Origin of the sequence: Prevotella sp. P5-92, from assembly GCF_002251245.1 — a bacterium.
Taxonomy (GTDB): domain Bacteria; phylum Bacteroidota; class Bacteroidia; order Bacteroidales; family Bacteroidaceae; genus Prevotella.
In genome coordinates, this window is record NZ_NPJG01000113.1 from 1 (window position 1) to 53041 (window position 53041).

The 53041-nt window shown below is 50.5% G+C and carries 38 protein-coding genes, 3 tRNA genes and 1 pseudogene; 8 read left to right on the forward strand and 34 right to left on the reverse strand.

Annotated elements, in window-relative coordinates; translation table 11 throughout:
• Positions 1 to 128: 128 nt before the first annotated feature.
• Positions 129 to 947: an AAA family ATPase gene (locus tag CIK99_RS11135; RefSeq protein WP_094381579.1), complete on the reverse strand. Its 819-nt coding sequence runs from the start codon at positions 945 to 947 to the stop codon at positions 129 to 131.
• 87 nt (positions 948 to 1034) lie between these two features.
• Here CIK99_RS11135 and CIK99_RS11140 point away from each other — a divergent pair, with 87 nt between their 5' ends.
• Entirely contained in the window at positions 1035 to 1970 is a 936-nt protein-coding gene (locus CIK99_RS11140) for a DMT family transporter (RefSeq protein ID WP_094381580.1), read from the forward strand.
• 201 nt (positions 1971 to 2171) lie between these two features.
• Here CIK99_RS11140 and CIK99_RS11145 read toward each other — a convergent pair whose 3' ends face one another.
• From CIK99_RS11145 to lptB, 21 genes are all read right to left on the reverse strand, one after another.
• On the reverse strand, positions 2172 to 4946 hold the full coding sequence (locus CIK99_RS11145) for a hypothetical protein (RefSeq protein ID WP_144007980.1): 2775 nt from the start codon (positions 4944 to 4946) through the stop codon (positions 2172 to 2174).
• 18 nt (positions 4947 to 4964) lie between these two features.
• On the reverse strand, positions 4965 to 5330 hold the full coding sequence (locus CIK99_RS11150) for a hypothetical protein (RefSeq protein ID WP_216822807.1): 366 nt from the start codon (positions 5328 to 5330) through the stop codon (positions 4965 to 4967).
• A gap of 241 nt (positions 5331 to 5571) precedes the next feature.
• Positions 5572 to 9180, reverse strand: a complete 3609-nt coding sequence (locus CIK99_RS11155) for a PL29 family lyase N-terminal domain-containing protein (RefSeq protein WP_094381583.1) — start codon at positions 9178 to 9180, stop codon at positions 5572 to 5574.
• A 238-nt stretch (positions 9181 to 9418) separates the two neighbouring features.
• Positions 9419 to 10813, reverse strand: a complete 1395-nt coding sequence (gene asnS, locus CIK99_RS11160) for an asparagine--tRNA ligase (protein ID WP_094381584.1) — start codon at positions 10811 to 10813, stop codon at positions 9419 to 9421.
• Between the two features lie 40 nt (positions 10814 to 10853).
• Positions 10854 to 12260, reverse strand: coding sequence for a pseudouridine synthase (locus CIK99_RS11165; RefSeq protein WP_094381585.1), 1407 nt, complete (start codon positions 12258 to 12260; stop codon positions 10854 to 10856).
• 43 nt (positions 12261 to 12303) lie between these two features.
• Entirely contained in the window at positions 12304 to 13650 is a 1347-nt protein-coding gene (purB, locus tag CIK99_RS11170) for an adenylosuccinate lyase (protein ID WP_094381586.1), read from the reverse strand.
• Positions 13651 to 13823: 173 nt separating this feature from the next.
• A tRNA-Val gene (locus tag CIK99_RS11175) sits at positions 13824 to 13898 on the reverse strand.
• 142 nt (positions 13899 to 14040) lie between these two features.
• Complete coding sequence (locus CIK99_RS11180; protein ID WP_094381616.1) at positions 14041 to 15405, reverse strand: TrpB-like pyridoxal phosphate-dependent enzyme; 1365 nt, start codon at positions 15403 to 15405, stop codon at positions 14041 to 14043.
• Positions 15406 to 15427: 22 nt separating this feature from the next.
• A complete protein-coding gene (gene pepT / locus CIK99_RS11185) occupies positions 15428 to 16654 on the reverse strand; it encodes a peptidase T (protein WP_094381587.1) in 1227 nt (408 codons plus the stop codon).
• Between the two features lie 144 nt (positions 16655 to 16798).
• Positions 16799 to 16873 (reverse strand) — tRNA-Val (locus CIK99_RS11190).
• A gap of 132 nt (positions 16874 to 17005) precedes the next feature.
• Positions 17006 to 17869 carry a DNA replication initiation control protein YabA gene (locus CIK99_RS11195; RefSeq protein WP_144007982.1) on the reverse strand — a complete coding sequence of 288 codons (864 nt, stop codon included), beginning with the start codon at positions 17867 to 17869 and terminating at the stop codon, positions 17006 to 17008.
• A 5-nt stretch (positions 17870 to 17874) separates the two neighbouring features.
• Positions 17875 to 19710 carry a DNA mismatch repair endonuclease MutL gene (mutL, locus tag CIK99_RS11200; RefSeq protein WP_094381589.1) on the reverse strand — a complete coding sequence of 612 codons (1836 nt, stop codon included), beginning with the start codon at positions 19708 to 19710 and terminating at the stop codon, positions 17875 to 17877.
• Complete coding sequence (locus tag CIK99_RS11205) at positions 19710 to 21410, reverse strand: OstA-like protein (protein WP_094381590.1); 1701 nt, start codon at positions 21408 to 21410, stop codon at positions 19710 to 19712. Before CIK99_RS11205 ends, mutL begins: the two co-directional genes overlap by 1 nt.
• 7 nt (positions 21411 to 21417) lie before the next feature.
• Positions 21418 to 22845 carry a peptidylprolyl isomerase gene (locus CIK99_RS11210; RefSeq protein ID WP_094381591.1) on the reverse strand — a complete coding sequence of 476 codons (1428 nt, stop codon included), beginning with the start codon at positions 22843 to 22845 and terminating at the stop codon, positions 21418 to 21420.
• A gap of 26 nt (positions 22846 to 22871) precedes the next feature.
• Positions 22872 to 24311, reverse strand: a complete 1440-nt coding sequence (locus tag CIK99_RS11215; protein WP_094381592.1) for a peptidylprolyl isomerase — start codon at positions 24309 to 24311, stop codon at positions 22872 to 22874.
• A 79-nt stretch (positions 24312 to 24390) separates the two neighbouring features.
• Complete coding sequence (gene guaB / locus CIK99_RS11220; RefSeq protein WP_094381593.1) at positions 24391 to 25872, reverse strand: IMP dehydrogenase; 1482 nt, start codon at positions 25870 to 25872, stop codon at positions 24391 to 24393.
• A 118-nt stretch (positions 25873 to 25990) separates the two neighbouring features.
• A complete protein-coding gene (gene recQ, locus CIK99_RS11225; RefSeq protein WP_371591029.1) occupies positions 25991 to 28156 on the reverse strand; it encodes a DNA helicase RecQ in 2166 nt (721 codons plus the stop codon).
• Between the two features lie 45 nt (positions 28157 to 28201).
• Positions 28202 to 29419, reverse strand: coding sequence for an ATP-dependent Clp protease ATP-binding subunit ClpX (gene clpX / locus CIK99_RS11230; RefSeq protein WP_094381595.1), 1218 nt, complete (start codon positions 29417 to 29419; stop codon positions 28202 to 28204).
• A 1-nt stretch (position 29420) separates the two neighbouring features.
• On the reverse strand, positions 29421 to 30101 hold the full coding sequence (clpP, locus tag CIK99_RS11235; protein ID WP_094381596.1) for an ATP-dependent Clp endopeptidase proteolytic subunit ClpP: 681 nt from the start codon (positions 30099 to 30101) through the stop codon (positions 29421 to 29423).
• 115 nt (positions 30102 to 30216) lie between these two features.
• Positions 30217 to 31581 carry a trigger factor gene (tig, locus tag CIK99_RS11240; RefSeq protein WP_094381597.1) on the reverse strand — a complete coding sequence of 455 codons (1365 nt, stop codon included), beginning with the start codon at positions 31579 to 31581 and terminating at the stop codon, positions 30217 to 30219.
• A 94-nt stretch (positions 31582 to 31675) separates the two neighbouring features.
• Positions 31676 to 32491, reverse strand: a complete 816-nt coding sequence (gene lptB / locus CIK99_RS11245) for an LPS export ABC transporter ATP-binding protein (RefSeq protein ID WP_094381598.1) — start codon at positions 32489 to 32491, stop codon at positions 31676 to 31678.
• 172 nt (positions 32492 to 32663) lie between these two features.
• Here lptB and CIK99_RS11250 point away from each other — a divergent pair, with 172 nt between their 5' ends.
• Together CIK99_RS11250 and CIK99_RS11255 are read left to right on the forward strand one after the other, a co-directional pair.
• The gene (locus CIK99_RS11250; protein WP_094381599.1) at positions 32664 to 33413 is read left to right on the forward strand and encodes an ABC transporter permease; all 750 of its coding nucleotides are present in this window, start codon (positions 32664 to 32666) and stop codon (positions 33411 to 33413) included.
• Positions 33414 to 33469: 56 nt separating this feature from the next.
• Positions 33470 to 34228: an ABC transporter ATP-binding protein gene (locus CIK99_RS11255; RefSeq protein ID WP_094381600.1), complete on the forward strand. Its 759-nt coding sequence runs from the start codon at positions 33470 to 33472 to the stop codon at positions 34226 to 34228.
• Here CIK99_RS11255 and CIK99_RS11260 read toward each other — a convergent pair whose 3' ends face one another.
• From CIK99_RS11260 to era, 3 genes are read right to left on the reverse strand one after another with little or no spacing between them, the layout of a single operon-like run.
• Positions 34229 to 34615: a hypothetical protein gene (locus tag CIK99_RS11260; protein WP_094381601.1), complete on the reverse strand. Its 387-nt coding sequence runs from the start codon at positions 34613 to 34615 to the stop codon at positions 34229 to 34231.
• Positions 34616 to 34621: 6 nt separating this feature from the next.
• A complete protein-coding gene (gene der, locus CIK99_RS11265; RefSeq protein ID WP_094381602.1) occupies positions 34622 to 35935 on the reverse strand; it encodes a ribosome biogenesis GTPase Der in 1314 nt (437 codons plus the stop codon).
• Between the two features lie 47 nt (positions 35936 to 35982).
• Positions 35983 to 36864, reverse strand: coding sequence for a GTPase Era (gene era / locus CIK99_RS11270; protein WP_094381603.1), 882 nt, complete (start codon positions 36862 to 36864; stop codon positions 35983 to 35985).
• A 311-nt stretch (positions 36865 to 37175) separates the two neighbouring features.
• Between era and CIK99_RS11275 the strand changes: the two genes are divergently transcribed.
• On the forward strand, positions 37176 to 38285 hold the full coding sequence (locus CIK99_RS11275; RefSeq protein ID WP_094381604.1) for an OmpA family protein: 1110 nt from the start codon (positions 37176 to 37178) through the stop codon (positions 38283 to 38285).
• A gap of 248 nt (positions 38286 to 38533) precedes the next feature.
• Here CIK99_RS11275 and CIK99_RS11280 read toward each other — a convergent pair whose 3' ends face one another.
• Positions 38534 to 39364 carry an AAA family ATPase gene (locus tag CIK99_RS11280; protein WP_256387403.1) on the reverse strand — a complete coding sequence of 277 codons (831 nt, stop codon included), beginning with the start codon at positions 39362 to 39364 and terminating at the stop codon, positions 38534 to 38536.
• 51 nt (positions 39365 to 39415) lie between these two features.
• Between CIK99_RS11280 and CIK99_RS11285 the strand changes: the two genes are divergently transcribed.
• Complete coding sequence (locus CIK99_RS11285) at positions 39416 to 39667, forward strand: PD-(D/E)XK nuclease domain-containing protein (protein ID WP_094381606.1); 252 nt, start codon at positions 39416 to 39418, stop codon at positions 39665 to 39667.
• A gap of 837 nt (positions 39668 to 40504) precedes the next feature.
• Here the strand turns inward: CIK99_RS11285 and CIK99_RS11290 are convergent.
• From CIK99_RS11290 to CIK99_RS11305, 4 genes are all read right to left on the reverse strand, one after another.
• Positions 40505 to 40589: transfer RNA gene (locus CIK99_RS11290), tRNA-Leu, on the reverse strand.
• A gap of 67 nt (positions 40590 to 40656) precedes the next feature.
• Complete coding sequence (locus CIK99_RS11295) at positions 40657 to 41673, reverse strand: S41 family peptidase (protein ID WP_094381607.1); 1017 nt, start codon at positions 41671 to 41673, stop codon at positions 40657 to 40659.
• Positions 41670 to 42455, reverse strand: a complete 786-nt coding sequence (locus CIK99_RS11300; protein ID WP_094381608.1) for a DUF3316 domain-containing protein — start codon at positions 42453 to 42455, stop codon at positions 41670 to 41672. The genes CIK99_RS11295 and CIK99_RS11300 overlap by 4 nt, the downstream gene beginning before the upstream one ends.
• The gene (locus CIK99_RS11305; RefSeq protein ID WP_094381609.1) at positions 42445 to 45138 is read right to left on the reverse strand and encodes a DNA gyrase/topoisomerase IV subunit A; all 2694 of its coding nucleotides are present in this window, start codon (positions 45136 to 45138) and stop codon (positions 42445 to 42447) included. The genes CIK99_RS11300 and CIK99_RS11305 overlap by 11 nt, the downstream gene beginning before the upstream one ends.
• Before the next feature lie 137 nt (positions 45139 to 45275).
• Here CIK99_RS11305 and CIK99_RS11310 point away from each other — a divergent pair, with 137 nt between their 5' ends.
• A complete protein-coding gene (locus CIK99_RS11310; RefSeq protein WP_094381610.1) occupies positions 45276 to 46817 on the forward strand; it encodes a glycine--tRNA ligase in 1542 nt (513 codons plus the stop codon).
• Between the two features lie 5 nt (positions 46818 to 46822).
• On the forward strand, positions 46823 to 47443 hold the full coding sequence (locus CIK99_RS11315; RefSeq protein ID WP_094381611.1) for an FKBP-type peptidyl-prolyl cis-trans isomerase: 621 nt from the start codon (positions 46823 to 46825) through the stop codon (positions 47441 to 47443).
• Positions 47444 to 47573: 130 nt separating this feature from the next.
• Here the strand turns inward: CIK99_RS11315 and CIK99_RS11320 are convergent, their stop codons facing one another.
• The 3 genes from CIK99_RS11320 to CIK99_RS11330 all read right to left on the reverse strand — a co-directional run bounded on the left by CIK99_RS11320 (position 47574) and on the right by CIK99_RS11330 (position 51450).
• Positions 47574 to 48410 (reverse strand): S1 RNA-binding domain-containing protein, encoded by an 837-nt coding sequence (locus CIK99_RS11320; protein WP_094381612.1) that lies wholly within the window; start codon positions 48408 to 48410, stop codon positions 47574 to 47576.
• Positions 48411 to 48636: 226 nt separating this feature from the next.
• Complete coding sequence (locus CIK99_RS11325; protein ID WP_094381613.1) at positions 48637 to 49323, reverse strand: ABC transporter ATP-binding protein; 687 nt, start codon at positions 49321 to 49323, stop codon at positions 48637 to 48639.
• Between the two features lie 3 nt (positions 49324 to 49326).
• On the reverse strand, positions 49327 to 51450 hold the full coding sequence (locus CIK99_RS11330; RefSeq protein ID WP_094381614.1) for a cation:proton antiporter: 2124 nt from the start codon (positions 51448 to 51450) through the stop codon (positions 49327 to 49329).
• Positions 51451 to 51620: 170 nt separating this feature from the next.
• Here CIK99_RS11330 and CIK99_RS11335 point away from each other — a divergent pair, with 170 nt between their 5' ends.
• Positions 51621 to 52631 (forward strand): aspartate-semialdehyde dehydrogenase, encoded by a 1011-nt coding sequence (locus CIK99_RS11335; protein WP_094381615.1) that lies wholly within the window; start codon positions 51621 to 51623, stop codon positions 52629 to 52631.
• Between the two features lie 195 nt (positions 52632 to 52826).
• Here the strand turns inward: CIK99_RS11335 and CIK99_RS11340 are convergent.
• Positions 52827 to 53041: pseudogene (locus CIK99_RS11340) on the reverse strand (DDE transposase); the annotation flags it as partial.

Consider the following 53041-nt stretch of genomic DNA (forward strand, 5'->3'; position numbering starts at 1 on the left):
CGCTTTATGGGGTAAGGGGATTTTGTGTCTGCGACATTTCTGTTGTGCAAGAAATATGTACAATAAAATGAATTTTGTCGCTTTGCAAGCAAAATCCCACTAAACCCTATAGGTTGCGGATTTGAGGGTCATACAAGTATGTCGCTCACTTCCGTCACTCGGTCTGTCCAGCCGTTCATGATCACCGCCGGCGAGTGTGTGGTAAGGATAATCTGGACGTTGGGGTTCAGTTCGAGGATGAGGTCGATGAGACGTTGTTGCCAGTCTATATGCAGACTCACCTCGGGCTCGTCCATAAAGAGGACGTAGGGCTGGTTGTCTTCCACAAGCACCGTCATCAGTATCACGAGCATCTGTTTCTCGCCGCTGGAGAGCTGGTAGGGAGTAAGTATCTCACCTATCTGACTGAAGGCTATGTCGTTGCGGCTTCTCACCAACTGCTTTCCCGTGTCGGCAAAGAGGCTGTCAATCATGTCCTGGAACTTCTTCTTCGGCTCCGATATCTGCTGTGCCTTCACTGCAGCGTCGGCATCGCCGCTCTGCAGCACGGCTATAATGCGGTTGCCCACATTCACCTGATAGTCGAGATATTTCCTCAGCAGCTGGTATATCTGCCAGTCGAGCTCTGTGTTTACCGAGGCATCCACAATCTTGTTCACCATGTCGCTGTTCATCAGCGGACGGTCGAAGCTGCGTATGTGGTCATACCTTATCCATCGTGCGTCGTCGGGGCATACCTTTATGCGCACGCCTTTGAGCAGATGGCTCGGAAATTCGCCTCCGGGTATCAGTCCCCTCACCACCTTATTCAATATAGTACTCTTTCCCACTCCATTCACTCCGCTGAGTATGTTCACCTTCGGGTCGAGGTTCCATACTATGTGGCGTGTGCCGCTCCAGAGCGAGTCAATCTCTATCTGTTCGATATAATCAGCATATTTCTGCATAAGACTTTTCGTTTTCTTTCTGCAAATATAGTGTTTTTCCACAGAAAATGATTAACTTTGCACCGTTTTTTAAGAATAAATAGATAAATGGATAACAAAAAGCCGCTTTTGGCTCATCTCAGCATGTTTTTGGCATGCGCTTTTTGGGGTCTGATGGCTCCCATAGGCAAGGATGCCATGACACATGGACTCACGGGTATCGACATGGTCACCTTTCGTGTCACTGGAGCTGCCGTGCTCTTCTGGATTGCTTCTCTCTTCGTAAAGCGTGAGCAACCGCCTGTAAGTGATATCCTGAAACTCGGTCTCGCGGGTCTCTTCGGTCTTGTGCTCAACCAGTGTTGTTACACCATCGGACTGAGCATCACTTCGCCCATCAACTCCAGCATCGTCACCACGTCGATGCCTATCTTTGCGATGATCCTTTCTGCCATCATTCTCAAGGAGCCGGTCACCGCCAAGAAGGCGGGAGGCGTGTTCATGGGATTCTGTGGAGCGTTGATGCTTATCCTCACCAGTGCATCTGCCTCCAATTCCAAGGTGGGAGACATCAGGGGCGACCTCCTCTGCATGTTTGCGCAGTTGTCGTTCGCCTTCTATCTGTCGATGTTCAATCCACTGATAAAGCGCTATTCGGTGTTTACGGTCAACAAATGGATGTTTACCTTTGCTGCCATCATCATCACCCCCTTCACATTTTCTCATGTCGCCGCCATTCCCTTTGCTGCCATCAGCATAAAGACGTGGCTTGAGACTGCCTTTGTAGTCGTGGTATGCACCTTCTTTTGTTATATTCTTACCATGCAGGCTCAGCAGGTGCTACGGCCTACGGTTGTCAGTGTGTATAACTACGTGCAGCCTCTTGTGGCTGTTGTCGTCAGCGTTCTCACCGGTCTCGGTGTCTTTAAGCTCACCCATGCCTTAGCTGTCTTCCTCGTCTTTTTCGGCGTAAGATTTGTCACAAAGAGCAAGAGTAGAAAGGATATGGAGGCGGAATTAGGCGAGCGGTCTTACATAAAGTAAGACCCTACTACGGCGGTTTTTCCCCAAAAAAACGAATGCCCTATTCAGTTGATAAGTGAATGCCCTATTCAGTTGGAAGGTGAATGCCCTATTCAGTTGGAAGGTGGATAGGGCATTCTGTTTTGACCTAAAAAAAAGGAAGTTAAAGAAGCGGTTATTGCTTCCTTAACTTCCCTTTTCAAAAAGAGATTAATTCAATATTTAATCGTTATACAATACTTTCTTGCCCTTAACGATATAGAGCTGACCCTTCTTCATTGTCTTCACCTGACGGCCAAGGAGGTCAACAACCTTCTCGTCGCCAGTAGAGTCAACCTCTACACCTTCAACAGCAGCTGCCTGGTAGTTGTCGATATGATACTGGAGCACCATCTTGTTGTTTACCTTACACTCAGATGGGCTTACCGATGTACGGTCTTCGAGATACTTGCCGAAGTTATTGTCGCCAAGAGTAGCCTTTTCAATTATCACTGCATACGACGAGCCAGAAACAATTGACGGCTCATAACTGTCATATACAAGACGAACTGCCGGATACTGTGGAGCTTCAGGTATCACGTACGATTCGAAATGTCCTGTAGCCTTCACTGATGAAGCAGAGAACAAATCGGTGATTATAACTTGTTTTGTCGGGTCTGCAACGAGTCCCTTATCCCAATTATAAGGCAATGTAAGTACGTAGTTTACAAACACCTGGTCATCTACATATATACCGCCTGTATCTCCCCAACGGGCTAAGATATTATATGAATAGTCGAAACCTTCGGTGTCGCCTGCTCCGCTCTTGCCCACGGCAAACGACTTGACAATAGCTTTTGTCAGAGCCACCTTACCATCTACAGTTGCTTTAAAACTACCTTCTGGTATTACGATAGAGTAGCTGCCATTCTCCAAACCAACGATGCTAAACTCAAAGACGTTGTCGGTGGCTGTAGTCTTCAGCACTACATCGCCCATCTTGTTTCCTTTCTCGTCTTTGATATACGCACCCTGTACCTCATTGTTGAGCACTACCTTCGACGTCGAAGAGAACGAGAGCTTCATCATGGTCTTGTCGTTGTCAGCCACCTCTGGCGAGATGCTGCATTCGAGGTCAACAGGAGGAACCACATCCTCTGGCTTCACAGTCTCGGCAAATCCGAAGGCACCTGAGATGTTAGCGGTAAAGACAAGCGAGTATTCTGGAGAAGTGACAATGCTTGCGGCATTATGACTTACAAGAGCATAGGCACTGGCTGGAGTACTCATCACCACGTCAGTGCCAAGCGAGCCGTGCATAGAGAGCAGACCGAATGTCTTGTCGTTATCCACTCCATTCACTATTGCGCGGGCAAAGGTGATGTTATTGACAGCAGCGTCGTAAGTTGAAGTGACGTTGCTCGACGACGTGCCAATATATTTGCCATCCATGGCTGTCAGCACATGGAGATACTTGCCGTCATTAGTGCAGAACGACATTGTGCCGTCGGCATTTTGTGTGGCTTTGAAGGCACCTGCCTTTGCCGCATTGCTGCCTATGCTCACCTTGCCGTCAGCATATTCGAGATAGAGCTTGCTGCCGTTGGCATTCACGTTGTAGATCTTATACCACTTGTCGGTAGTAGGCAGTGTCACTGCTGCATCGGCATAGAAAGCCGCAATGGCTGTGCGCAGATCAGCGTCAGAAGGCACTGTCTCAGCTTCTACCAGTGCCTTGAGGGCAGTGCGTGCGGCACTTGTAGCCGACGGATAGCCTATTCCCTCAACGGTAAGGAGCTGTTTTGCCTGTTTCATGGTTTCAGAGTCCTCGGGCGGAGCATTAGAGATGACGTAGTCCAGTTTTATTTCTGGATTATAACGCACCAATTGTGCATCGTCGGGGAAGGCGTTGAAGATGCTCTGCTCAGGAATTACAATGCTGTATTCACCAAGTTCGGTAATAGCGCTTGTCACGCCGTCGAATTTGAGCGAAACAAGTTTGTCATTTCCATCCACCTTGCTGAGCTTAGCCTGACGGAGAGGTTCTCCATCCTTATTAATAATGATGGCTTTGTCAGTCACTTTTCCTACGGCTTTTGGGAATGCTAACGTTATTTCTCCAGTTATCTCATCTACCCTTCCAGGCGCTGGAGTCACGGTATTATAAGTAAAGGTGTTCTTAGGTACAAGCACCTTGAAGCTGAACGAAGCCTGCTTGTTACCATAGCCCATAGCGTCCATAAACGTATTGGCAGCGATAGAGACGGTGTAAGTATCGTCATGCTCGATAGTTGCGTCAGACTTCAACACAACATTTCCATCACTGATAATAGCAGTGAGCTGCTTAGATACTGTGCCGTCAGCACTGGTAAGCATCACAGGCTTTGAGCTATCTATAGTGGTGATGTTAGAATCGAAGTCGAGAGTCATTGATGTGAAGCTGTCAATAGTCTTTGAATCAGCTATATCAGTTGTAGCAACGAGGATGTCACTTTTGGCGACATACTCTACAGTCAGCTTCTTTATCTCGGTAGAAGAACCGGAGTTTATAAAAGTAATATTGGTGACATCGCCCGCTCCATCGGCTGGAACCCATGTTCGATATGCAGATGTTTCAGTAAAGTCGCCTTTTGCAGCATCTTCAGATGTTACAGAAAGGTCGCCTACAAACGAATCCTCGCTTAGTTGGATTGATTTCAGTACTGCTCCATCAACAACAGAAACCGTGAAAAATGTTGTTGAGGTGATGCGGAGATTATAGGTCTCGGGATTGTCGCCACGCTTTGTAGTGACTATCTGAGCTCCAGTAGCCACACTACCGTTCTTAAAACTAATTCTAACGGGACCTGACTCAAACACCTTGTCGGTCACCATCACTATCTGAGCATTACCATGCATCGGTGTCACCGATGGGGTCAAACCCGTAGGATTGGTAAAGTCAATTGTGCGCGAGTCGTTAATCTGGGCCGATGCCGTCAGTGAGATTAATGACAACAATAAAAACAATAACTTTTTCATAATATGCAGAATTAAGGATTAGCGATGACTGTGGTCAAACTCGTCTTTTGCTGTCTTCACGCATAGCTTCCAACTGCCATCCACCTTAACAGGATTGAACATATAGGCTGTGGTAGGGTCATCTTTGGTCTGTGCTGCCTCAGCAGTGGCGAAGGTGACACGATATTTCACGTCGTTACAACCCTCGAGTTGGAAAGAATAGTAGATGCGATAGTATGAGAGTACGGGAAACATCTCAAACTGACGCTTGTATTTCTTAGCAGTGGTATCAGACAGAGGCTTAACTTCTTTTGTAGAGTCGTTATATTCATAAAGCGAAGCCAATACAGCGTCGTACTTCTTTTGCTTCAGCATCTCCATTGCATCATCGCAGATCTTCAACATAGCAGTCGTATCAGCTTCAGTCAAATGACTGCGAAACTCAGCTATAGCCTCCTCACGCTGTTGAGTAGCATCTTTCTTTTTGCCAGTACAAGAGAAAAGAGTAATGGCACACAATAGCAAAATGAACGAAAAATTCTTCATGAAAGTTTAAATCTATAAAAACTTTAAAAAGGGGTGTGCCCGCATGTGCTGGCACACCCCAATATTATTTGATTACTAATACTAATCTGTAAGAGTCAAATTAGTGACCAGCTGTACGCTCGATGCGGAGTGTCAAGCTTGTCTCGAACTCACCCCACTCGTAGCCAATCTTAACTGGGATTATGAGGTCGAAGTCAGTTACGTTGTCACCATTATCCTTGTACAGGATAGTACCGAACAGAGCCTTATTGGCTTCCATGTAAGCAAGGAGAGCATTGTTATTAGCAGCAGCATTGTATGGCAAGATGTTGAATGCGTTGAATGTGTGTTCGTTCTTGCCAAGAGCACTGCCATCTTCCCAGTAAAGCTCAACTTTCGTAGAGATCTTATCGAGAGGTTTGAATTCTCCTGAGTGCATGTTAGTCTTAACATTAGCTGGGTTGGTATCGATCTTGATGTAGTTAACATTGTAGTAAGCCCAGAACCAAGTCTGATCGCCCCACATGTAACCATAACCCTCACCACGCCAGTCGAACAGCTTGATGTAGTCGAGAGCGTAGATGCGTGTCCAGTTGGTAGCAGCATCGTAAGATACCTTGTTCTCGATCTCCTTCATGTTGATTGGACGCTGCCAGCTAACTGTGAATGGAGCATCAGTGATGCGAGTTGCAACACCACAACCATTGTTTGCTACGAAGCTTACTACAGTGCGGAGCTCCTTGTTGATGTTAGCGTGGTTCTCAGCATAACCTACAGCATTCAGAACAGCCTTTGTAGTGGTATTCTTGAGAAGAACGATATCACCTGTTGTCTGAGTCAGAGTTGCAATCGGAGTATAAGCAGGAGCAGTAAGGTCTGTTGTTGCATAGAGTGTAGCATTGTTGAACAGTGGTGACCACTCAGCAATAGCACACTCATTGAGCAGCTTGTTCAGATCCTCAACTGTAGTGTAGTCATGTGGATCAAGCCATGGCATGTAGAGGTCATAGAGATCATCATATGTAACATTAGCTGCACCAGACTTAGTAGTTACGTACCAAGTTGTACCCTTAGCGTCAACAACCTCAGATACACCAGGAACGAAGTAGTACTTACCTGCAGTCTTCTCTACGTTCTCAACGAGAGTTGTGCGGATAGAGCGGTTGATTCTTCTGATATCACCACCATCGTATGGAGCCTTAGCGTCGAATACGATAGCATCGAGACCTTCATCAGAACCATCGAGACCGTACCAGTAGTTTTTGTTCTTCTCACCGTAAGCTACTGTTGGGATATCCTTACGTGTCAGCTTAGTTGTCAGCTTGATGTAGATGTAAGGATACTTAGCGCCAGAACCTGGGATAGCCTTGAAACGTACGTAACGAGTTACCTCGATTGGGAACGTTGTTGCGTGGTGTGTGAGTTCCTCAAGAACACGAGCGCTCATCTGCCACTTGAATGTGTGGTTAGTGGTTCCGAGTGAGTTACCATAGTAGAATACGTCGCCAGTCTCGCAAGCCATTGTACCGAGCTGCTGAGTAGCAGTAGGAGTAATCATATGCTCTGGGATAGCGGCAGCACCAGCTGAACCATTAGCAGCATAGTCACCATAGATAGACATTACATAAACTGGGTTGTTGTTAGCGTCGCGATCTACAGGGATAGAGCGCTTCAAGTCAGGCTCATACTGAGCGTCGAAGTCTTCCTTAGTCATGTTGTCGAGCTTGGTCTGGAGAACGAGGTTAGAGAACTGACCCCATGTTGTCTGACCGAATACTGTAGCAACATTGCAAAGATCGAACTCAGCTGCACCTGCTGGATAGTTGTCAACCTCGAGGTTAGCAGCAGATGGAGCATCTGGAGCTACGCGAGCGATGTGAACGAGGATATAACCATCGAGAACAACATCACCATTGAAGTTCTTAACGAGAACGCGTACCAGTGGCTCACGGTCAACGGCTGTCTGAGACTGCACACCCGCAAGGCGATTACCATCAGCGTCAACGGTACAAGCCTTCAGAACACCCTTAGCCTGATTTACCCAAGTAGCGTAGCGGCTATCAATAGTAACGTTACTGTCAACGATGTACTCTACGAGAGAGAACTCATACTTCAGACCCCAAACAGCTTCCTTACCATAAGGCATAACTGCCCAAACGTTAGAGTTAGACTTAACGTCATACTTCTTGTAGCAGATACCGAGCTTAGAAGCGATGTCGATGCCTTCGCCGTCCCACTGCATCTCGAGAGCAGCACCATCAGGTGTCTGGAGAGCTTCATGTGGAGTAGCGTAAACATGGATAGGACCTAGGCCTGCGCTGCAAGCACCGTCACCAACACGACTAGGATTCCTTGCATAGTCTGGCTTTTCGTTCCAAACGAGAGACTCGATCTCAGTAACCTCTGGCTGGATAAGAGCATAGTCAGAAGTGATAGCGTCTGGATAACCCAAGTTGTTCTTTGTCAGAACCTGGAGAGCAACTACGTTGTCCTTATTCCAAGCACCTGTTGTTGGACGTGGGTTAAGATCCTGTGGATTATCAATCTTGATACCAGCTGTAAGAACGCCACCTGCTGTGTAGAATGCCTCGTTACCAGCAGCGTCATACTGTGGAGAAGAAATCTTCAAGCCTTCAGCAGCTGCGCGAGTGTAAATTACGTCAGAGTTAAGAGTCTGGTATGTAACATACTCGTTCCACTTAACCTCAGCATTCTGTGGGTTCATATTGTAGTCAACAGTCCAAACTGGACCATAGTTGTAAATCTTTTCAGGAACTACAAAATTAAAGTCAGTCAAGTTGCTAACCTGCTTCTTACGAGTATGGTCAGCGTTGTCATCACGGTGATCAGCTGTATAAGGAATACCCTCTGCCTGGATGTTACCAGTCAACCAAGGATACTCGATAGTCTCGATACCGTCGAGGTAGAGCTTTGGCATGAATACGAGACCCTGGAGGTCAGCTGTATTTGAAATCTGGATTACACCAGCTGGGTTACCATTTTGGTCAACAACTCCGCTAAGGTAGAGGTTACCGCCAGTGAAGACAGCTGTTACGCCAATACCATCGAGCTCGTCGAGAGTAACAGCGTTAGCCTGAATGAGTGTACCATTCTCATACTTGTCGAGGTTCATAGTCTCGGCATTGAGGAGGTAGTAAACGCCTTGGCCGGCAGGAGCTCCAGGTGTGCCAGGCTCGCCCTGATCACCCTTATCACCCTTGTCACCCTTGTCGCCAGGAGCACCAGGAGCACCAGGAGCACCAGGTGTGCCAGGTTCGCCCTGATCACCCTTATCACCCTTGTCACCCTTGTCACCTTTTTCGCCCTTCTCGCCTTGTGTGCCGAGAGCGTAGTACTCGGTCTTTATTGGACCATTGCCAGTGTCCTTGTACCAGTAGCCATCATCACCGATGGTCCAAGAAGTACCAGCTGCGCCTGTGTCACCCTTATCGCCCTTGTCACCCTTTTCGCCATCCTTACCGTTAGTAAGGTTGAAAGACTGACCATTGCTAAGTGTAACGGTAACACCATTAGCATTCGAAGCAACGTTAGTAATAACGCTACCACTTGAAATGAGTGCCTGGATATCACTGATCGCTTTCTTGTTTGCATCGATCTGAGCCTGCAAGTTCTGGATGTCGTCATCGTAGTCCTTACAAGACACGAACGTGCTAGTAGAAGCAGTCAGGAAAGCTCCAAAAAGCAACGCACTAAAGATTTTTCTTTTCATACGATAAATATTAAATTAATTATAGAATTGTATTGTTACAAGCTAAATATCTTCTCTCAAATATCTGCATACTTTTCCTTAGAAAAATGCATTTTCGGTGCAAATATAGACATAAATCTGAAATCTTGCAAATAAAATGAAAGTTTTTTTCTGTTTTTCTTGAAAAAATTATCCATTATGGCTTATTCAGCTGCATTTTGCAGGGTATTTCACGAGTTTTCGTCTATTTTTTGCATTTTTAGAACTCTGCGGTTTTTGGCGTTCTCGGGAACGGGATGACGTCGCGTATGTTCTGCATTCCTGTCACGAAAAGTATGAGACGCTCGAAGCCCAATCCGAAGCCTCCGTGAGGGCATGTGCCGTACTTGCGGGTGTCGAGATACCACCACATATCCTTCATAGGGATGTTGCGGCGTTCAATCTCGGCGATGAGCTTGTCGTAGCTCTCCTCACGCACCGAGCCTCCGATGATCTCGCCTATCTGCGGGAAGAGCACGTCGGTACCCTGGACGGTACGGTCGTCGTCGTTGATCTTCATGTAGAAGGCTTTGATGTCCTTCGGATAGTCGGTCATGATGACCGGACGCTTGAAGTGCTCCTCTACGAGGTAGCGCTCATGCTCAGAGGCGAGGTCCATTCCCCATGACACGGGGAACTCGAACTTGTGTCCGTTGGCCACTGCTTCCTCGAGAATCTTTATTCCCTCGGTATAGGGCAGGCGCACAAACTCGCCGTTGACCACTGAGTTGAGACGCTCAAGAAGGGTTTTGTCAACCATCTTGTTGAGGAAGGCGAGGTCGTCGGCACAGTTGTCGAGTGCCCAGCGCACGCAATACTTGATGAAGTCTTCCTCGAGGTCCATGAGGTCGTTCAGGTCAATGAACGCCACTTCCGGCTCAATCATCCAGAACTCTGCCAGGTGGCGGGGAGTGTTGGAGTTCTCTGCACGGAAGGTAGGACCGAAGGTGTAGATGGCGCCGAGAGCTGTTGCTCCTAATTCGCCTTCGAGCTGTCCGCTCACCGTGAGGCTGGTCTGCTTGCCGAAGAAGTCGTCGTCGTAGATGATCTTTCCTTCCTTGTCCTTCTTCAGGTCGTAAAGGTTCTTGGTGGTCACCTGGAACATCTGTCCTGCTCCCTCACAATCAGACGCCGTGATGATGGGCGAATGGAAATAGAAGAAGCCATGCTCGTGGAAGTAGCGGTGGATGGCGGTCGCCATATTATGACGGATACGCATCACACAGCCGAAAGTATTGGTGCGCAGACGCAGATGGGCGTGCTGACGCATATACTCGAACGTCTGGCCTTTCTTCTGCATGGGATAGTCAGAAGGACACGTGCCAAAAAGCTTTATCTCGCGGCACTGGAGCTCCACCGACTGTCCAGAGGCCGGACTCTCGACGAGCAGTCCAGTGGCGGAGATGCAGGAGCCAGTGGTGATCTGGCGGAGCAGCTCCTGGTCGAACTGTGCGGGGTCAACGACGACCTGGATATTGTTGATGGTAGAGCCATCGTTAAGTGCTATGAAATCGACTGCCTTTGAAGAGCGGTGGGTGCGTACCCATCCTGCCACGGTCACCTCTTGGTTCTCGGCCTGCATCTTCAGGGCGTCGGCGATTTTTACTCTTTTCATAATCTATTATTTATATTATGTGAAGCCCATCGGGCTTATTCTACTCGTATGCACCCATGCGGAGACGGTCAACCTCTTCCTCTGTGAGGTAACGCCAGTCGCCACGACGGAGGTTCTTCTTAGTGAGACCTGCAAACTGTACGCGGTCGAGCTTGGTCACCTTATAGCCGAGCGACTCGAAGATACGGCGCACGATACGGTTCTTACCGCTATGGATCTCAATGCCCACCTGCTTCTTGTCGATAGGATCGGCATACTCGCAAGCGTCGGCCTTGATATCGCCGTCCTCGAGGGTTATGCCATCGCGGATGAGCTGGATGTCGTGTGCTGTGACATTCTTGTCGAGATAGACATGATAGATCTTCTTCTTCAGGAACTTTGGATGGGTGAGCTTTGATGCCATGTCGCCATCGTTGGTGAGAAGGAGCACACCCGTGGTGTTGCGGTCGAGACGGCCTACAGGATAGATACGCTCCTTGCAGCAGTTCTTCACAAGGTCCATGACGGTCTTGCGCTGCTGTGGGTCGTCAGAAGTGGTGACATAGTCCTTCGGCTTGTTGAGAAGCACATATACCTTCTTCTCAAGGCTTACCGGCTGGTCGTGGAACTTCACCTCGTCGGTACGGAGCACCTTTGTTCCAAGCTCGGTGACTACATTACCATTGACGGTGATGACACCTGCCTGTATGTACTCGTCAGCCTCACGACGGCTGCATACACCAGCGTTAGCAAGATACTTGTTAAGACGAATCGGCTCGTTTGGATCGTAGTTCTCCTCCTTGTACTCGATACGCTTCTTCATGCTATACTTAGCATTTGGATCGTAGCCTGGGGTATGCTTACGGAATCCCTGCTGAGGACGACCGTAGCCACCCTGCATCGGACGACCATAGCCACCCTGCTGAGGACGACCGTAGCCACCCTGCATCGGACGACCGTAACCACCCTGCTGAGGACGACCATAGCCACCCTGCTGAGGACGACCGTAGCCACCCTGCTGAGGACGGCCATAACCACCCTGCTGAGGACGACCATAACCACCCTGCTGAGGACGACCGTAACCACCCTGCTGAGGACGACCGTAGCCACCCTGCTGAGGACGACCGTAGCCACCCTGCTGAGGACGACCGTAGCCACCCTGCTGATTGTATCCGCGAGGCTGGTAACCAGAACGTGGGTTCTGACCACCATCTTCGGGGTTATTGTAATTGGTGCGTGGACGGTAAGCAGGGCGCTGCTGAGGTGCTGAACCCTGCAGTGCTGCTCCGAAACCCTCAGGGCGGAAACCGCCCTCATCACCTGAATCATTCTGCTTGTAACCAGCGCCTGTGTTGGCATATTGGCGTGGCTGCTGGATGCGTGGACGTGGTGAACGTCCTGCCTGTGGACGGAAATTAGGCTGATAACCGCCCTGAGTCTCTTGATCTTTCTTTTCGTTCTCTTCCATAATTGTGGATTTTTGTTAATAATGTTGGCCTCGCGGCTAATGTTTATTCACCTGTATAGTTGTGAGGAGTGATAGCTTTGAGCTCCTCTTTCACCTCATCGGAAACGTTGAGAGTGTTGATAAACTCATGGATGAGTTCCTGCGACATCGGTTTGTTGGTACGTGTAAGCTGCTTGAGCGCCTCATAGGGATGAGGATAAGCCTCGCGGCGCAGTATGGTCTGAATGGCCTCAGCCACCACAGCCCATGTATTATCAAGGTCGTCAGCTATCTTTTGTTCGTTGAGGATGAGCTTGCCCAAGCCCTTTAGTGTGCTTTCGAAGGCAATGATGCTATGACCTACCGGCACGCCGACATTGCGGAGCACGGTAGAGTCTGTAAGGTCGCGCTGGAGGCGGCTCACAGGCAGCTTGGCAGCAAGGAACTGGAGGATGGCGTTGGCGATGCCAAGGTTGCCTTCACTATTCTCATAGTCGATAGGATTCACCTTATGTGGCATGGCGCTTGAGCCTACCTCACCAGCCTTGATACGCTGTTTGAAGTATTCCATGGAGATATACATCCAGAAGTCGCGGTCGAGGTCGATGACTATGGTGTTGATACGACGCATGGCATCGAAGATGGCTCCAAGCCAGTCGTAGTTAGATATCTGTGTAGTGTAGCTCTCGCGTGCCAGTCCGAGTTTCTCGGCAACAAACTTGTCGCCGAACTCGCGCCAGTTGTATTGTGGATAAGCCACATGATGAGCATTGAAGTTACCGGTGGCCCCACCGAACTTAGCTGTATATGGCAACGACTTGAGAGAAGCCAACTGCTGTTCGAGACGATAGACGAACACCATCACCTCCTTGCCAAGGCGTGTTGGCGAAGCTGGCTGTCCGTGTGTCTTTGCCAACATTGGCACGTCAGCCCATTCGGCAGCCTTTGCCTTGAGGTCGTCGATGAGACGCTGGAGTGTAGGGATATACACATCCTCAACAGCCTCCTTAAGCGACAATGGCACTGAGGTATTGTTGATGTCCTGCGACGTCAGACCGAAATGGATGAACTCCTTATAGGGCTCCAATCCTCCGATAGCATCAAACTGTTCCTTGATATAATACTCAACCGCCTTAACATCATGGTTGGTGGTTTGCTCTATGGTCTTTACCCTTGTGGCGGCTTCCTCGTCGAAGAGACGATAGATGTCGCGAAGAGTGTCGAGCTTGTCGTGTGGGAAAGTGGCGAGCTGCGGCAAAGGCAACTCAACGAGAGTGATGAAATACTCGATTTCAACACGCACGCGATATTTTATTAAGGCAAACTCCGAGAAATAGGGTGCCAAAGGTTGTGTCTTGCTTCTGTATCTGCCATCAATAGGCGAGATTGCTGTAAGTACGTCTAAATTCATTACTATATATAATAAGGTGTAATTCTATGCTTTTTCTATTTAGGTTGCAAAGGTAAGCAGTTTTTTTGAGATAAGCAAAGAAAAATCTGCTTTTTTAGTGTTTTTTATACAAATACAAGTTAAGGGCAACAGGTGAAAAGAAAAAGAGGTTCCCTTTCGGAAACCTCTCGTTGTGGGCGCTGAGGGATTCGAACCCCCGACCCTCTGCTTGTAAGGCAGATGCTCTAAACCAGCTGAGCTAAGCGCCCATTGTCTTAATTGCGGGTGCAAAGGTACGAAGTTTTTTTATAACCACCAAATAAAATCGTGCTTTTTTTCATAAAAACATGAAAAAAGCACGATTTTGGATGTTTTTCTCTTTACCTTGTAGTAGGAATGAGTATAAAGAATTTAGATGATCTGTTCGAGAGTTGAAGTATTGTCGCGAATCTCCTTGTCTGAGAGAGAATAGTTCTGGAGGTCGCCATTGATATACCTGTCGTAGGAAGTCATGTCGATAAGGCCATGACCAGAGAGATTGAAGAGGATGGTCTTCTTCTCACCTGCTTCCTTACAGCGCACAGCCTCTCTGATGGTGGCGGCAATGGCATGACAGCTCTCGGGAGCGGGGATGATGCCTTCGGTACGTGCGAAGAGCATACCTGACTGGAAAGACTCCAACTGCGGAATATCGACACCATGCATCATCTTGTCTTTGATGAGTTGGCTGACGATGCTTCCCGCTCCGTGATAACGCAAGCCGCCGGCATGAATATTTGCTGGTTTGAAGTTGTGTCCGAGGGTGAACATGGGGATGAGCGGAGTATAACCTGCCTCATCGCCGAAGTCGTACTGGAACACGCCGCGCGTGAGCTTTGGACAAGAGTCTGGCTCTGCTGCTATAAACTCTGTATTCTTTCCGTCGAGGATATTGTGACGCAGGAACGGGAAGGCGAGACCGCCGAAGTTTGATCCGCCACCGAAACAAGCGATGACCATATCTGGATATTCTCCCGCCATCTCCATCTGCTTCTCGGCTTCGAGACCGATGATGGTCTGATGTAGAGTCACATGGCTGAGCACAGAGCCCAAAGTGTATTTGCAATGAGGAGTGGTGGTGGCGAGTTCCACTGCCTCAGAGATGGCAGTGCCGAGTGAGCCTGGATGGGTAGGATCGACGGTGAGGATGTTCTTTCCCGCACGTGTTGACATCGAAGGAGAACCAGTGACTGCCGCACCGAAGGTACGCATGATAGAACTGCGGTAAGGCTTCTGTTCCATAGAGATCTTCACCTGATAGACGGCGGCATCGAGTCCGAAGACCTTAGCGGCATAAGAGAGGGCGGCGCCCCACTGTCCGGCACCAGTCTCTGTGGTGACATTTGTCGTTCCCTCTTCCTTACAGTAGTAGCACTGCGGAAGGGCTGAATTTATCTTATGGCTGCCTAACGGGTTGACTGACTCGTTCTTGAAATAGATATGAGCCGGAGTGTCGAGGGCTTCCTCAAGGGCATAAGCACGTACGAGCGGTGTGGAACGGTAGTACTTATACTTCTCCAATACCGGTTCTGGAATGTCTATCCACTGGTGTGTGACGTCGAGTTCCTGACGGGCACATTCAGCGGCAAAGACATGGCTAAGATCTTCAGCGGTGAGTGGCTGATGATTGGCTGGATTGAGTGGTGGCAGCGGTTTGTTAGGCATGTCTGCCTGGATATTATACCACTGCGTAGGAATCTGATTCTCTTGGAGAATAAATTTTTTCTGTTTAGTCATAATAATTGTATGTTGTTTATTGTTATTCATTATACTCCCCCGCTATGCGACAGATATTGATGATGACATCCATAGCTTTCTGCATAGACTGTACGCTGATAAACTCGTATGGACCATGGAAGTTGACGCCGCCGGCGAAGATATTCGGACAAGGAAGTCCACGGAAGCTGAGTTGGGCGCCATCAGTGCCGCCACGAATAGGCTGCACCTTTGGAGTGACACCACTTTCCTGCATGGCCCTGAGCACTATGTCGATGACGTGCATCTCTGGCTCAATCTTCTCCTTCATGTTATAGTACTGGTCTTTGATCTCTACCGTCGCTGTGCCGTCGCCATATTTCTCGTTGATCTTGTCAACACATTCGGCTACAAGACGTTTACGTGCCTCGAAGCTCTGACGGTCGTGGTCGCGGATGATATAGCTGAGAGAGGCGAGTTCGGTGTTGGTGTGCATACCGATGAGATGGAAGAAGCCCTCATAGCCCTCGGTAGTCTCTGGTGTCTGATCGGCAGGCAACATGGCAGCGAATTCTACAGCAAGACGGTTGGCATTGACCATCTTTCCCTTGGCATATCCTGGATGTACGCTCACTCCATGTATCTCCACCTTAGCAGAAGCGGCGTTGAAGTTCTCATACTCCAGTTCGCCCACATCGCCGCCGTCCATGGTATAAGCCCACTGGCAGCCGAACTTCTCCACGTCGAAATGATGTGCTCCCATGCCAATCTCCTCGTCGGGGTTGAACGCGATGCGGATGTCGCCATGGGGTATCTCCTTATGGTCGCGCAGATAGCACATCGCCTGTACTATCTCGGCGATACCTGCCTTATCGTCGGCGCCGAGGAGGGTGTGTCCGTCAGTGACGATGAGATCCTCGCCTACATGGTTGAGCAGTTCGGGGAATTTCTTCGGTGACGACACTATACCTTGCGACAACAGTATGTCGCTGCCGTCGTAGTTGTTGATGATATGAGCCTTTACATTTGCTCCACTGCAGTCAGGGCTGGTGTCATAATGACTTATGAAACCTATCACGGGTGCATTGGAATTCTTTATATTAGCTTTCAGTGTCGCATACAGATAGCCTTTGTCATCGAGATATACATCGTCGAATCCCTCGCGCACAAGTTCCTTCTTCAGATATTCCGCGAAGACGAGTTGCTTTGCCGTACTCGGTACGGTGCTGCTGTCTTCCGACGACTGTGTGTCGAATTTTGTGTATTCAATAAATCGTTCAATCAGTTCCATTTGTATATATGTTTTCAGTTTATGGGAGCAAAGGTAATGAATAAAAAGGATATATGCAAGAAAAAACTACGATTTTTTATCTTTTACCACTATTCTGGAATAATTATACGAAAAAAGAGGCTTCCTATTGGAAACCTCTCATTGTGGGCGCTGAGGGATTCGAACCCCCGACCCTCTGCTTGTAAGGCAGATGCTCTAAACCAGCTGAGCTAAGCGCCCTTCGTTTTGTTTGCGAGTGCAAAGGTACGAAGTTTTTTTGGTTTGAGCAAATTATTTCACTACTTTTTTCGTATTTCCTACAAAAAAGTTGTATTTAGCCTCGGAAGACGGTCACTAAGTGGCGGATAATAGCTATTCTTTGCCATCAGACTGAGGCTGTTTCTCTTCATCAGACTGAGGCTGTTCTATCTGCTGTCTAAGCATCTCGTTTTCCATCTGCTCGTCTTCGAGCTGTGCTTTTATTGCATCTATCTCCATCTGATACATCTCGTGTATAGCCTCTACATCGGGAGCTTTCTTCCACTTGGAGTTACCAATATAATATGTAAAGCCTATCTCGACGCCTGCTGACGACAGATACTGGCAAACGGGAGCGACGACAGCCTCCTTATGCTTGTTTCGGTGCATATAGCTGAGGTCGATATTGAAGGTGACACGATCAGAGAGACGGAACGTATTAAGCAATCCTACCGACACGCCAGTGAAATTATTGTTGTAAGAAAGGTTTCGCATCAGTCCGAAACCAAAATATGGGATGCAGTTATAGAGGCGATCGGGGTTATAGCCAACAAAGAGATTGCTCGCGTTGAACATCGTCTGGAGTTGGAAGCTGAGATACTTTATTGACTCATACGTGCCAATGGCAGGATCGGCAAGTCCCTTGCCCCAAAAGCCATTAAGTTTCATTCTCAGTCCTAAGCCCGGAGTAAACCACTTGCCTATAGCCATCGATAACCCAACATTGTTTCGGAACGACTTGAATGGGCTCTTTGAAGTCCCATCTGGTTCGTTCTCGTTATAGAGAGCCGTTCCGACGATGCCGGCAGACACAAACCAGTTGGAGAAGAACGAGTTTGTGGTCACGCTATAATGACGTGTGGATGACGTGTTCCATCCCGACTGTGCCTCGAAGCTCTCATCCTGTGTCAGCTCGTCTTGAGCAGAGGCTACGAGAGCTACTGTAGCCATTAAAATAAATAAGATATATCTTTTCATGTCCTTTATCCCATTAGTTGTTCAATCTCTCGTTGTGGAAGAATACATATTATCGCCTTGCCGTCGGGGGTATAGTTGACGTTGGAACAAGTGAAGAGTTCGTTGATGAGCGACTCCATCTCGACGTTTGACAACACCTGTCCTACGGGTATAGCCGCCGCACGTGCCATGGTGAGGGCGAGAGAGCGTCGGAGAGCATCTGTTGACGACGACACATTGTCGGCAGCATCATCGAGCATAGACACAAGCAAAGCCTTGCAGTCGATGCCTTCCAGTCCGGCAGGAACGCCATTGATAGAATAGCTGTTCTGTCCGAGGTCAGTGAGGTCAAATCCCATGTTGTTGATCTCCGGCAACACCTTATTGAGCAAGACAGCCAAGGAAGCAGGAAACTGGACCACCTCGGGGAAGAGCACCTGCTGCGACGGCGAGATATGCGTCTCCATCTGCTTCATGTAACGCTCAAACCGGATACGCATGTCGGCCCTCTGCTGATCGACGATCATCAGTCCCGACTTGACGGCAGTCATGATGTAATGTCCTTTATACTGATAGTGTGCCAACGACCGTTCAGAGAAGTCGGAGTTTGCCTCGGACATTATGGGTTCGGAGAAGTCGAACGACTGTTGTGTGGCCTCTGGCCTTGACGGCACTGGGTCGTCGTCGCCAAGACCATTATACAGATCCTCCCATCTGTCTGGCACGGCGGGCTGTCGCGCCTCGCTATGAGTCTTAAACGGATTATAAGAGGCGTTATATTGCGGCTGCGGAGGAGCGTAGGTCTCGTGCTGCGGGTCGAAGAGCGGGATATCTGGTTTGCCTTCGGTATCGAAGTCGATACTTGGAATCTCGCAAAACTTGCCGATAGCATCGTTGACAGCAGCCGAGAGTATCTGCCAGATAGGCTGTTCGTTCTCAAACTTTATCTCCGTCTTTGTAGGATGGATATTGACGTCGATATCAGAGGGGTTGACATCGAAATAGATGAAATAAGGCACCTGCATTCCCACGGCGACGAGACGATCAAAGGCATTCATTATCGCCTTATGGAAATATGGATGTTTCATATACCTGCCATTGACGAAGAAGAACTGATGAGCTCCTTTTTTCTTTGCCGACTCCGGCTTTCCTACGAATCCCTTAATACGGCAGAGCGACGTATCTACCTCTACCGGCAACAGCACCTGGTTGAGACGCTTGCCAAACACATCGACGATACGCTGTCGGAGGCTACCCGGACGGAGGTTTATCAGTTCGGTGCCATTGCTATGCAGCGTGAAGGCGATATCGGGATAGACGAGAGTGATGCGTTCGTATGCCGTAAGGATATTGTTCAGTTCGGTGGTATTGGTCTTCAAGAACTTACGTCTTGCAGGGACATTGAAGAAGAGGTTGTCAACAATGAAGTTACTGCCTACGGGACAAGAGATAGGCTGCTGTTGCACCACCTTTGAGGCAGAGATGACCAGTTCGGTGCCCACCTCGCTCTCGCTCATACGCGTTTTCAGTTTCACCTGTGCCACGGCGGCTATCGACGCCAATGCCTCGCCACGGAATCCCATGGTGGAAAGGGCGAAGAGGTCGTCGGCCTTACGTATCTTTGATGTGGCATGACGCTCGAAGGCGAGACGGGCGTCAGTCTCCGACATACCCCGTCCGTCGTCGATGACCTGTATTGAGGTGCGTCCGGCATCGACCACCACCACATCGATACGTTTTGCGTCTGCATCGATGGCATTCTCCACGAGTTCCTTTATGACAGAAGCCGGTCTTTGTATCACCTCTCCCGCTGCTATCTGGTTGGCAACGGAGTCTGGGAGCAGTTGTATTACGTCTGACATTAGTCTATTTTCTCTTCGTTTTCTTCTTTTACTTCGTTTTCTTTTGCTTCTTTCTCTTCTTTCACATCATCGTTAAACAGATGCTGCAGCGGAGCCTCTCTTCGTTTCTCGGGTTTCAGCTCTGCCCCACCCTTCTTTGGTCGCCATTCGAAAATGTCGTCCTTGTTGAGTGGTCGGATATAGTCAAACCACGCGTAGTTTGGCAGGAAATACTTTTCGGGCGGCACCTGTGTCAACGGATAGAGGGTGCCCTTTGCCTTTGGCATCCATATCTTCTTCATCTTCCTGTTTTCAAGGAACATGCGCATCTGCGTGGTCTCGGTATAGTTAAGACCGATGATAGTGCTGTCGCTGTCGTCGATGGGATAATAGACGATCTGCACATTGTCTTTCGACTCCGCCTCGTATATCTCTCCTTTCTCGAAGAAGGCGAACATTTCTTTTGACGATATCTGGTTGAAATGGATAGAGTCAGGCATCTGCTCGACGGAGAGAGCCTGTCCGATGACATGAGCCCTGTTGACGGTAGAGTCTTTCATATACACCCTTATCTCCTCGCCGAGGAGCTGCTGGTTCATATTCCATATTATCGGGTCGCGATACATGATCATACAAGAGTCCAGGGAGTTATATACCAAGGAGTCGCACACCGCCTGCACATCGATTCTATAGGCGCGTACATGGTTGTAGGCGTGTATCTTGCGATATACCGAGTCGGTATTGATGTTGAAGGTAAAGATCTTAAATGTGTCGGCGTGCATGTATAGCGAGTCTTTCTGCGAGAAGTCGATAGCCACGGCACGTTTTGTCGCCATGGCATATCCCGTATTCTCGTCATACCAGCAATAGTCGCCAGTGAGTTTGTTCTTGTTGATGGAATCGGTATAGATGACATTTCCAAAAGCCTCCGACGTGCCTTTCTTGCTGTCATAATACACGCTGTCGCCGATGACGGATTTACCGTTGTCTTTCATCATCGACCGTCCGTAGAGTTCTGACTGTTCGCTCTTGGTATTATAATAGCCGTCTTCGGTATAGATATGGCTATTGCCCGAGGTGATGTTTGACGGACCTACGACATGTGCCAACGACTTGCCGGTGTCATAGTAGAGCGTGTCGGACGTCATATAGAATTTCTTGTTGCGCAGTCGCACGTCATAGTTAAACACCGCCATACGGGTCTTCGTGTCGTACTCTCCCCAGTCGGAGGTGAGCACACTGCCGTTATCAACGAGTTTTCCTCCTTCAAAGAAATAACCTATGTTATAAAGACGGTCGAAGTTAAGGCTATCGGTATATAGTTTCGACTTACGATGAGTGAGCACAACATTATATCGCGCCATTGCCATCTGGTCGTTGCCGTCGTAGTAGGCGTAGTCGGAAAAGAGCGTGAGAGTGTCGCCCTGATACATCTTCACATTGCCGAAAGCCTCGAAGGAGTTTGACGCCTCGTAGAAATGCGCACTGTCGCAGAACAGCTTAGCTCCGTTATGCTTAAACTGTACGTGTCCGTTAAGAATCTGTGCGTCAGGATTCTTATACTGGTCGTATGACAGCACGTCAGAATGTATGAGATACACCCTGTTGTCTTCCGTCTTAGCCTGTCGTCTTACTCTCTTCTTCCCTTTCTGCGGCGTCACTGCCCAAGCCAGCGTGAAGATGCAGATAGCGGTAAGGATAAACGTTGTTCTTTTCGACATATTTCATTTACCTTATCCATCCGTCGTATTCAAACTTACAGTCGCGGTATCTTGGATTGATACGCACGTAAGTAGTCTTAATCTTGTCAACGACCCACTTGTGAAGGATTTCCTCGCGCCGCTTAGCTTCCACCACGGCTTTCATCACCTGGAAGTCCTCGGTAATCTTTGCTTTATGTCCGTCAACCCTGTTCTTCAGCTTAACGATAGCGCACACCTTCTTGCCCCTGTTGTTGATGAGCGTGAAAGGCGCCGAGATGTCGCCAACCTTCATGGTGTCAACGACGACAGCCACCTCAGAAGGCAGGTCTTGCATGCGGAACTTGGATGTTCGCGACATCTCTGTAGAGTTGAACATCAGTCCGTTGTTGTTGCGTGTGTCCTTGTCGTCAGAGATATATGAAGCACCTTGGTCAAAGGTGAACTTCCCTCCAACGATGTCGTTGCGTATGGAGTCGAGACGGAGGAGGCACTTATCTACCGCCTCGTCAGACACCTGAGGCTTCATCAGGATATGACGTACCTTGATCTTGTCGCCACGCTTATCGACGAGCTGGATAATATGATAACCGAATTCAGACTCGACAATCTTCGACACCTTCTTCGGGTCGGTGAGGTTGAAAGCCACGTTGGCAAAGGCAGGATCGAGCATGCCACGACCAGTATAGTCGAGCTCACCGCCCTGGCGGGCTGATCCCGGGTCTTCGGAATAGAGGCGTGCGAGAGTGGTGAACGACGACTCGCCCTTCGTCACCCTGTCGGCAAAGTCGCGGAGAGTCTCTTTCACGCGGTTAATCTCTTCCTGCTCAATCTTTGGTGTCTGAGTGAGGATCTGCACTTCCACCTCTGTTGGCACGTAAGGGATGCTGTCCTGTGAGAGATTGTTGAAGAATCGTCTCACCTCCGCCGGAGTGACGGAGATGTCCTCGACCAATTTCTTCTGCATCTTCTCAGCCATCAAGCGGTCGCGCACCACGTCGTTCAGTTCGTTGCGCATCTGTGTGACAGTCTGTTTCTTGTATTCCTCGAGTTTCTCTTTCGAACCGATCATCTGTATCCAGCCATTGATCTGTCGTTCCACCATCTGTGAAATGTCAGACTGTGAGACCTCGATACTGTCGATGGCAGCCTGATGCAGGAACAGCTTCTGCACTGCTATCTGTTCGGGGATGACACAGTCGGGGTCGCCATCCCAGCGCTGTCCTTCCTGTGCGGCCTGCAGTCGCATGGCTTCGACGTCGCTTTTGAGGATTGCCTCGTCGCCCACCACCCATATCACTTCATCGACGATGGCTGATTCTGGTATCGGCTGTAAAGAGTCTGTGGCAACAGAATCGGTTGCCATGGTGTTTCCCGTCATCTGTCCGTTAGCCATTGATGCCAATCCTATGATGGCGAGGAATACTATTGAATATAGTCTGATACTTGTTGTCATTATTGTTTTTTGAAGATATTATTATTCTATTTTGTAATGTCAGCATACGATGGTATTGTCTTCAGCACATCATAGTTTATTACTACGGCATAGCGGCGTCTGAGGTCGGCAATCCATTCCTGTTCGAGTCGCTCCTGATAGTCTGACACCACAAGACCGCGCACGTCGGTATATACCTTCGGCGCCTTCAGCTTCTTGCCATAGACGGCAGCCTCGATAAAGCCTTCCGGCATCTTGAATGTAGTGTCGGCCTTGAAGACAAGACGATCAACGACGGCATTGTCGCCACGTTTGAAGATGCCTTTCTCCGCCCTGATGCGTTTAGTGCTGTCGGCATTGAACGTGGCATGTAGCTTCTCGTTCCAGTCCTCGAAGTCTAACTTCTTCAGACATTTTTCCACTTCCTTCACGTCTTTTCCGTCGCGAACGAAATAGGCGATGCCCCTATATCGCGGAGCGTCCCACTTATACTTCTTCTTGTTAGCCTTAAAGAAAGCCTCCTGCCCAGCCTCGTCCTTGGCAGCCTTTTCCCATACCATACGATTGCTTTCCTCATAGAGTAACAGTCCGTCATGATACTCCTTGAAGAGCCATTTCTTGTCGGAGTCAACCGCGGCTATAGAGTCAGCATACTGCTGCATTACCTCTTCATTTGTCTTACTGCCATCCGAAACTTTCACGATAGCATCGACCTTGCGCAAGGCTATCGACTCGCGGATATTCCTACGTTCGATAAACTTAAGGATATCGTTGAGCACGGTGTCGAACGGCTCTAATTGCTTACGTCCTTTCATCAGAATGATATGATAGCCAGCAGGCGAAAGGAAAGGCTTGCTCATCTCTCCTGTCTGTAGCGAGAACGCCACCTCTTCAAACTCCTTCAAAGTCTGGTTCACGGCTATCCACGGCAGCAGTCCTCCCCGCTTTGCCGTACCGGGATCCTGCGAGAAGTCTTTTGCCAACTGTTCGAAGTCACCTCCGTTCTGCAGCACGCCGTAGATGGAGTCGATACGTGCCTTTGCCGCCTCCTGCTCCTTGGCGGACGCCTTCTGCGACAAGCGCAGTAAGATATGTGCCGGCTGCACCAATCCCTGAGGACCGATACTGGCTTTCTGCACGTCGTAAAGTCTGTGAGCCTCAGCCATCACGTCAGCGTCGGTGACGATGGCGGGAAGGACCTGGCGGTCGCGGTACTGCAGATATTCCTTGCGAAACGAAGCCATGGTGTCGAGATGCGCCTCCAATGCCGCCGCCACCTTGAGGCGGTAGTTGACATACAGGTCGGCAAACTCTTCCACGGTCTTTCGGTCAATTACTTCTTCACCGTTGTTCTTGTTATATGAGTAGATGAATTCCGAGCGATATACTGGAACACCGTTGACTGTCATCACCACGGGGTCGGCTGTTGTCTGTGCGCCGGCAGCCAAGGTGAAGAGCAATGATACTATTGTGAATATTATCTTCATATTTCGCAAAAGTGGGCGGACACTATTGTCCGCCCTATAATTATAATAATGTGTATTCAAAGAGAGCGAATGTCTGTCATCAGTCATTCGGACGAGAATAGTTTGGAGCCTCGCTTGTGATGGATATGTCGTGAGGATGGCTTTCAAGCACACCAGCGTTGGTGATACGTGTGAACTTGGCGTCGTGGAGTGCAGAGATATCGTTGGCTCCGCAGTAACCCATGCCAGAACGCAGTCCTCCGATGAGCTGGTAGATGACCTCCTGTACTGTTCCCTTGTAAGGCACACGTCCTGCAATACCCTCCGGAACGAGTTTCTTCACGTCCTTGGTGTCGTTCTGGAAGTAGCGGTCTTTCGAGCCATGCTCCATAGCTTCCAACGACCCCATGCCGCGATAGCTCTTGAACTTACGTCCGTTGAAGATGATGGTCTCGCCTGGAGACTCCTCGGTACCTGCCACGAGCGAACCTATCATGACCGAGCTACCGCCGGCAGCGAGAGCCTTGACGATGTCGCCCGAGTAGCGCAATCCGCCGTCGGCGATGAGAGGCACGCCTGTATCTTTGAGTGCGCTATAGACGTCATACACGGCAGAGAGCTGCGGAACGCCGACACCAGCCACCACGCGAGTGGTGCAGATAGAGCCTGGTCCGATGCCCACCTTCACTGCATCTGCACCGTTATCGACGAGCATACGTGCGGCAGCTCCAGTAGCCACGTTACCCACAACGATATCCACATTAGGGAACGAGCGTTTCGCCTCGACGAGCTTTTCGATCACAAACTTCGAGTGTCCGTGTGCAGTATCGATGATGATAGCGTCTGCTCCGGCATCGACAAGAGCCTGCATACGGTCGAGAGTGTCGGCAGTCACTCCCACGCCGGCAGCCACGCGCAGACGGCCTTTGCTGTCCTTGCAAGCCATTGGCTTGTCCTTTGCCTTTGTGATGTCCTTGTATGTGATAAGTCCCACGAGGTGGTTGTCCTTATCCACCACGGGCAGTTTCTCGATCTTGTTTTCCTGCAGAATCTCAGCAGCCGCGGTGAGGTCGGTCTGCTGGTGAGTAGTGATGAGGTTCTCCTTCGACATCACCTCGTCCACCTTCTTGTCGAGATGGCGCTCAAAGCGAAGGTCGCGGTTGGTGACGATGCCCACGAGGTGGTTGTCATCATCGACGACGGGGATTCCTCCGATATGGTATTCAGCCATCATGTCGAGAGCATCCTTCACGGTAGAACCGCGGCGAATGGTCACCGGGTCGTAAATCATACCGTTCTCAGCACGCTTCACGATAGCCACCTGGCGTGCCTGTTCTTCAATAGACATATTCTTGTGGATAACTCCGATACCGCCCTCACGAGCGATGGCGATGGCCATCTGCGACTCGGTAACAGTGTCCATGGCAGCTGTTACGAACGGGATATTCAACTCGATATTTCGGGAGAACCTTGTCTTCAGTTCTACCGTTTTTGGCAATACTTCCGAGTAAGCCGGGATAAGCAGGACGTCGTCAAAAGTCAATCCGTCCATTACGATTTTGTCTGCAATAAATGATGCCATAAATATACTTTTCTATTTTATTGCGTGCAAATTTAGCACAATTTTCTCATATAATGAGCGTTATTCTACAATTTCTTCTCAGTTTAACTTTATTTAAAAGAGGAGGAGAGGAAGAGCGTCAGTTTGCCATTTCTGAAATGAACTTTATCCTCACCAGTCTTATCTCGTCTTCCGAGTAGTCTTCACCCAGCTCTTCGATGGCTGTCTCGAGGTCGTCGGTATCTGAATCGAGGAAATAGTCGTAGATGTCGTCTATATGGTCCTCGTCCATCACCTCTTCGAGGAAGTAGTCGATATTTAGCTTTGTGCCGGAATAGACTATTGCCTCCACCTCGTCGAGCATCTCGTCGAAGTCGATGCCTTTGGCGTTGGCTATGTCGTCGAGTGCTATCTGGCGGTCGATGCCTTGTATGATGCTCACCTTGAGCATCGACTTCTTTGCCACCGTACGCACGCGCAGGTCAGCCTGTCTGACGATGTCGTTTTCCTCGCAATAGTTCTTTATCACCTCGACAAACTCCTTTGCATAGGGCTGTCGCACCTTACCCTCGCCGACGCCCTGTATGCTCTTGAGCTCTTCGAGGGTGACAGGATAGTCGGTTGCCATCTGCTCTATCGACACATCCTGGAAGATGACATAAGGCGGACGTTCCATCTGCTTCGAGATCTTCTTTCGCAGGTCGCGTAGGATGGCGCACAGCGTCGGGTCGAGGGCGCAAGGGTTGTCGCCTCCCTCTTCTGAGTAGTCCTCGTCAAACTCATTGTCCTTGACGATCTCAAAGGAGTGAGGTTTCTTTATGAATCTCTTTCCTTCTGCCGTGATCTTCAGCAGGCCATAGTTCTCCACGTCCTTCTTCAGCAGTCCGCTGATGAGGGCATGGCGTATCAATGGGTTCCATATCTTCTCGTCGTCGTCGGCACCTGAGCCGAACTCTTCGAGGTTCTGGTGCTTGTGTGCGACGATCTCGTCGGTTTCCTTAGCTGTGATGAAGTCGATGACATAGTCTGTACGGAAGTTTTCCTTGATGGCCACGATGGCTTTCAGCGCTATCACCATCTGGTCTTTTGCCTCTACCTTGGTCTTAGGATGCAGACAGTTGTCGCAGTTGCCGCAGTTGGCTTTGTCGTATGCCTCACCGAAATAGTGAAGCAGCATCTTTCTTCGGCACACGGAGGTCTCGGCATACGCCGCAGTCTCCTGTAGCAGTTGTCGGCCGATATCCTGTTCCGCCACGGGTTTTCCCTCCATAAACTTGTCCAGTTTCCTGAGGTCTTTATTGCTGTAGAAAGCTATACACATGCCTTCGCCGCCGTCACGTCCGGCACGTCCCGTCTCCTGGTAATATCCTTCGAGGCTCTTCGGTATGTCGTAGTGGATGACGAAGCGCACGTCGGGCTTGTCGATGCCCATGCCGAAGGCTATTGTCGCCACGATGACGTCGATACGTTCCATGAGGAAGTCGTCCTGTGTCTGGGAGCGTGTGGCAGAGTCGAGACCGGCATGGTATGCGGCAGCCTTGATGTCGTTTGTCTTCAGTATGGCTGCCAGTTCCTCTACCTTCTTTCTCGACAGACAGTAGATGATGCCGCTCTTTCCCGGATGTTGGCGTATGAACTTGATGATATCCTTGTCCACGTCCTTCGTCTTCGGCCTTACTTCATAATAAAGGTTGGGGCGATTGAACGAGCTCTTGAACTCCTTGGCATCGACGATGCCGAGGTTTTTCTTTATGTCGGTACGCACCTTGTCGGTGGCTGTCGCCGTGAGCGCGATGACCGGCGCATTGCCTATCTCATTTACGATGGGTCTGATGCGTCGGTATTCTGGACGGAAGTCATGTCCCCACTCAGAGATACAGTGAGCCTCATCGACAGCATAAAATGATATCTTCACCGACTTGAGGAACTCTACATTATCTTCTTTTGTCAACGATTCAGGAGCCACATACAGCAGTTTTGTATGTCCGCTGAGTATGTCGCTCTTCACACGGTCAATAGCGGCTTTATTGAGCGAAGAGTTAAGATAGTGCGCCACTCCTTCCACCTCGCTGAGGCCATTCATGAAGTCCACCTGGTTCTTCATCAGCGCGATGAGTGGTGAGATGACGATGGCTGTTCCCTCCATAAGCAACGAGGGGAGCTGATAGCATAGCGACTTGCCTCCGCCTGTCGGCATGAGCACGAAGGTGTCGTTGCCGGCAAGCAGATTCTGCACTATCGCTTCTTGATCGCCCTTGAACTTGTCAAAGCCGAAATATTTTTTCAATTCTGCGGTTAGATTCATATCCTGTTGTTTCATTTGTCTCACTTATGTCATCAGCCGTTGTTCCTATCCCACTTTCTGGAGTCGCGACTTCTCCAGCTGTTGTTTTGCATAATCGGCGGTGACTTCAAATTTCTTTATTCTTTTCGAAGGCAGCTCAAACATCGCGTCGTTCATTATGCTTTCCACTATCGAGCGCAGTCCTCGAGCGCCGAGCTTGTATTCCACGGCCTTGTCAACGATGACGTCGAGGGCTTCCTGGCTGAACGTCAGTTGTATTCCGTCCATCTCAAACAGCTTGACATACTGCTTGACGATTGAGTTTTTAGGTTCTATAAGTATCTTTGCGAGTGCTTCCTTGTCGAGCGGATTAAGGTATGTGAGCACAGGCAGACGACCTATGATTTCCGGTATGAGTCCGAAAGACTTCAGGTCTTGCGGCAACACATATTTCATGATGTCGCTCTTGTCTATTTTCCTTACATTCTGCACCGAGTTATATCCCACCGTATGGGTGTTCATTCGCTGTGCTATCTTCACTTCGATGCCGTCGAACGCTCCGCCGCAGATAAACAAGATATTGCGGGTATCAACATGGATATAGTCCTGGTCGGGATGCTTTCTGCCTCCCTTGGGCGGCACGTTGACCATTGTGCCCTCAAGCAGCTTGAGCAGTCCCTGCTGTACTCCCTCGCCACTGACGTCGCGTGTTATCGAAGGGTTGTCGCCCTTGCGTGCTATCTTGTCTATCTCGTCGATAAACACGATGCCTCGCTGGGCAGCCTCGACATTATAATCTGCCACCTGCAGCAGTCGCGAGAGGATGCTCTCCACGTCCTCGCCCACGTATCCTGCCTCGGTGAACACCGTGGCATCGACGATGGTGAAAGGCACGTCGAGGAGTTTAGCTATGGTGCGTGCGAGCAGAGTCTTTCCCGTTCCGGTGCTTCCCACCATGACGATGTTGCTCTTCTCTATCTCCACGCCGCTATCGTCGGCGGGCTGCTGGAGTCGCTTGTAGTGATTATATACGGCCACTGCCAGGCATTTCTTCGCTTCGTCCTGTCCGATGATATACTCGTCGAGATATTCCTTTATCTTCACCGGCTTTGGCACGGCCTTCGTCTTGAAGGCCTTTGGTTTATCCGCCTTTGCGGCTATCTGGGACGACTCGTAGATGCGGTATGCCTGTTCGATACACACGTCACAGATATTTCCGTTGATACCGGTGACGAGCAGGCTGCACTGATTCTCCGGCCTTCCGCAGAAATTACATTTCTTCATTCTATTCTCCCTCCTTGTCCTTCTTTCTTGTAAGCACGGTATCGATCATTCCATATTCCTTGGCCTCGTCTGCCGTCATCCAGTAGTTACGGTCAGAGTCTTTCCACACCTTTTCATAAGGAGTGTGGGAGTGCTCGGAGATGATGGTATATAACTCCTTCTTGAACTTCATTATCTCCTTTGCCTCAATCTCGATATCTGATGCCTGTCCCTGCACGCCGCCGAGAGGCTGGTGTATCATCACACGGCTATGGGTGAGTGCCGAGCGCTTTCCTTCGGCGCCTGACACGAGCAGTACGGCGGCCATAGAGGCTGCCATGCCCGTACATATCGTGGCGACGTCGCTTGAGATGAACTGCATGGTGTCGTAGATGCCCAGTCCTGCCGTTACGCTGCCGCCAGGCGAGTTGATATATATGGAGATGTCCTTTCCTGGATCCACTGAGTCGAGATACAGCAGCTGCGCCTGCAGTGTGTTGGCGGTATAGTCGTCTATCTGTGTGCCGAGGAAGATGATGCGGTCCATCATCAAACGCGAGAACACATCCATCTGGGTAACGTTGAGCTGACGTTCCTCGAGGATATACGGGTTCAGGTACTGAGCCTGCGAGCTCACCACTTCGTCCAGCACAAGGCCATTAATGCCGAGGTGCTTTGTTGCATATTTTCTAAAGTCGTTCATATAATTGTATTAATAAAAATAGAGGTTACCGACCCTCTTATACTTGTTCGTGGAACAAAGTTAATAAAAAAAGTCGATAACCTCTATAATTTAGAGATTTTTTTTTCAAAAAACCTTATTTTTCTTGCATCATCTTGTTAAAATCGTCCAAAGAGACTGTTTTTTCATTCAATTTAACAACTTTCTTCAGCGATTCAGCTAGCTTAGAGTCGATGGCTCGCTCAACAAGATTGTCAACGTACTTCTCATCTTTGATCATGTCGTTGGCATACTTTTCGATATACTCTTCTGGAATATTCGTCATGCCATACTGTGCGAACTGGATGCGTGCAGCCTCTTTTGCCACAGCCTTCACGTCGTCGTCGTTGATCTTTATCTCGGCAGCCTTCACGAGTTGGTTCTTGATAAGGCTCCACTTCAGCTCCTTGATGCTTGCGTCGAAGTGCTGGTTGACGAAGTCCTCGCCCTTCTCCTTGTTGTTGGCTATCATCACTCGCTTCAGCAGCTCAACGGGGAATGTGAGTTCGCCCACCTTGTTCTCCATATATGCGCGCACGTCGAGCATGAACTTGTAGTCGGTGTCGCTCTTCAGCTGGTTCTTGATACCCTCGGCTATCTTCTGGCGGAAGTCGGCCTCGTCCTTGACGTTGCCTTCGCCGTAGATCTGGTCGAAGAGCTCCTGGTTTACCTCAGCCTTTACGTAGCGCGAGATCTCTGTCACGAGGAATGTGAAGTCTGATGTCAGCTCCTCAGCCTTGGCGTCGTCGATCTTCAAGAGCGACTTTATCTCTGCGTTGCTCTCGGGATATGCTTTCTTTGGGTTGAAGGTGATGATGCTGCCGAGCTTTGCTCCGTCGAAGAGCTTGCGCTGGTCTTCCACCTTAATATATTGTGGCATGAGCACAGCAGCCTCAACGACGATGCCATCTTCCTTTGCGTTGCCGTCGGCGTCGAGCTCGCGGAGGTCGCCCTTCAGCATGTCGTTCTGTGCAGCGTCATACTCCTCCACCTTGTCGTAGTGTCCAGCACGCGACTGGAACATCTCCACCTGCTGGCTCACCAACTTGTCGTCAACGTCGATGTTGTAATAGTCAACACTGTCGTCGGCAGTGAGCTCTGCCTTAAACTCTGGTGCCACAGCGATGTCGAAGATAAAGGTGAACGGACCGTCGGTCTCCAGGTCCTGTGGCTCCTGCTTCTCGTTTGGAAGCGGCTCGCCGAGCATGTCGATCTTATTATCTACGATATAAGAGTTAAGGTTCTTGCCAATAAGTTTGTTGATAGCGTCAGCCTTAACAGAAGCGCCGAACTGGCGCTTGATGAGTCCCATAGGTGCCTGACCTACGCGGAATCCAGGTACGTTAGCCTTCTTACGATAATCCTTGAGGGTCTTTTCTACGTCGCCCTGATAGTCTTCCTTCTCGATGACCAATGTCAACACGCCATTGATCTTGTCGGGGTTTTCGAATGAAATATTCATCTTGTTTTTTATCTAATTATTTGTTTGTAATCCATTTTTGGGGTGCAAAGTTACATATAAAAGGTGTAACAACCAACCTTTTTGTGTTTTTTAACTAAAAACCATCTTCTTTTGCCTCTTTTGCCTTTCTCTCCTCCTCCATCATCTGGAAGTCTTTCTTGCGCAGCACGAAGCTATTGCTGAGGTATTTCTCGCGCACTATCTTGTTTTCGGCAAGTTCCTCAGGACTGCCCTGGAAGAGGATGCGTCCCTCAAAGAGCAGGTAGGCGCGGTCGGTGATGCTCAGCGTCTCCTGCACGTTATGGTCGGTGATGAGGATTCCTATATTACGGTCTTTCAGCTTCCATACTATTTGTTGGATATCTTCAACGGCGATAGGGTCCACACCTGCAAAGGGCTCGTCGAGCATGATAAACTTCGGATCTATTGCAAGACAGCGGGCTATCTCTGTTCTTCGGCGCTCGCCGCCCGACAGTTGATCGCCTTTGTTCTTCCTTACCTTTTGTAAACGAAATTCATTTATCAGGCTTTCCAGTTTCCACCTTTGGTAGTCGCGTGGCTTGCCTGTCATCTCCAGCACCGACATAATATTATCCTCCACACTCATCTTGCGGAAGACGCTGGCCTCCTGTGCCAGGTATCCGATGCCTGCACGCGCACGCTTATATACAGGAAACTTTGTGATGTCGAGGTCGTCGAGGTAGATATGTCCGGCATTGGGCACTATGAGTCCCGTGGTCATATAGAAAGAGGTGGTCTTTCCGGCGCCGTTAGGGCCCAGCAGTCCCACTATCTCTCCCTGCTTCACGTCGATCGACACGTCGTTGACGACGGTTCTCTTGCCATATCGCTTCACCAGTCCTTCGGTGCGAAGCACCATTCTGGTTTCATTATTTCTATTCTCGTCCATGTCGTTAGAATTATTTTGGGCGCAAAGTTACTCTTTTTTTTTCATCTATCATCACTCTTTGCCACATTTTTAGTTTATATTTGAATAATAAAGCAAAAAACTTCATTAAAACTTATGGTTTCTCACATTATTTATATAATTTTGCAGCCAGAAAACAAAACATAACGAAATTATGCTTATAGAGAAATGGCTTAACACGCTCGGACGTTACCTCATACTCATGGGCCGCACCTTCCAGCGCCCCGAAAGGATGAGGATGTTTATGAAAGAATATGTGAAGGAGATGGCACAGCTCGGAGTGAACTCCATCGGCATTGTGCTGCTCATCTCTTTCTTCATCGGTGCTGTGATATGCATACAGATGAAGCTCAACATCCAAAGTCCGTGGATGCCGCGCTGGGTGACGGGCTACACCACCCGCGAGATTATGCTGCTCGAGTTCTCGTCGTCCATCATGTGTCTTATCCTTGCCGGCAAGGTAGGCTCGAACATCGCCTCGGAGATTGGCACCATGAGGGTGACTCAGCAGATTGACGCGCTCGACATCATGGGTGTCAACTCGGCTTGCTACCTCATCCTTCCCAAGGTACTCGGCCTGATCACGATCATGCCGTTCTTGGTGATATTCAGTTCGGCAACGGGCATCCTCGGCGCCTATGCCACGGCATATATAGGCCATGTGCTCTCTCCCGACGACCTCACGGCGGGCTTGCAGCACGCATTCAACTCGTGGTTTGTGTGGATGAGTATCATCAAGAGTCTTTTCTTCGCCTTCATCATCTCCAGCGTGCCTTCATATTTCGGATATACGGTAGAAGGCGGCTCGGTGAATGTGGGCAAGGCCAGCACCGATGCCGTGGTGTGCTCGTCGGTACTCATCCTGTGTTCCGACGTGTTCCTCACCCAGCTGCTGTCCGTATAGCTTCTCTGTGTGACGCTACGGTAAAACAAAACGATGACAACGAATAAATTGGATGTATGATTGAAATAAAGAACCTGTGCAAGTCTTTTGAAGACAAAGACGTGCTGAAAAACATATCCGCCACATTTGAAAACGGCAAGACGAACCTCATCATCGGCCAGTCGGGCTCAGGAAAGACGGTGCTGATGAAAAACCTCGTAGGCCTGCTCGACCCCACTTCGGGCGAGGTGCTCTACGACGGGCGCGACTTCGTGTCGATGTCGAAGAGGGAGAAGATTACCCTGAGACGCGAGATGGGCATGATATTCCAGTCGGCGGCACTCTTCGACTCGATGACGGTGCTCGAGAACGTGATGTTCCCACTCGACATGTTCTCCTCGATGAACCTGCGCGAGCGCATCCGCAGGGCACAGGAATGTCTCGACCGTGTCAACCTCGTCGATGCGGAGCAGAAATTCCCTGGAGAGATCTCGGGCGGCATGCAGAAGCGTGTGGCTATAGCGCGCGCCATAGCCCTCAACCCCAAGTATCTCTTCTGCGACGAGCCCAACTCTGGTCTCGACCCGAAGACATCGTTGGTGATCGACGAACTGCTCCACAGCATCACCCACGAGTATAACATCACCACCATCATCAACACCCACGACATGAACTCGGTGATGGGCATCGGCGAGTCTATCATCTTCATCCATCAGGGACATCTCGAATGGCGTGGGCAGAGCAGCGAAGTGATGGACTCCGACAATAAGCTGCTCAGCGACTTTATCTTCGCCAGCGACCTGCTGAAGAAGATGAGGGCGAGCATGAAGAGATAGTCATCTCATCATCCATCGGCCGTCTTTCTCCTGCATCCTCACCACCACCTCCTCGTTGATGCTGTCGCCAAAGCACAGCATCAGGAAGACGTTAGTGGTCTTGGAGAGCGAATCGGCTTTCGACCCCACTATCCTCACCTCGTTCACCCCGTGGCGCTGTTCCCTGATGGCATACACATACTGCTTGGCGTTCACCAGCAGCTGTTCCCTGTAGTCCTCAGGCAAGGAGCCTTGGCGTGCGAAGCCGTCAACATAATATCCGTAGTTGCCTGCCATAAGGCTGTCGTAATACTCCTTGGCAGCTAACGCGGCATAGTCGATAGTTTTATTATCAGAGCAGCCCATGGCGAGGAAGCCAAGGGCTGCGCATAGAAGTATCTTTCTCATTCCCGACTATTTCTGTCTGACAAATATATTAATAGGAGTACCCGAGAGGTTCCAGTTCTCGCGGATCTTGTTTTCCAAGAACCTCCTGTACGGCTCTTTCACATACTGCGGCAGGTTGGCATAGAACACAAACGACGGGATCTGTGTGTTAGGCACCTGTGAGCAATACTTTATCTTGATGTATTTTCCCTTTATCGATGGTGGTGGATAAGCCTCTATCAGCGGAAGCATCGTCTCGTTGAGCTTCGTCGTGCCTATCTTTGCCGTGCGGTGCAGATAGACCTCCTTTGCCGTCTCCAGCACCTTGAAGATACGCTGCTTGGTGAGGGCCGAGGCGAAGATGATGGGGAAGTCGGTGAACGGAGCCATGCGCTGGCGTATGGCAGACTCGAAGGTGTCTATCACCTTCTGCGACTTCTCTTCCACCAGGTCCCATTTGTTCACTACCACCACGAGGCTCTTGTTGTTCTTCTGTATGAGTTGGAAAATGTTCATGTCCTGCGCCTCGATGCCTCGCGTGGCGTCAATCATCAGGATACACACGTCGCTATTCTCGATGGCACGTATGGAGCGCATCACCGAGTAGAACTCGAGGTCTTCGGTCACCTTGTTTTTCTTACGTATGCCGGCGGTATCTACGAGATAGAAGTCGAAGCCGAACTTGTCGTAGCGTGTGTAGATACTGTCGCGTGTGGTGCCCGCTATCTCGGTCACGATGTTACGGTCTTCGCCGATGAAGGCGTTGATGATACTGCTCTTGCCGGCGTTCGGTCGGCCCACGACGGCAAAGCGCGGTATGCCGTCCTCAATGTCGTCGCTCTCGTCGGTCTTCAATCGCGACAGCACCTCGTCGAGCAGGTCGCCTGTACCGCTGCCGGTGGCGGCGCTGATGCAGAACGGGTCGCCCAGTCCTAACTTGTAGAACTCGGCGGCATAATACTGCTGCGTGTTGTTGTCAGTCTTGTTAGCCACGAGTATCACGGGTAGCTTTGAGCGTCGTAATATCTTCGCCACGTCCTCGTCGAGGTCGGTCAAGCCGTTCATCACATCGACGAGAAACAGCACCAGGTCGGCTTCCTCTGTCGCGATAATCACCTGTTTTCTTATCTCCTCCTCAAATATATCGTCGGAGTTGACCACCCATCCTCCGGTGTCCACCACCGAGAATTCACGTCCACTCCATTCGCACTTGCCATACTGTCGGTCGCGTGTTGTTCCCGCCTCGTCGCTCACTATGGCACGGCGCGACTTTGTCAATCGGTTGAATAGTGTTGACTTGCCCACATTAGGGCGTCCCACTATAGCCACTAAATTTCCCATGTTTTCTTTCCGTTTCTCAAATTGTCATTACTTATCAATCTTCTGTCTCAGTCAAGGTTGTAGCCGAAGGCTCCGAGCTCCTTGTCAGAGCTTCTCCAGTCTTTGTCCACCTTCACATAAACCTCAAGAAACACCGACTTGCCGAAGAATTTCTCCAGTGCCTTCCGACTCTCCATCGACACTTTCTTCAGCGCAATGCCCTGATGCCCGATGATGATGCCCTTCTGCGAGTCGCGCTCCACATAGATTATCGCCCTGATGCGTATCAGCTTCTGCTCCTCCTTGAAGCTCTCCACCCTGACCTCTACGCTGTAAGGTATCTCCTTGTCGTAGTAAAGCAGGATCTTCTCTCTGATAATCTCGCTCACGAAGAATCGCGCCGGCTTGTCGGTCAGCTGGTCTTTGCCGAAATACGGCGGGCACTCGGGCAGTAGCTCGTAGATACGTCTGAGTAGCATGTCGATGCCGAACTTGTTTTTTGCGGATATGGGCAGTATCTCAGCCTTAGGCAGCAACCCGTGCCATTTCTCCACTATGTCGCCCAGGTTCTTCTGGTCGCTCTCGTCTATCTTGTTTATCAGCAGCAGCACCGGCACATCCATCTTCGCCACCTTCTCCAGGAAGTCCATGTTCTTCTCAGGGTTCTCCACCACGTCGGTGACGTAGAGCAGCACGTCGGCATCAGTCAGCGCCGACTCGGAGAACGCCAACATCGACTCCTGTAGTTTGTAGTTGGGTTTCAGCACACCCGGTGTGTCGGAAAACACTATCTGCATATCGTCGGTATTGACGATACCCATTATCCTGTGCCGAGTGGTCTGCGCCTTGAATGTAGCAATGCTTATGCGCTCTCCTACGAGCTGGTTCATAAGCGTCGATTTACCCACGTTGGGGTTGCCCACAATGTTTACAAATCCCGATTTATGCATAATCAAGTATAAATATTTTGTGCAAAAATACACATTATTATATTTACTGCCAAAAAAATTAACCTATTTTATTTATTTTGTAGTCATCTCCATGCCATCAGCTCCTCTCTCCCCGACAGTCATCCGTCAGCCACGAGCCAACACCTTTTGACGCATTATTCCCAATGGAAGTCAATTATTTGCATAAATATTTAAAAAAACACAATAAAATATTGTCTGTATCAGAATTTTGCACTATCTTTGCAGCCAAATAGGTTTAACAATTAGCCTAGAGAGAGAAAGTATTAATTATTAGAATAAATTAGACGCGTATGAAGACAATGAAATCTTTACTCGTTGCTGCGCTTCTCTCACTTGGAGTAGCAGCTCAGGCACAGGATGCCAAAGAGTACACATTCAAGAAGCACAACTACCTGCAATTGCAGGGCGGTGCACAGTACACACTCGGTGAGGCAAAGTTCAGCGACCTTATCTCTCCTAATGTACAGGTAGCTCTCGGACGTCAGTTCAGCCCCGTGTTCGGAGCCCGTCTCGCCGTGAACGCATGGCAGAGCAAGGGTGGCTACAACGGCTACAAGGAGTCTGACGGTGCCAACCCAGGCAATATCAGCTACAAGTACAAGTATGTCGCTCCTACCATCGACTTCATGTTCAACCTCTCTAACCTCTTCTGCGGCTACAACCCCGTTCGCACCATGAACGTTTCCGCATTTGTAGGTGGTGGTATCAACATCGGCTTCTCTAACGACGAGGCTAACGACATCGTGAAGAGCGGCTACAACATGACTTACATCTGGGAAGGCACAAAGGTTCGCCCTGTAGGTAAGGCCGGTCTCGCCGTTGACTTCCGTCTGAGCGACGCCGTGGCTCTCGGCATCGAGGGTAACGCCAATATCATCTCCGACAAGTACAACTCAAAGAAAGCAGGCAACGCCGACTGGTATTTCAACGTTCTCGCCGGTCTGAAGATCAACCTTGGCAAGTCTTACGAGAAGGCTGCCCCTGCTCCTGTTGCTGAGCCTGTAGTGGTTGAGCCAGAGCCAGAGCCAGTAGTAGAGCCAGCTCCAGCACCTGTTGTTGAGGAGGTTAAGGTAGTTGAACCACTCCGCATCGACGTGTTCTTCACCATCAACGTAAGCCAGATTACCAAGGCTGAGGAAGCTAAGGTTAAGGAACTCGTTGATTACCTGGGCAAATATCCAGAGAAGAAGGTTGTTGTCACCGGCTACGCTGACGCAGGCACAGGTAACGACAACATCAACGACCGTCTCGCTTCTCAGCGTGCCGCTGCCGTTGTTAAGATGCTCACCGAGAAGTACGGCATCTCTGCCGACCGCATCGCTTCTGACTCTAAGGGCAGCCGCGTTCAGCCATTCGCCGAGAACGACATGAACCGCGTTTCTATCTGTATCACAGAGTAATACTCCACGAGAGCAATAGCATCACCGAAGGAGGCAGACGCCGGGACATTTCCTGGCATCTGCCTCCTTCTTTTTTCACCACAACACTCAATATATAATGATACATAGTATGGAATTATTTCATGGTAGTTATGTAGCCGTAACAAAATCAGAGGAGGTATATATATATTATAGTATTTAAAATCGAAGGTACCTTCATCGCTTGACGAAGGTACCTTCGATGGCTTATGAAGTGAGTTCTCGCCGTTTTAGGCAAGGATGCTCGTGTTCTCGTCGTGGGCGATGTCGATGGCCTGTGCCACTGCATTCTCATTGCCCGCAATGGTAGCGTCGAGGAGGAATTTGGAGTTTTGTATAGTATTTGCCAACGGTGTCCATGACGTCGCTCTAATTGCATTGTTCATCTCGTCGGCCACCTCCTTGTTGGGTATATAGCACTCATAAGTGTCTTTGTTATAAGACAGATATCCGAGATGAATCAATACGGTGAGCACGTCATTCTTGCTTCTGACGTTATGCATGTCGTTGAGGAATTCGGTGGTGTTGACATACACGCTCTCCCCTGACAACATACGGATGATGTCGTCCTTGAGTCCGTCGAAGTTCATCTGGATATACGTTATCACCGAGTCGTAGGCACCGGTGGTAGTCCAATAGCTACCATATTCTTCATTGTAGATAGCCTTTATTACGGAATAGGGATTGAACATGCGAGATGCCTTGCCTATGCGATAACCGTCATACCAGCGTTCCATCTCCATCAAGTCCATTCCATGCTTCTTACATAGCATTTCCACTTCGTCATGTGTAAAACCTAAAGCCTCTGACATCTTACCAGGACGGATCATGGTATATTCGCAAAAATTGTTCAACGCCGACTCGGTGTTGTACCTCTTTATGGGCAGTATTCCCGTGAGATATGCTCCGGCAAAGACAGTATCCGACCACAAACCCTTGAACAGACGGCGGAGCAAATCAACGTATGATGTGGAGATGTAGTCATCCGAGCCCATCTCACGCAGGATGGCATCCCATTCATCGATAATCATCACGAAACGCTCGTCTGTTTTCTCGCAGATGCGGTAGAGATCGCCTCAATTCCCTACGACATCATCACCCGCAAGGAGTGGATGGCGAAGAAGAAGCGCGAGGACTTCTACAAGCTACTTATGTATGTGATATTCACACTGCTCAACAGCAGGGTAGATACCGAGGTGAAGAGTGTACTTGGTCGTGCCGACGTGGTGGTAAAGACAAATGCCGACATCTACGTTCTCGAACTGAAGGTCGATGACTCCGTTGACAACGCCTTGGCTCAGATAGACTCCAAGGGCTATGCCATCCCTTACGAAGCTGACGGACGCAAGGTGACGAAATGCTGAGTGAGCATCGCGTCAGAAGCACGCAACATTGTGCATTGGCGAGTGACGGATGAAGAGGGGAAACATCATCGACGAGCAGAAGTTCAATTAAGGAAAAGACTACTGATTATAAACTTATTATACACTACCATGAACAAAATGACTAACATTGACCCCACACATTTATGAAGTGAGGGTGATGAAATAAGTCTGCTTTTGTGCCACTTGTGCCATTCTGCCATTTGGCACAATCTATGCAAATATGGGAAAAACGGCGTTTTTAGGGCTTTTTACCAAAAAATGCCAAATGGCATATTGGCAGAAGTGGCACAAAATTGGGTGACGTCACGCGAAAAGCAACGCAACGTCACGCGAAAAGCAACGCAACGTCACGCGAAAAGCAACGCAACGTCACGGCAAAATAAACGCAACGTCACGCATAAATCAACGCAACGTTACGCTAAAAGTAACGCAACGTTGCGTCAAAAGCACCATTAGATAGCGGTTACTTACTCAACTTTCGGAAGTATTTTTTTTACCACAGAGTTTAAGAGATTAAGAGCTTTTCACTATGTAAGAGAATGAATGCCAAGGCATTTTGAGTTCTTAGGGGGCTGTGCATGACAACTGCTGCATGGAAACTCTGCGTTCTCCGTCATTTGCGACCTACTCTTTAAATCCATAAATCTCTTTTCCTCTTTATCTCTGTGGTTTAAAACAAATGGCGGATTTTTCGGTGGATTTGCGGCGATTCTTTGGTTTTCGGCGGATTTTCGGTGGATTTGTGGCGGCGATAGGCGGGCGTTGGAATAAAAAAGGCCGAACGGACGTGATGATCCATTCGGCCTTTTTTTGTTGTGGTGCGCCTGACAGGACTCGAACCTGCACATCGCAAGACACCAGATCCTAAGTCTGGCGCGTCTACCAATTTCGCCACAGGCGCTATTTTGCGGGTGCAAAGGTAGGAAAAATAAATGAATTGTGCAAATATATCGTGCAGTTTTTTTGTTTTACTTACGTAATATGCGGCGGGCGGTCTCGATAATGGTGTCGTAGCCGCGCGAAATGTCGTCGGGCTGGAGGGCGGCGGGCACGTCGGGCGAGATACCAAACTCGATGTCGTTGCCCTGGCTGTCGTATGACGGCACGGCGGAGTAACGCACTATCCAGCCGTTGGGCAGTTGGCTGCTCATGGGCATGCCGCCTCCGCCTCCCGTGCGGTCTCCGACGATGGTGACGAGGGGCAGGACTGACATGTATTTCACGAACTCGTTGGCTGCACTATACACGCTCCTGTTGGTGAGCACGCAGACGGGCTTGTGCCAGCGGACGTGAGCCGACGGCGAGATCCACTGTTCTTCGCGCGCGGAGAAGTCGTCGTGGCCCTTACCGGTCTTGTGGCAGATATAGCCCACGAGGGTTGGCTCGGTAAAGAAGCGTGCGGCGAGCTTCTCGGCGTAGCTGAGGTAGCCGCCGCCATTGTCGCGGATATCGATGATTAGTCCGCGGCAGAACATGAGTTCCATGAGGACTGCGTCGAGGTTGCCTTCGCCTACGCCGGCATTGAAGGAGGAGTAGCGTATGTAGCCTACGTTGTCGTCGAGGATGCGGTATTTTATTCCGGCGGCTATCTTGTAGTCGGTGCCGAGATAGCGGCGCTGGAGGGTGTCGCTATAGTTGGCGGGGAAGTCCTCGTGCCAGCTCCAGTAACGTGCCACGTCGGACGATGAGGTGAGGTTGACATGGCCGTCGCGCAGTTCGCCGAGCATGTCGCTGAGGATCTCGAATAGGTTGTCTGGCGTGAGGTCGGGCGAGACCCGCACGCGGTATTTGGAGTATATCTCGTTCCAGTCGAGTCCGTACTGCTGTTGCTTGTAGGTGAAATAGCAGTAGTGCTCGTCGATGATCCGCCACAGGGCGTCGAAGTTGCCCTCGGGCGAGTCGGCATACTCGCTGTCGTCAACACAGGCCGTGAGAGTGAATGCGGACAGGAGGGCTATGATGAGTGATGAGAGATGATGTTTCATGGGCGATGGTGTGTGACTGAGAACCGCTTCACGATGCCTATCATGAAGTGGTTGGAGTAGATGTGCGACTTGAGATTGTTGACCTTGGCCTGCTGGAGGTCGGCGAGATAGCCTATGCGGAGCGTGGCCTTAGCGCTGAGGGCGACGTCGGCCATGAGCTGATGGCGCATGGACGGGGCAGAGACGAGGGTGACGGGGACTACGTTATGGTCGTAGTTGCCGCGCGAGAAGATCTCGTAGTAGGACTGTCCGTAGTTGGGGCTGAACATCAGGCCGAGGAGCGGTAGCTGTGTCTCGTAGCGCAGGGCGGCGGCTGTCTTCCCGACGCGAAACCGCCATGTGGCGGTGGCGGTGGGCATGATGTGGATGCTGGCGCGCGCCTGTGCGGGATTGTTGCCGTTAGAGGTGTTGTAGATGAAGCCGAGATTGCCCACGGCCATCGCACCTGCCTCTACTGTGAGCGAGGGCAGGACGGCGAAGCTGCGGAGACGTCCTATGAAGAAGGTGTAGTCAGCTGAGAGCTCGTTGGAGTCGTCGCTGCGGTCGGAGGCGGTGGCGAAGTGTGCCTGATGTTCGACGAGCGTGGTCCACCGTGCCTCGGGCTTGAGGCTTTGCGACGTGGCGAGGAAGGTGACTCCTGTGCCGTTGAAATGCTCTTGCGAGAGATAGGTGTCGTAGAGCTCTGTGGGGCCTACACCTATCATATATGTGGTCTGCCTTTGCTTTTGCGCCACTGCCGCCACGGGGAGGAGCAGCAGGGCGAGAATAATCTTATATGCCATCGGGGAATAGATTTAGTTGTCCGGTAATCTCGTCGCGCACCTGGCTCTCGCTCTTGCCTGCATCGGGGTCGAGGTTTTCTTCCTCGCCGCCGTCGGCGTCGGGCTCTTCGTCGGTCTCTGGCTCGGGATAGCGGAGGGGTTCGAGCTCTTCGATGCTCTCTATCTGCCATGTGGTGATGCGCTTGCCCTTGGCCTTGAAGCCTTTGACGGCGACAAACTGTTCGGCGTCGATCTCCATGGCCTCGCGGAAGGCGTCGTTGCCTCCGAAGGCCACCCTGACGCGCGGATATGCCTGGCACGTGAGCAGCACCTGACGGCTGTTGGGGTTGTCGCCGAGGTAGTTCTGCTTTCGCTTGCTGGCCTCCATCTCGAAGCGTTTGAGGTAGGGATAGCCGGCATTGTCGGCATCGAAGAGGACGGCTGTCCACACCTTGCTCTCGTCGTACTTCTCGATAATGGCGATGTTGTCCTCATAGTGGTTGTTGGCGTCGAAGTTGGTGAGGTAGTAGTCGCCGTTGGTGAGGATGACGAGTATCTGGTCGCCGTCGTAGAACTCGCCGAGGAGCTTGCCGTGCTCGTCGTAGTTGAGGCGGTTGACGTCGGGGTCGAACCACACCTTGCGTCCGCCGAGGGTGGAATGGCCGTGGCTCTTGAGGCCGATGCGGTGGATGGCGTTGTGGGAGAGGAGGTTGCCCTTCGAGGCTCGTCCCTTGATGAGTATGGAGGAGAAGTCTTTGTCGAGGAAGATGCTGCCCTTGCGCTTCTCGGAGGGGTCGAACGTGATCTTGATAATCTCTGCCTCGCCGTTGGGGTTGGCGGTGAAGTAGATGATGCGCGAGCCGGGCGTGCCTTGAGTGACGTCGTATTCGCGGTCGCGTGTGATGCTGGTGACGTTAAAGCGCTTGATGAAATAGTCGCCTTTCTTTCCGTCGCGATACACCACATTATATATAGTACGCTTGTCGTTCTTCTTGAACACGGCGAGATGGAGCACGTTCTTGCCCACGAAGATCTTCTCCGCCACCTTGATCACCTTGTATTTGCCGTCCTTGTAGAAGATGATGATGTCGTCGATGTCAGAGCAGTTGCACACAAACTCGTCTTTCTTCAGTCCAGTGCCGATGAAGCCTTCCTGACGGTTGATGTAGAGCTTCTCGTTGGCCTCGACGACTGTGGTGGCCTCGATGGTGTCGAAGTTGCGTATCTCGGTAAGGCGCGGATGGTCCTTGCCGTACTTGTCCTTAAGGAACTGGAACCAGTTGGCTGTCACCTCCACCATGTTGGCAAGGTCGCGGTCGATGTCTTCTATCTCTGCCTTGATGCGTGCCATGAGCTCGTCGGCACGGTCTTTGTTGAACTTCAAGATGCGCTGCATCTTTATCTCGAGCAGGCGGAGGATGTCGTCTTTGGTCACCTCGCGAACAAACTGCGGATAGTATGGCGTGAGTCGCTCGTCGATATGAGCGCAGACGGAATCGACGTCGGGCGCCTGCTCAAATTTGCGGTCCTTGTAGATGCGCTCCTCGATGAAGATCTTCTCGAGCGAGGCGAAATGGAACTGTTCGAGGAGCTCGCCGCGGCGTATCTCGAGTTCGCGGCGGAGGAGGGCCTTGGTGTGCTCGGCACAGTGGCGCAGCACGTCGCTCACGGTGAGGAACTGAGGCTTGTTGTCGGCGATGACGCAGCAGTTGGGCGAGATGTTGACCTCGCAGTCGGAGAAGGCGTAGAGGGCGTCGAGGGTCTTGTCGGACGAGATGCCGGGAGCGAGATGCACCTGTATCTCCACCTCGGCGGCGGTGTTGTCGTCCACCTTGCGCGCCTTGATCTTGCCTTTCTCTATGGCCTTGAGGATGGACTCGATGAGCGTGGTGGTGGTCTTGCCGTATGGTATCTCGCGGATGACGAGGGTCTTGTTGTCGAGCTTCTCTATCTTCGCCCTCACCTTGAGCACTCCGCCGCGCTGGCCGTCGTTATAGCGGCTGACGTCGATGCTGCCTCCCGTGGGGAAGTCGGGATAGAGCTGGAAGGGCTGGCCGTGGAGATAGGCTATGGCGGCGTCGCAGAGCTCGCAGAAGTTGTGGGGAAGGATCTTCGACGACAAGCCTACGGCAATGCCTTCGCATCCCTGTGCGAGCAGCAGCGGAAACTTGACGGGGAGCGTGATGGGCTCTTTGTTGCGGCCGTCGTAGGAGAGCTGCCATTCGGTGGTCTTGGGATTGAACACGGTGTCGATGGCAAACTTCGACAGGCGCGCCTCTATATATCGAGGGGCGGCCGCCCTGTCGCCGGTGAGGATATTGCCCCAGTTGCCCTGTGTATCGACAAGAAGGTCTTTCTGTCCGAGCTGCACAAGGGCGTCGCCGATGGAGGCGTCGCCATGAGGGTGAAACTGCATGGTGTGTCCCACAATGTTTGCCACCTTATTATATCGTCCGTCGTCCATGCGTTTCATGGAATGGAGGATGCGCCGCTGCACAGGCTTTAGACCGTCCTCGATATGCGGCACGGCGCGTTCGAGGATGACATACGAGGCATAATCGAGAAACCAGTTCTGATACATGCCGCTGAGATGGTGTACTGCCGAGGCGTCAAACCTGTTGACGGGTTTGTAGTCTGAATGTTGCTGAGAGGTCGGCTCTTCGAGGCTCTCATTGCCTTTAATATCGTCTATTTCGTCGCTCATGAGGTAAATGTCGTATTTCTTTAGCTGCAAAAGTAATAAAAAGAAATGAATTTTGCAAATATTGTGTTATTTTCTTTTGTTTTTCGCTCAACTTACATTACCTTTGCACCCAAAAATCGGAAATTATACATAATATTATGGCACAAGAAGACGTTTTTAAGAAAATCGTGTCCCACTGCAAGGAATACGGATTCGTGTTCCCGAGCAGCGAAATCTATGACGGACTGGGAGCCGTATATGACTACGGACAGAATGGTGTGGAACTGAAAAACAACATCAAGCAGTACTGGTGGAAGAGTATGGTGTTGCTGCACGAGAATATCGTGGGTATCGACTCCGCCATCTTTATGCATCCTACTATATGGAAGGCAAGCGGACATGTCGATGCGTTTAACGACCCACTTATCGACAACCGCGACTCGAAGAAACGCTATCGCGCTGACGTGCTCATCGAGGACCAGATAGCGAAATATGACGAGAAGATACAGAAAGAAGTGGCTAAGGCTCGCAAGCGCTTCGGCGACTCGTTTGACGAGGAGCAGTATCTGGCCACAAGCGAGCGCGTGAAGGAGACCAAGGAGAAGCGCGACGCTCTGCACGCCCGCTATGCCGAGGCTATGCAGGGTCCTGACCTCGAGGCACTGAAGCAGATAATAATCGACGAGGAGATTGTCGATCCTATCAGCGGCACAAAGAACTGGACCGACGTGCGACAGTTTAACCTGATGTTCTCTACTGAGATGGGCGCATCAGCCGACGCTTCGATGAAGGTTTATCTGCGTCCCGAGACGGCACAGGGCATCTTCGTCAACTATCTCAACGTGCAGAAGACCGGCCGCATGAAGATTCCTTTCGGTATAGCTCAGATAGGAAAGGCGTTCCGCAACGAGATCGTGGCACGACAGTTCATCTTCCGCATGCGTGAGTTTGAGCAGATGGAGATGCAGTTCTTCGTTAAGCCAGGAACGGAACTCGACTGGTTCCCGAAGTGGAAACAGACACGTATGGCATGGCACCAGGCTCTCGGCTTCGGCGCTGAGAACTACCGCTTCCACGACCACGACAAGCTGGCTCACTACGCTAACGCCGCCACCGATATCGAGTTTAAGATGCCGTTCGGATTCAAGGAGGTGGAGGGCATCCATAGCCGCACTAACTTCGACCTCTCGCAGCACGAGAAATTCTCTGGCAAGAGCATCAAATACTTCGACCCACAGACCAACGAGAGCTACACGCCGTACGTGATCGAGACATCGATTGGAGTTGACCGTATGTTCCTCTCTATCATGTGCCACGCATACGAAGAGGAGAAACTCGAAAACGGCGAGACACGCGTGGTACTGAAACTGCCCGCCGCATTGGCTCCGGTGAAACTCGCCGTGATGCCACTGGTGAAGAAAGACGGACTGCCAGAGAAGGCTCGCGAGATAATCAACGACCTGAAGTTCCACTTCAACTGCCAGTATGACGAGAAGGACTCGATCGGCAAGCGCTATCGCCGTCAGGACGCCATCGGCACACCATACTGCGTCACCGTCGATCACGATACTCTCAAGGACAACTGCGTGACTCTCCGCTTCCGCGACACCATGGAGCAGGAGCGTGTGCCTATCGCCGAACTTAACTCGATCATCGAGGACAAGGTCAGTCTGGCAAGCTTATTAAAGAAGATCCAATAAGAGTAATGATTAGAAAGAGGATTTATTTTATTCTGCTGACGATGGTCATGGCCTGTACGGTCATGACATCGTGTAGCGAAGACGATGGCGTGGAGGATGAATTCGCCGACTGGCAGCTGCGCAACGACAGCTATTTCAACAACCTCACCGACTCGATACAAAAACTCATCGACGGCGGACGCACCGACTGGAAACGGATCCGCACATGGTCGAAAGGCGAGGGCGATTTCCTCTCTAACGTTGACTATATCATAGTACACGTGGAGGGAAACGCGCCTGCAAGCGAGACCGCATCGCCGATGTTCACCGACTCGGTGGCTGTGCACTATCAGGGACGACTCATCCCATCGGCAAACAATCCTAAGGGATTGATCTTCGACACGTCGTACCTGGATCCATTCGACAAGGACGTTGCCGTGACGAAGACTTTCAGCGCTGGCGGAGTGGTTGACGGATTCTCTACCGCCCTGCAACATATGCGCCGTGGCGACCACTGGACTGTGTATATCCCATACCAGTTAGGATACGGGTCGAGGGAAAGCAGCACTTCGTCGATACCGGCATACAGCTCTCTCATCTTCGATATCAGACTGAAAGACTTCTGGAGCAAGAAGGCTGAAGAATAGATATTTTAGTTGTCAAGTTGATTGCGCCAACGCCCGCCGTTGTAGGGCCTTACATAAAGTAAGACCCTACAACGTCAGACCGCACTCCATTTGTCGCGGATTTGCGGCGGTAACGGCGGTCATCTTTGGTTTATACCAAGGTGATGCCGTCGTCGCCTATTGTGATAAGGCGGCGCTTGTATAGGTCGCCAATGGCTTTCTTAAACGTTTTCTTACTCACCTTGAAACGGTCGGAGATGAGTTCCGACGGACTCTTGTCGCCAAGGTCGCAACGGCCGTCGTTGTCGTGAAGATACTGGAGCAACACATCCGCGAAGTCTTCTGTGGCCTGACGACCCGTGCGCTGGATGGTGATGTCGAGCTTGCCGTCGGGGCGAACCTTATCGACATATCCCTTCAGGCGGTCGCCAGTGCACAGCGGACGAAACACCTGACTGTCATACACCAAGCCGCCATACTGATTGTCAACGATGACCTTAAAGCCTAATTCGGTCTTCTGCCATACTAAGAGATCGACCTCCGCGCCATGAGAATAGTCGGGACGCTCGTGCGACAGATAACGCTCCACCTTGGCCGAGGCCATCATGCGATAGCTGTCTTCGTCGATTCCCACATGGACTATATAACGCTGGCCGCGCTCCATGCGCTTCTTCTGCTCGCGAAACGGACAGAAGAGGTCTTTCATCAACCCCCAGTCGAGAAAGGCGCCATACTCGTTGACCCACGCCACCTCAAGGCATGCGAAATCGCCCACCTTGGCCAATGGCTTTAGCGTGGTAGCCACGGGACGCTCGTCCTGATCGAGATAAACAAACACGTCGAGCTCGTCGCCTATACGGCATCCTTCAGGCACATAGCGCGAGGGAAGGAGTATCTCTCCCTCCACGCCTCCATCAAGATACATGCCGAAATCCACCTTCTTCACTACCGTCATGCGGTTATAATCTCCAAGTCTAATCTTCTCCATTTCTGTCCTTATATATAATAATGTGTATTTCTTGAGTTATTTAGCCGCCGCAAATCCGCCGAAATCGTTGTACAAATCCGCGACATATCGGAGTGCGGTCTGCCGGTTTAGGGTCTTTACTTTATGTAAGACCGCCCGCCGCAAATCCGCGACAAATCGGAGTGCGGTCTTACATGAAGTAAGACCCTACAACGGCGGGCGTTGGCGCAACCAACTTGTCAACTCATCAACTTGTCAACTTTTCAACTGAACTTTCGTTCCCATCCCCAATCCTTCCATCCTTCATGTGAATGGTGCGGTCGGTGATCGAGGCGAGTTGCTCGTCGTGGGTGACGATGACGAAAGTCTGTCCGAACTTGTCGCGAAGGTCGAAGAACAACTGATGCAGCTCTTCCTTGTTTTTCGTGTCAAGGCTGCCCGACGGCTCGTCGGCAAGAATCACCGCCGGATTGTTGACCAATGCCCTCGCGACAGCCACACGCTGCTTCTCGCCTCCCGACAACTCGTTTGGCTTATGATGGGCACGGTCGGCAAGCCCCATAAACTCCAGCAGCTCCATCGCCCTCTGCTTCGACTCCTTGGGCGACCGTCCAGCGATGAAAGCGGGAATCATGATATTCTCTATGGCAGAGAACTCGGGCAACAGCTGGTGGAACTGAAACACAAAACCTACATGACGATTGCGAAACTCCGACAGCTTCTTCTCTCCCATACGGCTCACGTCGATGCCATCCACTACGACCGTTCCGGCATCGGGTTTGTCGAGCGTTCCCATTATCTGCAACAACGTGGTCTTGCCGGCACCACTCGGCCCGACAATGCTCACCACCTCGCCTTTGTCTATATGCAAGTCTATACCTTTCAACACTTCAAGAGAGCCGAAACTCTTCTTTATTCCTTTTAGTTCGATCATATCTTAACTCCTGATTTTGTTTATCCAATTCAATACCGTCGCGTATGCACTCTCACTGTCTTGACGCTGAGGGGCTGTAAACGTCATCACATCCTGAGGCTGACCGTGCTGGTCGGGATAGATGATGATGAGATTGTTGGTCGGGAAATACTCCATAAGTTCGTCTGACAGACGCTCGAAGGCGGGCTTGTAACTCACCGTGCCCTGACGAGCCGTCACCACTACCAGCAGATGGTCTTCCCTTATCTCGCTTGCCAACGACGGCAGCTCTTTCCAATGCATCAGCTCCTCGTAGTCGGCCCTCACCTCGGGATGACGGTTCTTGACGAAGTCGGCTATAAGGTCGCACGTCTTGCGACGGCCATGGAAGACAATGCGGCAACCTATATTGTCGGCCAGACGAGACACATGCTCAACCCAACGGTAGAAGCCTGGCTCAAACTCCACACGCGACGGCACTGCCACATGTATCATGCGCAAGGTGCTGAAACGCTGCGTCACACGACAGATCATTATCTGACGGTTGATGTCGCTTATCAGACCGGGCGTATAGGCTCCCCAGAACGAGTCGGCTGGCGACGTGCGATGGTGAAGCCCCATGACGATTTCCGACGCGTCGAACTCCTTGAAAGCATGCTTTATGCCATTGGCGATGTTGGTAGAAAGACGGCTCTGCGTCTGCATACGCACATCGGCCGAGATGGCCGTCGCCTCCGCACGCTCCAAGATGTTGCGGCCTTCCTTGCGGTTGCGGTTGCTGTCGGTGTCGTCATACACCACGTTAAGACCTATCAGACCACGGTTCAAACGCTTGTTGCGCATGAGGATGGCAAGGTTGACAAGCGTGTCGGCATCCTCGTCGTGCTGCAAGGGCAGGAGTATCTTCTCGTCGTCAGACTCAGGCTTCTGCTCCGTGGGATAGAGCTTCTCCTTCAGCAATATCGCCTGCGACGTGTTCTCTACCACTATCGAACTGACTATACACGTGAAGAGAATCATCATCACCACGCCGTTGAGCACATTGGCATCAAAGACATAAGACCCGTCGGGCATCATCATGTTCATGCCTATCATCGTCATGGCTATTCCGCCTGCCGCATGGGCCTCGGTCAAGCCAAACATCATGTGACCCGACAACCAAGGAGCCTTGAACACAAAACACGACACATAAGCGGCAAGGGCCTTGCTTATCGTGGCTATCATAACCATGCAGAAGATGACCCACAGCGTGTCATAGCCGTGAAACAACACGCTGAAGTCGATCAACATTCCCACTCCTATCAGGAAATAAGGAATGAACAACGCATTGCCGATAAACTCGATACGGTTCATCAACGGCGACACACTCGGGATATACCTGTTTAACAACAAACCGGCGACAAAAGCGCCAAAGATGCCTTCAAGACCGCATATCTCCGAGATGGCTGCACTGAAAAACAACACACACATCACATAGATGTACAACATCACCGAGTCGGCATAATGGTTGAAAAACCATCGCGTCAGACGCGGGACAATCATCGTGGACAAGGCGCAAAAAGCAATCACCTTGACAATGAAAAGCATCCAAAACGACACACCCGACTCTCCATCCGACGAACCTACTATGGCGGCAAGGATGAGCAGCGAAAGCGTCAATGCTATCATCGACGAACCTACGCTCAACGCCACTCCGGGATGCTTCTGCAATCCGAACTTGCACACTATCGGGTAGGCAATAAGTGTGTTTGACGCCAATATACACGCAAGCAACAACGATGTCATCTCGGAATACTTCAGCAAGAATATTCCCATGAAATATGCCATCACAAAGGGAATAAGGAACGTCAGCAGACCAAATACCAAAAACTGACGATGCTTCTTTCTTATGCTCGTGAGGTTAAGCTCAAGTCCGGCAAGGAACATTATGTACAGCAAACCTACACGCCCAAACAACTCGAACGAGGAATCGCGCTCAAGGATGTTTAGTCCATACTGGCCTATGGCAACGCCTGCCAACACCATTCCCACGATATGAGGGATGCGTAATCGAGACATCACAATAGGCGCAAGCAATATAATACACAGCACGACAAAGAAGATCAATGTCGGGTCGGTAATCGGGAAATATTGTGCTATACTTGGCATTTTTTCACTACGAATTTACAATTCTTGTGCAAAGGTGCAAAAAAAATATCAATTTTCAAGCATAATTCCTTAAAAATTAAAGGATAATTGCATTAAATGTTGTAATTTTGCACCCGAAAAGCGAAAATCGACTGAAAATAGTAGAATATTAACAACAATAATAGAAAAAGATGAAAGTAGCTATTGTGGGAGCAAGCGGTGCCGTAGGACAGGAATTCCTGCGTGTACTCGACCAACGAAATTTCCCTATGGACGAACTGGTATTATTCGGTTCACAACGCAGCGCAGGAACAAAATATACGTTCCGCGGAAAAGAGTATGAGGTAAAACTGTTGCAGCACAACGACGACTTCAAAGACGTTGACATCGCCTTCACATCGGCAGGAGCAGGCACGTCAAAGGAGTTTGCGGAGGACATCACTAAGTATGGTGCCGTGATGATCGACAATTCAAGCGCGTTCCGTATGGACGAAGACGTGCCTCTCGTAGTGCCTGAATGTAACGCCGAGGATGCTCTCAAGCGTCCAAGAGGCATCATCGCCAACCCTAACTGCACGACAATCATGATGGTAGTGGCTCTGCAACCTCTCGAAAACATAAGCCACATCAAACGCATACACATAGCAAGCTATCAGAGCGCAAGCGGTGCTGGTGCAGCGGCCATGGCAGAACTGCAGGAACAGTATCGCCAGATAATGAACGACGAGCCCGTCACCGTGAAGAAGTTCGCTTACCAGCTGGCATATAACGTCATCCCTCAGATCGACGTCTTCCAGCCTAACGGATATACAAAGGAAGAGATGAAAATGTTTAACGAGACTCGGAAAATCATGCACAGCGACGTAAAATGCTCGGCAATGTGCGTTAGAGTGTCGTCACTACGCTCTCACTCCGAGTCTGTATGGATCGAGACCGAGCGCCCCATCTCAGTAGAAGAAGCCCAAAAGGCTATCGCAGAGGCTCCGGGATGTACTCTACAAGACAATCCCGACGAACTTATCTATCCTATGCCTCTCGACACTGCCGGAAAAGACGATGTCTATGTGGGACGCATCCGCAAGGACCTCTCTGACGAAAACGGCCTCACATTCTGGCTCAGCAGCGACCAAATAAGAAAGGGTGCCGCACTGAACGCAGTACAGATTGCCGAATACCTCATAAAGGTCGGCAACGTGAAGTAAATAGGGATTGTCGTTTAATTCTTTCAGTCGTGGACGCATAGAGGTCAGCTTGGTATCTTGATGCTCCGTGCGACCAGTTTTAATTGCTTTTGCTGGTATAACGGCACTCCAAAGTCGTGTATTTGCTACCTTTGCCGATAACAGATTAGGAGTCCTCTTCGGAGGACTCCATCTTAATTCCGTTTCAGATGTCTCTTATGCCGCCTTGGTCTCTTGCAGCCCAGCCAGACGCCCCGCCAGGTGGACTGCGTTCGCTGTGTGGATGCCAAAGAAGATGTACAGTATCTCTGTTTTCTTCTTCCTGGCCTTGATCCTGCGCATGGCGTAATGCTCTTTCTGTGTTCCGAACGAGCCTTCCATCTGAGTGGCCCTGACTCTTGCCAGTTCCTTGCGGACATAGTCTTCCTCCC

Excerpts from the sequence above, each read along its gene's own strand:
- CIK99_RS11135 (WP_094381579.1), bottom strand. The coding sequence starts at position 947 with ATGCAGAAATATGCTGATTATATCGAACAGATAGAGATTGACTCGCTC.
- CIK99_RS11140 (WP_094381580.1), top strand. The coding sequence starts at position 1,035 with ATGGATAACAAAAAGCCGCTTTTGGCTCATCTCAGCATGTTTTTGGCA.
- CIK99_RS11145 (WP_144007980.1), bottom strand. The coding sequence starts at position 4,946 with ATGAAAAAGTTATTGTTTTTATTGTTGTCATTAATCTCACTGACGGCA.
- CIK99_RS11150 (WP_216822807.1), bottom strand. The coding sequence starts at position 5,330 with ATGTTGAAGATCTGCGATGATGCAATGGAGATGCTGAAGCAAAAGAAG.
- CIK99_RS11155 (WP_094381583.1), bottom strand. The coding sequence starts at position 9,180 with ATGAAAAGAAAAATCTTTAGTGCGTTGCTTTTTGGAGCTTTCCTGACT.
- asnS (WP_094381584.1), bottom strand. The coding sequence starts at position 10,813 with ATGAAAAGAGTAAAAATCGCCGACGCCCTGAAGATGCAGGCCGAGAAC.
- CIK99_RS11165 (WP_094381585.1), bottom strand. The coding sequence starts at position 12,260 with ATGGAAGAGAACGAAAAGAAAGATCAAGAGACTCAGGGCGGTTATCAG.
- purB (WP_094381586.1), bottom strand. The coding sequence starts at position 13,650 with ATGAATTTAGACGTACTTACAGCAATCTCGCCTATTGATGGCAGATAC.
- CIK99_RS11180 (WP_094381616.1), bottom strand. The coding sequence starts at position 15,405 with ATGACTAAACAGAAAAAATTTATTCTCCAAGAGAATCAGATTCCTACG.
- pepT (WP_094381587.1), bottom strand. The coding sequence starts at position 16,654 with ATGGAACTGATTGAACGATTTATTGAATACACAAAATTCGACACACAG.
- CIK99_RS11195 (WP_144007982.1), bottom strand. The coding sequence starts at position 17,869 with ATGAAAAGATATATCTTATTTATTTTAATGGCTACAGTAGCTCTCGTA.
- mutL (WP_094381589.1), bottom strand. The coding sequence starts at position 19,710 with ATGTCAGACGTAATACAACTGCTCCCAGACTCCGTTGCCAACCAGATA.
- CIK99_RS11205 (WP_094381590.1), bottom strand. The coding sequence starts at position 21,410 with ATGTCGAAAAGAACAACGTTTATCCTTACCGCTATCTGCATCTTCACG.
- CIK99_RS11210 (WP_094381591.1), bottom strand. The coding sequence starts at position 22,845 with ATGACAACAAGTATCAGACTATATTCAATAGTATTCCTCGCCATCATA.
- CIK99_RS11215 (WP_094381592.1), bottom strand. The coding sequence starts at position 24,311 with ATGAAGATAATATTCACAATAGTATCATTGCTCTTCACCTTGGCTGCC.
- guaB (WP_094381593.1), bottom strand. The coding sequence starts at position 25,872 with ATGGCATCATTTATTGCAGACAAAATCGTAATGGACGGATTGACTTTT.
- recQ (WP_371591029.1), bottom strand. The coding sequence starts at position 28,156 with ATGAATCTAACCGCAGAATTGAAAAAATATTTCGGCTTTGACAAGTTC.
- clpX (WP_094381595.1), bottom strand. The coding sequence starts at position 29,419 with ATGAAGAAATGTAATTTCTGCGGAAGGCCGGAGAATCAGTGCAGCCTG.
- clpP (WP_094381596.1), bottom strand. The coding sequence starts at position 30,101 with ATGAACGACTTTAGAAAATATGCAACAAAGCACCTCGGCATTAATGGC.
- tig (WP_094381597.1), bottom strand. The coding sequence starts at position 31,581 with ATGAATATTTCATTCGAAAACCCCGACAAGATCAATGGCGTGTTGACA.
- lptB (WP_094381598.1), bottom strand. The coding sequence starts at position 32,491 with ATGGACGAGAATAGAAATAATGAAACCAGAATGGTGCTTCGCACCGAA.
- CIK99_RS11250 (WP_094381599.1), top strand. The coding sequence starts at position 32,664 with ATGCTTATAGAGAAATGGCTTAACACGCTCGGACGTTACCTCATACTC.
- CIK99_RS11255 (WP_094381600.1), top strand. The coding sequence starts at position 33,470 with ATGATTGAAATAAAGAACCTGTGCAAGTCTTTTGAAGACAAAGACGTG.
- CIK99_RS11260 (WP_094381601.1), bottom strand. The coding sequence starts at position 34,615 with ATGAGAAAGATACTTCTATGCGCAGCCCTTGGCTTCCTCGCCATGGGC.
- der (WP_094381602.1), bottom strand. The coding sequence starts at position 35,935 with ATGGGAAATTTAGTGGCTATAGTGGGACGCCCTAATGTGGGCAAGTCA.
- era (WP_094381603.1), bottom strand. The coding sequence starts at position 36,864 with ATGCATAAATCGGGATTTGTAAACATTGTGGGCAACCCCAACGTGGGT.
- CIK99_RS11275 (WP_094381604.1), top strand. The coding sequence starts at position 37,176 with ATGAAGACAATGAAATCTTTACTCGTTGCTGCGCTTCTCTCACTTGGA.
- CIK99_RS11285 (WP_094381606.1), top strand. The coding sequence starts at position 39,416 with ATGGCGAAGAAGAAGCGCGAGGACTTCTACAAGCTACTTATGTATGTG.
- CIK99_RS11295 (WP_094381607.1), bottom strand. The coding sequence starts at position 41,673 with ATGAAACATCATCTCTCATCACTCATCATAGCCCTCCTGTCCGCATTC.
- CIK99_RS11300 (WP_094381608.1), bottom strand. The coding sequence starts at position 42,455 with ATGGCATATAAGATTATTCTCGCCCTGCTGCTCCTCCCCGTGGCGGCA.
- CIK99_RS11305 (WP_094381609.1), bottom strand. The coding sequence starts at position 45,138 with ATGAGCGACGAAATAGACGATATTAAAGGCAATGAGAGCCTCGAAGAG.
- CIK99_RS11310 (WP_094381610.1), top strand. The coding sequence starts at position 45,276 with ATGGCACAAGAAGACGTTTTTAAGAAAATCGTGTCCCACTGCAAGGAA.
- CIK99_RS11315 (WP_094381611.1), top strand. The coding sequence starts at position 46,823 with ATGATTAGAAAGAGGATTTATTTTATTCTGCTGACGATGGTCATGGCC.
- CIK99_RS11320 (WP_094381612.1), bottom strand. The coding sequence starts at position 48,410 with ATGGAGAAGATTAGACTTGGAGATTATAACCGCATGACGGTAGTGAAG.
- CIK99_RS11325 (WP_094381613.1), bottom strand. The coding sequence starts at position 49,323 with ATGATCGAACTAAAAGGAATAAAGAAGAGTTTCGGCTCTCTTGAAGTG.
- CIK99_RS11330 (WP_094381614.1), bottom strand. The coding sequence starts at position 51,450 with ATGCCAAGTATAGCACAATATTTCCCGATTACCGACCCGACATTGATC.
- CIK99_RS11335 (WP_094381615.1), top strand. The coding sequence starts at position 51,621 with ATGAAAGTAGCTATTGTGGGAGCAAGCGGTGCCGTAGGACAGGAATTC.